A 45,352-nucleotide genomic window follows, 5' to 3' on the forward strand; every position below is an offset into this window, starting at 1 on the left:
GTGCGGGGCAGCTTGTTCGCGGTGGGAACCGCGAGGGGGATCAGCGCTTGCCGAAGCCCTTGTAACGGTCCTTGAACTTCTCGACGCGGCCCGCGGAGTCGAGGATGCGCTGCTTGCCCGTGTAGAACGGGTGCGAAGCGCTGGAGATCTCGACGTCGATGACGGGGTAGGTGTTGCCGTCTTCCCACTCGATCGTCTTGTCGCTCTTCGCGGTCGAGCGCGTGAGGAACTTGGTGCCGGACGCGAGGTCGTTGAACACGATCGGCGCGTATTCCGGGTGGATGTCCTTCTTCATATTCTTACCTTTGCTGAATCCGCTCAGGCGCCTGGTATGGGTTCGACCCATCCGCCAGTGCCCGAATTCGTCTGCTGAAAACGCTTCGCGCCGTAGGAACCGGACGCGAACCGACAGTCCAGTCTAACCGACGCACGCTCCCAATGCGATTCGACACCGGTCTCCTAGACTGTGGTCATGAACACTGCCCTCCCCACCCGATCCCGTCTCAGCGCGCAGTTCGACGTGCGCCCCGCCGCTCAGGCACCCGAGCTCATGGCCGCCCCGACGGCCGCGGCACTGCCGACGGTCACCGGTGACGTCGAGGTCTTCGCGATCGATCCCGAGATCGCCGACACCGCGGCCCTCCTCTCAGCGACCGGGCTGGGCCCGGAGACCTCGGCGAACTGCGTCCTCGTCGCCGGTGCCCGCTCGGGCGAGGAGCGGATCGCCGCCTGCCTCGTCCTCGCCGACACTCGAGCCGACGTCAACAAGCGCGTGAAGAAGCTCCTCGACGTCCGCAAGGCCTCGTTCCTGCCGATGGATCGGGCCGTCGGCGAATCCGGGATGGAGTACGGCGGCATCGGCCCGATCGGCCTGCCGGACACCTACCGGATCCTCATCGACTCCCGCGTCGCCGAGGCCGATGAGCTCATCATCGGCTCCGGCATCCGCGGGTCGAAGCTCTTACTCTCCGGTGCGGCACTCGCGTCCCTGCCGGGCGCCGAGGTGATCGAGGGCCTGGCGACCACCATCGCCTGAGAACGGCGCCCGGACTCACCCGGCAGCGCCAGGTCTGGCCCCGCGCCGTCCGCTTCTGCTCAGTCGAGTTCAGTTCAGTCGAGTTCTGCCCGTTCGAGGCCGGCCCGGTCGAGGACGAACTCGATGAGCGGACCGTAGAGGTAGGGGTCGACGTCGTCATCGAGGGGCACGACCGTCTCCATGGCGCCCTGGGCTTCGGCGACGAAGAGCGCCGGATCGTTGCAGTCGGCATAGCCGACGGTGCGCAGACCCCGCGCCGAGGCGGCCCCGGCCCAGCCGTGGTCGGCGACGATGAGGTCGGGCAGCGGCTCGCCCCGGCGGGCGAGGTCGTCGAGCAGTGTCTGCATCGGTTCGGCGAGATGCGTGTGCGGGGTGCCGCCGTGGAGCTGCCAGACCCAGACCCGGTCGATCTCGCGCAGGTCGCCGCCGAGTGCGGGCAGCGGGACCGAGGACGACTGCCGCACGATCACGGCCCCGCGCTCCTCAGCCGCCTCGGCGATGGCCATATGGACAGGCAGGAGGCCTGCGGGGTGGCCGGTGGCGAAGAGGATCCGTCCCCCGGCCCGGGCGACGTCGCCGATGGCGGCCGCGAGTCGTTCGAGGGCGTCGATGCAGCGCTCGGTCGAGATCGTGTCGACCCCGTGGGTGAAGTCCTTCTCCGGGCGTAGGCCCGCGCGCTCGACCATGAGCGCGAAGACGGAGTCGAAGTCCCAGTCCGCGGTGAGGCTCACCCCGAAGTCGAACTGGCGCTCTCCGGCGAGGAAGCGCCGCATGTGGTCGAGGTTGTTGTCCCGCGGTGTCGCCACCTCCCCCGTGATGCGTCCGGTCTCCAGGGCTTGGGCTAGGGTCGTGCGGTCCACTGATCTCCTCATACGGGGCGGCTGTGCTGCCACAGCGCCGGTCTCTCCGCCATCGCCAGTCGGTTCTCGGCAACGGCTCCCACAACTCTATACAGTCCCGCGACCACCCAGCCCCCGCACGCCCGTGAGGACGGGGGCACAGACGGGTGTTCCCGAGGTGTTCACACAGAAGACATATGCCTCGAGCGCTGAGGAGGGCCACCGAGGCCAGTCAACAAGGGACCTCCTCAACCGGGCGGAGTGCGCGTACCCTGGTGGCATGAGCTCAGCGATGCGCGTCATCAGTGATCCGGCGGCTTGGCTCGAGCGCGCCTTCGCCGCTCCCGACGAGGACGTCATCCTCGTCAGCCCTCACCTCGCCCGCAACTTCGGTGAGCGCATCGCCGAGGCGGCCGCAGGCTCCCCGCGGACGTGGGCGGTGGTGACGACGATCGATCCCGTGGCCGTCGCCGGCGGGTATCTCTCGGTCGACGGTCTGCAGCTGCTCGTCGACACCGGAGTCCAGATCCAGCATGTCGACCGCCTGCGCACGCACTGCTTCTTCGTCGGCCGTCGCGCCCTGCTCGGGTCGCCGAACCTCGGTGCCGCTGCCCCCGGTGCGGCCTACCTCGCTGAGGACGAGTCCCAGTCCGGTGAGCTCGCCGTCGAACTCACCGACGACGACCTCGCTGCGGCGTGGCGGGAGATCGCGGCGCTGCGCTCCGTCGTCGTCGATGCCCGCGACCTCATCTGGCTGCGGGAGCAGGCCGGTCGCTGAGCGCGGGGCACGCCCGCTAGACCACCGCTCCGCCGGCACGCTTCGTCACCGTCAGCAGCATCTCCTTGGCGCTCATGCGGATCTCGCGCGGTCCGTCCCCGAGGGTGAGGTCGACGTCGTCGGCGATGAGCCGCGAACCGGTGAGGTCGACGCCGAAATGGGAGAGGTTCCGCTCCCCCGCGTTGTCGAGGACGATCCGGATCCGCTCGGGAGGAGCCGCCGGCAGCCCGAGTGGTTCGGTGATGTCGAGGCCGTGGATGACATCGTGGCTGAGCGCGCCGACGACGCCGCCTCCCGGTGGCCGCCAGTCGGTGTCGATGTTGTTCCGCAGGACAGCGAGCAGCTGCGCATCCGAGAGCGACTCCGTGTCGGCTCTCGCCCTCCGATCGGCGAACCGATCGAACCGGAAGCCGTTGCTCACCACGCCGAAGAGGAACTGGGGCACACTGAGCCGGAAGGGCATCGAGAGGTGAGCGGCGACCTCTCTCACCCGCCACCCCGCGCAGAGCGAGGGCGTCGCCCACTGCTCCTCGGTGAGGCCGGCGAGGAGATCGGTCAGCCGGGTGCGTTCGGCAGTGGTCTCACTGCGGATGAGCTTCTCATTCATGTTCTCAGTCATACTCCTGATACGGATGAGGGGCGCTCGATTCATCGCTCCGGGGAAAGGTTTCTTCCGCTGAATCCATCTGTCCTGGTCACCGGCGTCCCGGCGGCACCGAGCCCGGCTCGAGGCGCAGCGGCAGCCCGAACTCCGCAAACCGGTCACCGGTTCCGAGGAACGTGACGATCTCGGCGATCGCCCCGTCACGGATCTCGGGGACGACGAGCGCGAACGGGTGGAGCACATCACCCTCACGGCGGTACTGCCCGAACCCGGCCGTGCCGTTGATCGGCACCCGCAGGAGACGATCGCCGACGCAGGCATCGGCGGCGGCGAAGACAGCCAGGAACTCCTCACGACTCTCAAGCCGCCACGCGAACGGCGGCATCGACATCCGCAGGTCCTCCCGGAGCACACGTTTGAGCCCGCCGACGTCGTGGGCCTCGAAGGCGGCGACGTAGTCGTCGAGCAGTCGCTGCTGGTCGGGATCGGCGAGGGACTGCTGGGCGAGGGGTTCGGGCGCCGCCGCGGACAGGCGCGCTCGGGCCCGCTGGAGGGCGCTGTTGACGGCGGGCACGCTCGTGTCGAGGATGTCGGCGGTCTCGGCGGCGTCGAAGCCGAGCACCTCCCGCAGGAGGAGGGTCGCGCGCTGGCGCGGCGCCAGACACTGGAGGGCGGCGACGAAGGCGAGCCGCACCGACTGCCGTTGGGCGACGATGTCGGCCGGATCGTCGGCGCAGATCACCGCGGCGTCGGGCATCGGCTCGACGAAGCGATCGGCGGGCAGCGGCTCTCCGAGGTCAGCGGAGTCGGCGCGGGTGCGGGCGGGACCGAGATCGACAGCGAGTTCCCGGCGCGCGGCGCTGCGGGCGAGGTCGATGCAGATGTTCGCAGCGATCCGGTGCATCCACGTCGAGAGCTGCCCCCGGGCGGGATCGAAGCGGTCGAGAGCACCGTGTGCGCGGATGATCGTCTCCTGCACGGCATCGTCGGTGTCGGCGGCACTGCCGAGCATCCGGTAGCAGAATGCGGTGAGCCTGCCCCGCATCGCCTCGAGGTCGTCGACGGTCGGTGTGACGGACGTCATGGCGTCATTGTCGCACGCCCGCTGGCTCACCGTCCCTGCAGGGCGAAGCACGTGACCGCCGAGGCGGCGGCGACGTTGAGGGAGTCGACTCCCCCGCTCATCGGGATCATCACCGTCGAATCGGCCGCGGCGATCGTCGCCCTGGCCAGACCGTCGCCTTCCGTGCCGAAGACGACGGCGGTGCGCTCCGGGGCGGTGGCCGCGAACTCCTGGATCGAGACCGAGTCCTCGTCGAGGGCGAGGGCGGCGACGTGGAAGCCGAGCTCCCGCAGGGTCGCCACCCCGCCCGGCCAGGGGTCGATGCGCGTCCACGGCACTTGGAAGACCGTGCCCATCGACACCCGGATCGACCGGCGGTAGAGGGGGTCGGCGCACCGCGGCGTGACGAGCACGGCATCGACGCCGAAGGCCGCGGCGGAGCGGAAGATCGCGCCGACGTTCGTGTGGTCGACGACGTCCTCGATGACGACGACCCGGCGGGCCTCGGCGAGCAGATCAGCCAGTGCGGGCAGGGCCGGGCGCTCCATCGCCGCGAGTGCCCCGCGGTGGAGGTGGAAGCCGGTGAGCGCCTCGACGGCGGCGTCGGTGCCGATGTGGATCGGGGCGTCATTGCCGGCGATGAGATCGGCGAGGTCGAAGAGCCATTTCGGGCTCGTCAGATACGACCGCGGTGCCATGCCCGCGGCATGGGCCCGGCGGATGATCTTCGAGGATTCGGCGATGAAGAGACCCTCGGCCGGTTCGCGGACGCTGCGCAGGGCGACGTCGGTGAGGTTCGTGTAATCCGACAGCGCCTCACCCGCAGCACCGGTGGCCCGAGCACCCCCGCCGACCTCGGCGGCGTCGAAGAAGTCCAGGCGGCCGGCGGCGATCCCGAGTTCCGCGGCCCGTGCGATGATCTGCTCCCGAGTCAGCGGAGCCTTCGCTGGAGTGTTCACTGCCTGTCCCCCAACTCAGCGCCGCTCACAGCGTGAGGATCCGCACGATCGCGACGATGCCGAGGACGACGATGACCGCCCGCAGCAGACTCGGGGAGAACTTCCGTCCCACCCGGGCCCCGATGTAGCCGCCGATGAGCGAGCCGACTGCCACGCAGACGACCGCCGTCCAGTTGATCCGGTCGTGACCGACGATGATGTACGTCGTCGCCGAGACGGTGTTGACGACGAGGACGAGGACGTTCTTCAGCCCGTTGAGCCGCTGCAGGTCGTCGGTGAGGATGAGCCCGAGCAGCGCGACGAGGATGATCCCCTGCGCCGCGGCGAAGTATCCGCCGTAGATGGCGGTGAGGAAGATGATGATGAGCGCGACCGTGTACTTCGCCGGTCCCAGCCCCGCACCCGAGCCGTCGAGCGCGGTGGGGGCGACGGCCACCTCGGTGGCCTCCCGTCGCAGCGCCCGCTCCTTGAGGTACCGGGAGAGATAGGGCTGGCCGACGACCATGACGAGGGCGAGGACGAGGAGGATCGGCACGATCGTCTCGAACGCGTCCTCGGGCAGGTGGAGGAGCAGATACGCGCCGAGGAGAGACCCGGCCAGGGAGGCCGGAACGAACCCGGCGAACCGCTTCCACTGCCCCTTGAGCTCCTCCCGGTACCCGAACGACGAGGCGATGTTGCCGGGGACGAGGCCCACGGCATTGCTCATCGTCGCGACCACCGGGGGCACCCCGAAGGCGACGAGGACGGGGAACGTGATGAGCGTCCCGGATCCGACGACGGCATTGATCCCCCCGGCGCCGATGCCGGCGAGGATGATGAGTGCGATCTGCCAGATCTCCACGCTGTCAGCCGCGGTTCAGGACTGGGAGCGCGCGTGGAAGCGATCGCCGTCGCGGGTGAGCTTGACGTCGAGGCCGAAGGTCTCCGAGAGGTTGGCCGCCGTGAGCGTCTCATCGAGCGGACCCGCCGCGACCGCCTTCCCGCCGCCGAGAAGGAGCGCGTGGGTGATGCCCACAGGAATCTCCTCGACGTGGTGGGTGACCATGATCGTCGCCGGAGCCCACTTCGAGGAGAGGATCTCCGTGAGCGCGCTCAGCAGCTCCTCGCGGCCGCCGAGGTCGAGGCCGGAGGCAGGTTCGTCGAGGAGGAGGAGTTCGGGGTCGGTCATGAGCGCACGGGCGATCTGGACGCGCTTGCGCTCGCCTTCCGAGAGGGTGCCGAAGGTGCGCTCGGCGAGGTGGGTGATGTTGAAGGCCGCGAGCAGGTCCTTGGCACGGTCGATGTCGGTCTCGTCGTACTGCTCTACCCAGCGACCGGTGACGCCGTAGGCCGCGGTGAGCACGGTGTCGAGGGCGGCTTCGGAGTTCGGGATGCGCCCGGCCAGCGCGGTCGAGGCGTAGCCGATGCGCGGACGCAGCTCGAAGACGTCGACCCGGCCGAGGCGCTCCTCGAGGATGCCGACCTTGCCCGATGTGGGATGCATGCGTCCTGCTGCGAGTTCGAGCAGCGTCGTCTTGCCGGCGCCGTTGGGGCCGAGGACGACCCAATGCTGGCCTTCGGAGACGGTGAGGGAGAAGTCTCGGAGGAGGAAGCTCTCCCCGCGGCGCACGGACACGGAATCCACAGTCAGCACATCACTCATATCACCCAACTCTATCTCAGCGGTGGGTCTATTCTGGTCCGACATGGACTCACTGCTCGACTCGCTGCTGCTCACGCTCGCCCTCAATCACCGCCTCTCGGGGACCCGCGCCCCCGACGAGGTCAGCACTGCCTTCCTCGACGCCGAGCGTGATGTTCCTCTCATCGTCTCCGATGCCGTCCTGGAGACGCCGAGTCCGACCGGTCTCCTCCTCTTCGCCGCGGCCGCGCAGGCGGCTGGGATCACCCATGCCCGCCTCGCCCTCCACCATCCCTCCCTGCCGCACACCACCCCGCCGGTCGCGAAGGAGGACCGTGCGCGGGTCGGTCGCCATCCGGCCCCGATCGTCCTCCACCGGGGAGCCGATCAGGTGGGGATCATGCTGCTCGGCGCCGAGGCGAACGTCGAGGTCATCGCGTGCCGGGAGTCGGTCTATCGTCCCGTCACCGTCGAGACGCCCGCCGAGGCGCTGCGCCGGCTGCGGCTGCTCGTCATGGAGGGCCTGTCGATCGTCGAGTCGATCGACGTGCCCGAGCAGTGGCGGAGCGCGCCGTGGCGGGACTGGCAGGAGGAGCTGACGGCGACGCACCCGCTGACGACGCTCCTGCCGCTCGACGTCGATTCGCGGGCGATCTTCGCCGCCCTCGACATCCACGCGCGGATGCGCACCGTCCTCGCCCCGGCCACGCTCGACCCGCCGGTCTTCGGCGAGCTGCTCGCACGGCTCCACCCTGCCGCCGCGGACTATGTCACTGCGGTGGCTACGATGAGGGGGTGACTGACTCTCCCGTGCTCGCCGCCCCCGTCCAGCTGCTCGTCATGGACGTCGATTCGACGTTCCTCAACGAGGAGGTCATCGACCTCATCGCCGACCATGCCGGAGTCGGCGCCCAGGTCGCCGATATCACCGAGCGGGCGATGGCCGGTCAGCTCGACTTCGCAGCATCCCTGGCGGAGCGCGTCTCCCTGCTCGCGGGTCTTCCCGTCTCCGTCCTCGACGCGGTGCGGGAGCGGGTGACGCTCACCCCCGGAGCCGCCGAGCTCGTCGCCGCCGTGCAGGCCGCCGGCGGAGTCGTCGCCCTCGTCTCCGGCGGCTTCTCCGCCGTCATCGCCCCGCTCGCTCAGTCCCTCGGCATCACCGAGGTCCACGCGAACGGTCTCGAGGTCAGTGGGGGTCGTCTCACGGGACGCACGCAGGGTCCCGTCATCGACCCGGGGGCCAAGGAGCGGATCTTCACCGAACTCGTCGGCCGATACGACTGCGACCCCGAGCGGACCGTGGCGATCGGTGACGGTGCCAATGACATCGGCATGATCGGCGCGGCCGGGCTCGGGGTCGCATTCTGTGCGAAGCCGGCGCTGAGAGCGGCGGCGGACGTCGCGATCGACACCCGCGATCTCGCCGAGGCGGTCAGATTCCTCGGAACGACATGATCTCGGGGACGGGATAGGCTCCCGGTTCGACATCCCACGACGGCAGGTCGAAGACCGCGAGCGACGAGGGACGGAACGACTCCGGGACTCCGGCGTCGGCGGAGAGGTGACCGACCACCTCGGCGACGGTGGGCTGATGGCCGACGATGTACGCACACGTCGCAGCCGCCGGGATCGATCGGATCGCGTCCATCCAGTCCTCGACTCCCCCACCGTAGAGGGACTCGTCGAGGACGAGTTCGAGGTCGCCGCCGGTCACCCGGTTGACGGCCTCGACGACGGCCTGCCCGGTCTGCGTGGTGCGCCGGGCCGCCGAGGCGATGGCCACCTCAGGTGACCAGCGCTCGGCGATCTCGGCCCCCGCCTCGACGGCTTGGGCCAGACCGGTCGCGCTCAGGGAGCGCTCGAAGTCGGTCGGACCGTTCGGTTCGGCCTTCGCGTGCCGGGCGAGGATGAGGACGGGCATGGTCTCAGGCGCCGGTCGAGTGGAATCCGCCGTCGACGTGGACCATCTCGCCGGTCGTCGCGGGGAACCAGTCGGAGACGAGGGCGACGATGGCCTTGCCGGCCGGCGTCGTGTCCTTCTGGTCCCAGCCGAGCGGGGCGCGCTCGCCCCACATGTCCTCGAGCGTCCCGAAGCCGGGGATCGAGGTCGCCGCCGTCGTCTTCAGCGGTCCCGCGGAGACGAGGTTGACGCGGATGCCCTTGTCGCCGACGTACTTCGCGAGGTAGCGGGCGGTCGACTCGAAGGCGGCCTTGGCCACGCCCATCCAGTCGTAGACCGGCCAGGAGATCGTCGCATCGAAGGTCAGGCCGACGATGCCCGCGCCCGGGTTGAGCACCGGGAGGGCGGCGACGGTGATCGCCTTGAGCGAGTAGGCCGAGACCTGGATGGCGGCCTGCACCGACTCCCACGGGGTGTCGAGGAAGACGCCGCCGAGGGCGTCCTTCGGGGCGAAGGCGATCGCGTGGACGATGCCGTCGATGTTGCCCTCGAGGCGCTCGGGCAGAGCGGCGAGGTCCTCTTCGCTGGTGGCGTCGAGTTCGATGACGCGCGGGGTCACGGGCAGGCGCTCGGCGATGACCTGGGTGATCTTCATCTGGCGGCCGAAGCTCGAGAGGATGACCTCGGCTCCCTGCTCCTGGGCGATGCGGGCGGCGGCGAAGGCGATCGACGCCTCGGTGAGCACACCGGTGACGAGGATGCGCTTTCCGTCAAGAATTCCCATGGTGGTCCTTTCTCAGTCTGTTCTCTGGTGTCAGTGCAGCGCTGGGCTGCTCAGTGTCCGGGGTCAGGGGCTGTTGTCAGTGTCCCATGCCGAGGCCGCCGTCGACGGGGATGACGGCTCCGGAGATGTAGGAGGCGTCGTCGGAGGCGACCCAGCGGACGACGCGGGCGACCTCATCGGCTTCGGCGAAGCGCTTGGCGGGAATCGTCGCGAGGTAGTCCTTCTGCTGCTTCTCGTCGAGCTCATCGGTCATGTCGGTGCGGATGAAGCCCGGGGCGACGACGTTGGCGGTGATGCCGCGGGAGCCGAGCTCGCGGGTGATCGAGCGGGCGAAGCCGACGAGTCCGGCCTTCGACGCCGAGTAGTTCGCCTGGCCGGGGACGCCGTAGAGGCCGGAGACCGAGGAGATGAGGACGATGCGGCCCTTCTTCGCGCGGATCATGTTGGTGATCGCGCGCTTCACGGTGCGGTAGGCGCCGGTGAGGTTCGTGTCGATGACCGCTGCGAAGTCGTCGTCGTCCATGCGCATGAGCAGGTTGTCGCGGGTGATGCCGGCGTTGGCGACGACCACCTCGACGGGTCCGAGCTTCTCTTCGACCTCGCTGAACGCGGCGTCGAGGGATGCGGAGTCGGTGACATCGGCGGCGACGGCCAGGGCGCCGTCGGGGGCATCTCCGTTGCGGGAGGTCACGGCCACCTTGTCGCCGTTGGCGAGGAACTCCTCGGCGATGGTGCGGCCGATTCCGCGGTTGCCTCCGGTGACGAGGACTACACGTGGTTCTGACACGGGACTCTCTTCTGTTGGAACGACAGTACGGAGACCAACCTACCGTGTTTGGTGCGGCCTCGACATGCTCCCACAAACGAAGCGTATGATTTTGTAGGTAGACCCGAGTGAAGAAGGTTATGGCCAAGCACCCGCAGCAGATCACCACAGCAGACACTGCGCTCGACGACGATATGAAGTCGAGGATCATCAAGTATTCGATCACCATGGGGATCCGCACTCTCTGCTTCGTGGCGGCCTATTTCGCGTTCGTCGCCTCGCAGCACGTCCTCATGTGGATCTGCGTCGCCGGCGCCGTGCTCCTGCCCTATCCGGCTGTCATCTTCGCCAACGCCGGACGGGAGCGCTCCCGCGACGACCGCTCGGCCCTCATCGACTCCGCTCCCCTCGACCAGCTGCCGCCCGGCCGGGGCGAGACGATCAGCGGCGACACCCTCGGCGGGGAACCCGGCGATGCGACCGCGAAGGACTCCGGGACCGGGCGCACGCCGCGGGGCGAGACGATCCCCGGGGAGACCGTCGATCCCGAGACCGACACTCCGGGAACCGGCGGTGCCGGGACCGACCCGGGCACCGCCTCGGCGGGTCCGTCTGCGCAGCGATCCCCGCGGACGTCGTCCCCGCGGATGACCGAGAGCGAGCATCACTTCACCGCCGACAGCAACGGCGAGATCGTCGAGGACGACGAGGAGAGCGCGGGTGGCCGACGGTGACCGAGGCACTGCGGTGCTCGGCCAAGGGATGCCGAGCCGATGCGACACGGGCGATCCTGTGGAACAATCCCCGCCTGCACACGCCTGTCAGGCGCAAGGTGTGGCTCGCCTGTGACGAGCACCTCGACCAGCTGCGGGAGTTCCTCACCCTGCGCAGCTTCTATCGCACCGATGTTTCCGTCGACGAGATCCCGGAGGACGCCGGCTGATGGCCCGTTACTCATTCCTCTTCAGTGCCCGGTGGCTCAAATACATCGCGATGACGATCATCGTCGTCATCGCGTGCGTGTTCCTCGCCCTGTGGCAGAAGGACCGCCGCGCCGAACGCCAGGCGGAGATCGACACGATCAACGCCAACTACTCGGCGGCTCCCGTCGACATCTCCGCGGTGCTCCCGTCGACCTCGGCGACGCTGCCGGAATCCGCGGAATGGACGCCGGTGTCGCTGACCGGTCGCTTCGAGACCGCGGACACCGTGCTCGCCCGCAACCGCACCGTCAATGACAAGGTCGGCTTCTACGTCGTCGTCCCGTTCACCCTGACCAGCGGAGAGACGATCGCGATCGTGCGCGGATGGGTGCCCGAATCGACCGCGGTGCCCGACGCCCCGGCCGGTGAGCAGACGATCACCGCACGGCTGAAGATCGCCCAGGACGGCTCCGACGATGACAACCCCGAGGGCATGATCAAGGCGATCGACCCGGCCCGGATCCCCGGCATGGACGCGGCGTACGCCAATGTCTACGCCGAGGAGGTGACGACGGGGGCGACGCAGGCCGAGGGTCTGACTCCCCTCCCGGCGCCCGACCTCAACCCCGGCAACCACCTGTCCTACATGCTCCAGTGGTTCGCGTTCGGGATCATGATCATCATCGCCGTGTCGATCTCGGCCCGGCGGGAACGGAAGGCGACCGCCGAGGCGCTGGCCACTGCGACGAGCGACACCGAGTACGTCGTCGTCGACAAGGCGGCCCTCGACGCCGGGGCCAAGGTCAGCCAACCGGGCAGCCGGTACGGTCGCAGCCGCTTCGTCAGTCCCACCGTGCGCGGTCGGGACGAAGCCGAGGAGGACGAGCTCCTCGAGGAGCGCTTCCGCCCGAGGTGAGCCCTGTGCGCAGCTCCAAGTCAGCGGCTCAGCGGCTCAGGGACGCAGCGGCTCAGGCCAGGGTGACGAGGTCGAGGTAGGTCTCGTTCCACAGGTCCTCGTCGCCGTCGGGCAGGAGCAGGACCCGGTCGGGATCGAGTGCGGACACCGCACCCTCATCGTGGGTGACGAGGATGATCGCTCCCTCGTAGCGGCGGATCGCCGAGAGGATCTCCTCCCGCGAGGCCGGGTCGAGGTTGTTCGTCGGCTCGTCGAGGAGGAGGACGTTGGCGCTCGAGACGACGAGGGTCGCCAGGGCCAGACGCGTCTTCTCACCGCCGGAGAGGACCCCGGCGGGTTTGTGGACGTCGTCACCGGAGAAGAGGAACGAGCCGAGCACGTTGCGCACCGCGGTGTCGTCGAGGTGCGGAGAATTGCGCTGCATGTTCTCGAGCACGCTGCGGTCGAGATCGAGCGTCTCATGCTCCTGCGCGTAGTAGCCGAGCTTGAGACCGTGACCGGCGATGACCTCACCGGAATCGGGTTCGTCGAGTCCGGCGAGCAGGCGCAGCAGAGTCGTCTTGCCGGCGCCGTTGTAGCCGAGGATGACGACGCGTGAGCCCTTGTCGATCGCCAGGTCGACACCGGTGAAGACCTCCGTCGACCCGAAGCTGCGGGAGAGGCCCTCGGCGGTCAGCGGCACCCGGCCGACGTCCGCGGGCGCCGGGAAGCGGAGATTCGCGACCTTGTCGGCGCTGCGTTCCTCATCGAGGCCGGCGAGCATGCGTTCGGCGCGTTTGACCATCTGCTGGGCGGCGACGGTCTTCGTCGCCTTCGCCATCATCTTGTTCGCCTGCGCCGTCAGCGCCGCGGCCTTCTTCTCCGCGTTCGCACGTTCGCGCCGGCGTCGGCGTTCGTCGTCCTCGCGCTGCTTGAGGTAGAGGCGGTAGCCCATCGAGTAGATGTCGATGGTCTGCCGGGTGGCGTCGAGGAAGAAGACCTTGTTGACGACTTCATCGATGAGGTCGAGGTCGTGGCTGATGACGATGAGTCCGCCGGAGTACGCCTTGAGGTAGTCGCGCAGCCAGAGCACGGATTCGGCGTCGAGGTGGTTCGTCGGCTCGTCGAGGATCATCGTGTCCGGAGCGGAGAAGAGGATCCGGGCGAGTTCGACGCGGCGACGCTGACCGCCGGAGAGGGTGCCGATCTCCTGGTTGACGAGGTCCTCGTCGAGGCCGAGGTTCGCGGCGATCGCGTACGCCTCGGATTCCGCAGCGTATCCGCCGGCGGCGACGAACTCGGCTTCGATGCGCGGGTAGCGGTCGATGGCCTTCGCCGCGACGTTCTCGTCGGGCGAGGCCATCTGACGTTCGGCCTTGCGCAGGCGCTTGACGAGCACGTCGAGGTCGCGGGCGCCGAGGATGCGCTCCTTCGCCGTCGCCTCGAGGTCGCCGCTGCGCGGGTCCTGCGGCAGATAGCCGACGGACCCGGAGATCGAGACGTTGCCCGAGGTGGCGGGGTGGCCGCCCATGATCACCTTCGTCAGCGTCGTCTTCCCGGCGCCGTTGCGTCCGACGAGCCCGACGCGGTCGCCCTTGTCGACGCGGAAGGACACGTCGGACATCAAGGTGCGGGCGCCGACGGCGACTTCGAGGCCGGAGGCCTGGATCATTCTCTCTCCAAACTGCGGCCGATGAGGTCGGCCAGGTATTCCTGTGGGTGGACTCCCTGGGCGCGGGCCCGGGAGACGAGTTCGTCGGCGATGGTGCGGGCCACGCGCGTGGAGACGACGGTGGTGTCCCCGGTGTCCCCGCCGGGCGCGGGAGCTTCGGCGAACGCCGATGCCTCTGGCTCGACCTGGGCGTTCGCCGGCGATTCCGTGCCGGCTTCGACGCTCACGGACGTCCCCGCGGGGACGTAGCCGGGTCCCTCGGGCACCGCTGTGCCCTTCTGGTAGGCGGTGGCGACGGCCCGGGCGCGCTCGTCGGCGGCTTCGTTCATCGCGTGGTTGTTGTGGCCCTTGACCCATTCGAATTCGACGTCGCGTCCGGTCAGCGCCTGATCGAGGGATTCGAGGAGGTCGCGGTTGAGGACCTCCTTGCCGTCGGCCTTCTTCCAGCCCTTGCGCTTCCAACCCGGCATCCACTTCGTCAGGGCGTTGATGACGTACTGGGAGTCGCAGAAGATCTTGAGGTCCTCGTCGACGTCGGCGGTCGATTCGAGGAGGTCGAGGACGGCCATGAGCTCACCGCGGTTGTTCGTCGCGTTCTTCCAGCCCCCGGCGTGCCAGCAGTCGTCGTCGATGTACCAGGCCCACCCAGCCGGTCCGGGGTTGCCGAGCGCAGACCCGTCTGCGGCAGCGATGATCGTCAATGGTTCTCCTCTGGACGTCGGGTCCGGTCGTCAATGGGCCCGCACCATTGTTTCACGGTCGCAGGCACCCGCCGAACGCGACCTCGCCGAGGCGGCGCATCGGCCACCTCGGCGAGGGAGGTGCGGACGGACGTCCGCGTGACGAGTTCGGGTGCAGTCCGCCCGAGTCGCTCAGATGTTGAACCCGAGGGCCCGCATCTGCTCGCGGCCGTCCTCGGTGATCTTCTCCGGACCCCATGGCGGCATCCACACCCAGTTGATGCGGTAGGCCGGGACGATGCCGTCGAGGCACTGCGCGGTCTGGTCCTCGATGACGTCGGTGAGCGGGCAGGCCGCCGACGTCAGGGTCATCTCGATGACGGCGGTGCCGTCGTCCTCCACGGCGAGGCCGTAGATGAGTCCGAGGTCGACGATGTTGACGCCGAGCTCGGGGTCGACGACGTCCATCATCGCTTCGCGCACTTCGTCGACGCTCGCGTTCTGCGGTGCATCAATGACTTCGGGCATCACTTCTCCTCGTCTTCGGTCGGTGCGTGTTCCGGTGCTCCCGCCTGGGCCTGGCTGAGCGCGTCCTTGAACGCCATCCAGGCGAGCAGGGCGCACTTGATCCGTGCCGGGAACTTCGACACTCCGGTGAACGCCGCGGCGTCGCCGAGTATTTCCTCGTCGGCCTCGAGAGTCCCCCGGGAGTGCATGAGCTCGTGGAAAGCCGCTTCGATCTCGAGCATCTCGGACACCGTCGCCGAGGCGGCGAGCTCGGTGAGCACGGACGCCGAGGCCATCGAGATCGAACATCCGTCCCCGGTCCACCGCACGCTCACGGTGCCGTCGGCGGCGAGTTCGGTCTCGAGCTCGATCTCATCCCCGCAGGTCGGATTGACCTGGTGGGAGTGCCCGTGCGGCCCGGGGGCCGAATCGCCGAGCAGCGCGGCGTTGCCGATCCGCGACCGCGAGTGGTCGAGGATGACCTGCTGGTAGAGCTGCTGCATCTGGGTGGTCATGATGCCTGCGCCTTCTCCGCGGCCGGCGTGTCCGCGAGACCGAAGAACGGACGCACCTCAGCCAGCGCGGTGAGGAAGCGCTCGACATCCTCGCCGTTGTTGTAGAGGTACGTGCTGGCCCGGGTCGAGGCGGTCACCCCGAACCGGCGGTGCAGCGGCTGCGCGCAGTGGTGGCCCACACGCACGGCCACGCCCTGCGAGTCGAGGTACTGGCCGACGTCGTGGGCGTGGACGCCGTCGACGTCGAAGGCCACGGTGCCGATCCGGTTCTCGGCATTGCCGAGGACCCGGATCCCCGGGATCTGCGCGATCCGCTCGAGCAGCTGCCGGCCGAGCTCGACCTCATGGTCGAAGACCCGGTCGAGCCCCACCTCGGTGAGGTAGCCGATGGCCGTCGCGAACGCCGCGACCTCGGCCACCGGCTGAGTGCCGGCCTCGAAGCGCTGCGGGGCGGGCATGAACTCCGCCGAATCCATCGTCACGGTCGTGATCATCGAACCGCCGGTGAGCACGGGCGGGAGCGCATCGAGGAGCTCGGCCTTCCCCCAGAGCACGCCGAGGCCGGTCGGCCCGAGCGCCTTATGGGCGGAGAAGGCGGCGAAGTCGACGTCGAGGTCGGTGAAGTCGACCGGCATGTGCGGCACCGACTGGCACGCGTCGAGGACGACGAACGCCCCGACCTCCCGGGCCCGGGCGACGAGCTCGGCGACCGGGTTGATCGTGCCCAGCACGTTCGAGACGTGGGTGAACGCGAGCACCTTCGTCGTCTCGTCGACGATCGTCTCGAGGTCGGTGAGGTCGAGCTCTCCGTCATCGGTGACCGGGATCCACCGCAGCTGCGCCCCGGTGGCCTGCGCGAGCTGCTGCCAGGGGACGAGGTTCGCGTGGTGCTCCATCTCGGTGACGACGATCGAATCGCCCTCCCCGATCGCGAACCGCTGCGCGGCCTCTCCCCCGAACCCGTGGCTGGCCCGGTCGATGCCGAGGGCGACGATGTTGAGCGCCTCGGTGGCGTTCTTCGTCCACACGACCTGGTTCGGCGCACCGCCGACGAGGTTCGCCACGGCCTCCCGGCCGGCCTCGAACGTGTCGGTGGCCATGACGGCGAGCGTGTGCGCACCCCGGTGAACGGCGGCATTGCGCTGCGTGAAGTACTCGGTGAACGTGTCGATGACGCATTCGGGCTTCTGCGACGTCGCTCCCGAGTCGAGATAGGTCAGCGGCGACTCCCCGACCCTCGCACGGAGGATCGGGAAGTCGCCCCGGAGCCGAGAGAACATCAGACCGCGGACGAGAGGAAGCGGTCGTAGCCCTCGTTCTCGAGGCGCTCGGCGAGTTCCGGTCCGCCCTCCTCGGCGACCTTGCCCTTGACGATGACGTGGACGAAGTCGGGCTTGATGTAGCGGAGGATCCGCGTGTAGTGGGTGATGAGGAGGACGCCGACGTCGGTCGTCTCACGGACCCGGTTGACGCCTTCGGAGACGATGCGCAGAGCGTCGACGTCGAGGCCGGAGTCGGTCTCGTCGAGGACGGCGAACTTCGGCTTGAGCATCTCCATCTGGAGGATCTCGTGGCGCTTCTTCTCACCGCCGGAGAAGCCCTCGTTGACGTTGCGGGTCGCGAACTCGGGGTCGACGCGCAGCTGCTCCATCGCCGACTTGAGGTCCTTCGTCCAGTTGCGCAGCTTCGGAGCCTCGCCGTCGATCGCGGTCTTGGCCGAGCGGAGGAAGTTCGTCACGGTCACGCCGGGCACCTCGACGGGGTACTGCATGGCGAGGAAGAGACCGGCCTTGGCGCGCTCGTCGACGGTCATGTCGAGGACGTCCTCACCGTCGAGGGTGACGGATCCGCCGGTGACTTCGTACTTCGGGTGACCGGCGAGCGAGTAGGCCAGTGTCGACTTGCCCGAGCCGTTGGGGCCCATGATCGCGTGCGTCTGGTTCGAGTCGATCTCGAGGTTGATGCCGTTGAGGATCGGCTTCGCGCCGGCCTCGGTGTTGACGCTGACGTGCAGGTCGGAGATTTTCAGTGTGGACATGATTATCCTTTTCAGTTCACAGTCGTGTTCGGGTCGAGCAGGATGCGGCCGGCGATCTCCTGGCACGGGTAGACCGCGACGGGTTCGAAGGCCGGGGGGCTCAGCGGCTGGCCGGTGTTGAGGTCGAACTGGGAGCCGTGCAGCCAGCATTCGATGGCGCAGCCCTCCACCTCGCCCTCGGCCAGGGACACCTCGCCGTGGGTGCACAGATCGTCGATCGCGTGGACGACTCCGAAGGAGTCGCGGGCCAGGCAGATCTCGCGGTTCTCCACGTCGATCCGCAGCGCGCTGTCGAGTGCCACATCCTCGGAGGCGGCCACGTCGATCATCGTCACAGAACGCTCCGGGACAGTTCGTCCTCGATGCGGGCCGAGAGGACCTCTTCGATCTCCGGCACCTGGATCTTCTGGATGACCTCGTTGAAGAAGCCGCGGACGACGAGCTGGCGGGCGACGTCCTCGGGGATGCCGCGCGACATCAGGTAGAAGAGGTGCTCCTCGTCGAAGCGACCGGTCGACGAGGCGTGTCCGGCTCCTTCGATGTCACCGGTCTCGATCTCGAGGTTCGGCACGGAGTCCGCGCGCGCCCCATCGGTGAGGATGAGGTTGCGGTTGAGCTCGTACGTGTCGATGCCGAGCGCCTCGGGGCGGATGAGGACGTCGCCGATCCACACGCTGCGCGCGTCCTTGCCCTGCAGGGCGCCCTTGTACATGACGTTCGACGTCGCCTTCGCGGTGTTGTGGTCGATGTACGTGCGGTGCTCGAGGTGCTGGCCGGCATCGGCGAAGTAGAGGCCGAGAAGTTCGGCCTCGCCGCCGTTGGCCGAGTAGCGGACGTTGGCGTTGAGCCGGACGATGTCACCGCCGAGGGTGACGACGATGTGCTTGAGCTTCGCGTCCTTGCCGACGATCGCATCGTGCTGGCCGAGGTGCTGCGAACCGTCGTCCCACAGCTGCAGGGAGACGAAGGTGAGGTCCGCGCCGTCGCCGACGACGAGGGAGACGAGCTCGGAGTAGCGGGTCAGGCCCTCGTGCTCGACGACGATCGTCGCCTTCGCGTTCGCCCCCACGGACACGACGACATGGCCGTGGACGAGGTCGGTGCCGGTGCCGTCGGCGTGGATGACGACCGCCTCGGTGAGCTCCGTGTCAGCGGGCACCGTGTAGTGGGTGACGGTGGCCGTGCGGTTCGCGGCCACAGCGGCCGCGCGGTCCTCGGGTTCGAGGATGCCGAGCTCCTGGGCGGCCTCGAGGCTGATCTCCTCGACGGTGACGCCGGCAGGCAGTTCGCCGGTGACGCTCAGGCGCGCTTCACCGGGCGCATCGGCGAAGAAGTCGCTGAGCTTGCGCACGGGCGAGAAGCGCCACTCCTCCTCCCGGCCGGTGGGCACGGGGAAGTCGGCGACGTCGAAGCTGCGGGTGCGCGCGTCGCGCTTGGCGTCGGGCACGTGGACGCCCGCGCCGTGCGAATGCTCGGAGACGCCGAGCGGGTTGGTGGTGTCAGTCACAAAATCTCCTTAAGCGTGCAGTCGGTCGCGGGCTCAGCCCACGGCGCCTTCCATCTGCAGTTCGATGAGGCGGTTGAGCTCGAGGGCGTACTCCATCGGCAGCTCACGGGCGATCGGCTCGACGAAGCCGCGCACGATCATCGCCATCGCCTCGGTCTCCTCGAGGCCGCGGGACATGAGGTAGAAGAGCTGGTCCTCGCTCACCTTCGACACGGTCGCCTCGTGGCCGAGCGTGACGTCGTCCTCACGGATGTCGATGTAGGGGTACGTGTCCGACCGGGAGATGTTGTCGACGAGCAGGGCGTCGCAGAGCACGTTGTTCGACGAGCCCTCGGCACCCGGGTAGACGTGGACGAGTCCGCGGTAGCCGGCGCGACCGCCGCCGCGGGCGACGGACTTCGAGACGATCGAGGACTGCGTATGCGGGGCGGCGTGGACCATCTTCGCACCGGTGTCCTGATGCTGGCCCTCGCCGGCGAAGGCGACCGAGAGCGTCTCGCCGCGAGCGTGTTCGCCCGTCAGCCAGATCGCCGGGTACTTCATCGTCACCTTCGAGCCGATGTTGCCGTCGACCCATTCCATCGTCGCGCCCTCTTCGGCGATCGCACGCTTCGTCACGAGGTTGTAGACGTTGTTCGACCAGTTCTGGATCGTCGTGTAGCGGACGCGGGCGTCCTTCTTCGCGATGATCTCGACGACGGCGGAGTGGAGCGAGTCCGTCTTGTAGATCGGGGCCGTGCAGCCCTCGACGTAGTGGACGTACGAGCCTTCGTCGGCGATGATGAGCGTGCGCTCGAACTGGCCCATGTTCTCCGTGTTGATGCGGAAGTAGGCCTGCAGCGGGATCTCGACGTGGACGCCCTTGGGGACGTAGATGAAGGATCCGCCCGACCACACGGCCGTATTCAGCGCCGAGAACTTGTTGTCACCCGACGGGATGACCGAGCCGAAGTACTCCTCGAAGATCTCCGGGTGCTCCTTGAGACCGGTGTCGGTGTCGAGGAAGATGACGCCCTGGCTCTCGAGCTCCTCGTTGATCTTGTGGTAGACGACCTCGGACTCGTACTGCGCGGCGACGCCGGCGACGAGGCGCTGCTTCTCCGCCTCCGGGATGCCGAGGCGGTCGTAGGTGTTCTTGATGTCCTCGGGCAGGTCCTCCCACGACTGGGCCTGGCCCTCGGTGGAGCGGACGAAGTACTTGATGTCGGCGAAGTCGATTCCCGAGAGGTCGGCGCCCCAGTTCGGCATCGGCTTCTTCTCGAAGAGCTTGAGCGCCTTGAGGCGACGCTGGAGCATCCAGTCCGGTTCGTCCTTGAGCTTCGAGATGTTGCGCACGACGTCTTCGTTGAGACCGCGAGCCGCTGCGGCTCCGGCATCGTTCTCGTCGTGCCAGCCGTATGCGTACTGCCCGAGGTCTTTGAGCTCGGGGTTCGCCTCGATGATCGGATTGCTTGTGTCAGTCATCGTGAACCTCCTTGAGGTCGATCGATTGAGTGGATGAGGGGCCTGGTGAGTTCCGAGGTCGGAATGTGGGTCGTGCAGACGTGGTCACCGTGGGCGAGCGACGAGAGTCTTCTCACATCGACGCCGAGGTATTCCGAGAACATCGCGAGCTCTGCTTCGCAGATCTCGGGGAACTCGGCGGCCACGGATTGGATCGGACAGTGTCCTTGGCACAGCTGCATCGCCTCGAGTGACGTGCCCGCCGCGACCGGTGTCGCCGAGGCGGCGTAGCCCTCACGGGTGAGCGCTGAGGCCAGGGCCCGCGAGCGTGACGCCACCGACGTCCCGCCCCGCTTCTCGAGTTCTCCGCCGAGGCGGTCGCGCAGCTTCGCGACGAAGTCGTCGGAGAAGTCGACGACCGCGTCCTCCCCCATCCGGTCCTGGAAGAACCGGAGGATGTTGACGGCGAACTCGTCGTAGGACCGGCTGAGCTCGTCGTGGCCGCGCGAGGTGACTACGTAGTGCCGCGCCGGTCTCCCCCGCCCTGCCTGCTTCCCGGCGAGACCGCGGACCTCGATGAGTCCTTGGCCTTCGAGCGCGTCGAGGTGACGACGGATCGCTGCCGGGGTGAGCTCAAGGCCTTTTGCCAGCGCCGAGGCGGTGATGGGACCGTCGTCGAGCACGGAGCGGAACACCTTCTGCCGGGTCCTGCTGTCGTCCGCGTCGTTCGCAGTCATAGTCCACCTCCCTTGACTAACACAACACTATTGTTGCGTAAATTGTTTCGTAAAACTAGGTGAGCCTAACTGAAGGCCCGGTTTCGACGGGACGTTTCGACCGGTCGTAGAATGGTCGGGTGGCACAATCGGCACTCCTCATCCGTGGGCTGCGCTATTCCTACGGCGCGCACCATGTCGTCGACGGCATCGACCTCGACGCCCGCGTCGGCACCGTCCTCGGCGTCCTCGGCCCCAACGGGGCGGGCAAGTCGACGACGATCGCGCTGGCTGTCGGCTCGAAGCGACCCGACGCCGGAACCGTGGAGATCTTCGGCCGCGACCCCTACCGCCGTCACGAGGAGACCGCGCAGCTCGCCGGGGTCATGCTCCAGGACGGTGGCCTGCCGATGAGCGCGAAGCCGCTCGCCGTCCTCCGCCACCTCGCCGCTCTCTATCCCGATCCGCGCCCGCTCGACGAGCTCGTCGAACCGCTGGGCATCCGCGAGTTCGCCAACCGGTCGATCCGCCGGCTCTCCGGCGGACAGCGGCAGCGCGTGGCCCTTGCCGCCGCCCTCATCGGCCGTCCCCGCATCGTCTTCCTCGACGAGCCGAGCGCCGGCCTCGACCCGCAGGCCCGTGAGGTCGTCCACGAGGTGATCGGCGATCTCGCCGCCTCCGGGGTCAGCGTCGTCCTCACCACCCATGACCTCGCCGAGGCGGAGAAGCTCGCCGAGGACATCGTCGTCATCGACCGCGGCAGGATCATCGCCCGCGGTGCCCCCGCGGAGCTGCGCGGCGCCTCGGCGGCCGGTCGTCGGCTCGTCATCACCGTGCCCGACGCTCCCGACCCCTCCACCGACGCCGGACGGGAGCTGACGTCTGCCCTGACCGCCGTCGCCCCCGCCTCGGTGCAGGGCACGCTCATCGTCGCCGCGGGCAACCTCGACAGCGCGCGCATCGCCGCCCTGTGCACGGTCATCGCCGAGGCGGGGCTGACGATCGGGGACATCAGCATGCAGTCGCAGTCGCTGGCCGATGTCTTCTTCGAACTCACGGGGAGGCCGCTGCGATGAGCGAGACGACAGTCAGCGGCACGGGTGCCTCCCAGCCGTCCCCGGCGCCGGGCATGCGCGCCCGCCGCGTATTCGCGCAGGCGAAGTTCGAGACCGCAGCCGTGCTCCGCAACGGCGAACAGCTCCTGCTCGCGCTCATCCTCCCGCTCGGGCTCCTCGTCTTCCTCACGACGACTCCCCTGCTCGACGCGCTCGGCGCGATCCCGCCGGGCGGTGACCGGCTGAGCATCGCCCTTCCCGGCACCCTCGGTCTCTGCCTGGCCTCGACGGCATTCACCGGACAGGCGATCGCCACCGCCTTCGACCGCCGCTACGGGGTGCTCGCCCAGCTCGCGACGACGCCGCTGGGGACAACGGGGCTCATCCTCGGCAAGCTCGGGGCGGTCATCGGCGTCGTCGTCATCCAATTCGCCCTCGCGTTCGGCATCGCCGGGATCCTCGGCTACCGCGGCGGACTCGACATCCTCGCGCTCATCATCACCACGATCCTCGGCACTGCGACGCTGCTCGCGCTCGGCCTCCTCATGGCGGGCACGCTGCGCGCCGAGGCGACCCTGGGCGCTGCCAATCTCGTCTGGGTCCTCATGGCCGGTGCCGGCGGACTCGTCCTTCCCGCCACCGGCGAATGGGGAACCATCGTCGGCTGCCTTCCCTCCGGTGCCCTCGGGGACGCGATGCGCGCGAGCCTCGCCGGCACCTGGGACTTCACAGCTCTGATCGTGCTCCTCGTCTGGAGCCTGGTGGGAGCGCTTGCCGCACGCAGGTGGTTCCGCTTCGAATGAACACAGGAATGCGCATGAGAAACCAAGAGACCAGAATCCGCTTCGCCGCGTGGGCGATGCTCATCGCCCAGGCCGGCATCATCTTCACCGGCGGCATCGTCCGCCTCACCGGATCCGGTCTGGGATGCTCGGACTGGCCGAAATGCACCCCGGATTCCCTCGTCGCCACCCCGGAGATGGGCATCCACGGGGTCATCGAGTTCGGCAACCGGCTGCTCGCCGTCGTCCTCGCCCTCATCGGCGTCGCGATCCTCGTCCTCCTCTGGCGGATCCGGAAGGAGCGCAAGGACCTCTTCTGGCTCAACATCGCGCTCACTGCGATCGTGCCGGTCCAGGCGGTCATGGGCGGGATCACCGTGTGGACGAAGCTCAATCCCTGGGTCGTCGCCGGGCACTTCGTGCCCTCGGCCATCGCCGTCGGTGTCGCCGCGTACTTCGTCCGCCGCACCTACGACACCGGGGTGCGCACCGGCGAGAAGGCACCGTCGCCGCTGCCGGCACTCGGGTGGGCGATCCTCGCGCTCACCGCGGTCATCGTCCTCTTCGGCGTGCTCACCACCGGCGCAGGCCCGCACTCCGGGTCGACGATCTCGACCCGCAACGGCCTCGACAACATCTGGATCACCCGCCTCCACGCGTTCCCGGTGTGGCTGCTCGTCATCGCGACGATCGTCGCTCTCGTCTACGCGCGCAAGCGCTGGGCCCCGATGGTGCGCCCGCTCGTCGTCCTCCTCATCGTCGAGCTCGCGCAGGGTCTCATCGGCTACATCCAGTACTTCACCGGCGTCCCGTGGGTGCTCGTGGCATTCCATATGATCGGTCTCTCGGCTACGATCGCAGCCAGTGTCGCTGTGCTCGACAGCGCGTACCCGAGGAGAACCCATGTCAACGCCGATCGTCCCGTGTCTGTGGTTCACTGACCGCGCCGAGGAGGCGATGGAATTCTACTGCACCGTCTTCCCGAACTCCCGCATCGTCTCGATCGAGCGATACCCCGATGAGAGTCTCGACGAGCATTTCGCGGGGATGAGCGGCAAGGTCATCACCGGCGTCTTCGAACTCGACGGCAACCGCTTCATCTGCCTCGACGGCGGACCCGCGTTCACCTTCAACGAGGCGATCTCCCTGACCGTCGAATGCGCCGACCAGGCGGAGATCGACCACTACTGGCAGGCGCTGTCCGCGGTGCCCGAATCCGAGCAGTGCGGCTGGCTCAAGGACAGGTACGGGATCAGCTGGCAGATCGTGCCGAAGAACCTCGACGAGCTGATGACCGGCGACGCTCAGGTGCGCGCGCTCATGGGAATGAAGAAGATCGTCATCGCCGAGCTCGTCGCCGCCGGCTGACGCGCCGCCTCGGTCGTCGGGATCACGCTCGCTCCCGCTGCGCGCATCCCTGGGCCTCAGCAACAACCTCGGCGAGACTGCACCACCCGGAGACCCACGGACAACCTCGGCGCGTATGCACCACCCTCAGCTCCGCAACTCCTCCACGCAGCGATGAGAACACCGCGGGCACGGGTGGTGTGTGGACCGTCAGGTGCGGGGTGGCAGATACCTGCCGCGGATCACCAGAGGCTGGGCAGCAGCGGGGTGACGAACGGGTCGACGGCGACGGCGAGGAAGAGCACCGACAGGTACGTGATCGAGCCGTGGAAGACCTTCATCGCCCGCAGCGAGGTGCCGCTGAGGCCCTTCTTCGCGCGAGACACGAGCTGGTAGCACGACCAGAGGAACCAGGCACCGGCGAGCACCGCGACGGCCGTGTAGACCGGTCCCATCGGGGCGACGGGGATGAGGACGAGCGAGGTGAGCACCATCGCCCAGGCGTAGAGGATGATCTGGCGGCCCACCGAGGTCGGCGGGACCTTCGACGGCAGCATCGGCACACCGGCAGCGTCGTAATCGGCCTTGTACTTGATCGCGAGCGGCCAGTAGTGCGGCGGCGTCCAGAAGAAGATGACGAGGAAGAGGATGACCGGCTCCCACGACAGCCCGCCGGTCACCGCCGACCAGCCGATGAGCACCGGCATGCAGCCGGCCGCGCCGCCCCACACGATGTTCTGCGTCGTGCGGCGCTTGAGGACGAGCGTGTAGAAGACCGCGTAGAGGAGGATCGCCGAGGCGGTCAGTCCTGCCGTCACCCAGTTCGTGAATCCGCCGAGCCAGAAGATCGACCCGATGCCGAGGACGAAGGCGAAGATCAGGGCTGCACGCGGCGAGATCTCCCCGGTGACGAGCGGACGGTGCTTCGTCCGATCCATCTTCGCGTCGATGTCGCGGTCGACGTAGCAGTTGAACACCGATGCCGAGGCGGCAGCGGCGGCCCCGCCGATGAGGGTGTTGAGGACGAGCCAGAGATTCGGCATGCCGTTGGCGGCGAGGAACATCACCGGGGCGGTGGTGACGAGGAGGAGTTCGATGACCCGCGGCTTCGTCAGGGCGATGTAGGCGCCGATGATCGATCGGGGTTTCTGCGAGTGTCGAGCTTCGTCGATGGTCCTCTGCAGAGGTCGTTCACTCTGCGTGCCCGGGTTCTGACGAAGTTCACTCACGAGAGACGATTCTACTCTGTGTCGAATGAATTTCCAGTTGGGGTCGGGCGAGTCGCCCTGTCATCGGGACCGAGTGCGCGGTCATCGGGATCATCTGCGCGCTCACGGCGTCGCCGGACAAGCACCGCGACGGCCCCGACCACCAGCCCCACTACGGCGAGTGCGGCCCACAGGACCGCCGCGAGGACGAACAGTCCGAGCCCCGCGAGGGGATCTTCGAGTGTGAGCATGTCGACATCGACGACGATGCCGAAGGCTCCGGCGAGGACTGTGAAGGCCACCGCCGCCCACCAGATGAGACCGGCAGGTCGGGCGATCGCGAGGACGATGAGGAGGACGAGGAAGGGGCCCGCGCCGAGGAGGAAGGCGAGCAGCCAGCTCCCGACCGCCTCGGTGCCAGTGCCGTTTCCGAAGGGCTCGACGAAGAGGGTCGTGAAGACGATCCGCTCGACGAGGACGAGGACGGTCAGGCTGATGCCGAGGTTCCGGAGTGCCCGGGCATGGCGCACGGGTGATCGTCGAGGCAGGGTCGGGTGCTGGGGACTGCGGGGAATGGGGAGGTCTCCTTGACGTGGGCGGGCGACGTGGACGTGCCGGCGGTGGGAGGGCAGCACAGTGGGGACACTGCCAGCGCAGCGACCGTATCACCACGTGTCCGGACCGGGAGGGTCCGGCCGGTGCGCGGTAGAGTTTGAGAGGACGCATCGCCGACGACAGAAGGAACGCTCTCAGACATGAATGCCCTGTCCTGGACAGACCTCGACTCCCAAGCAGTCGACACCGCCCGCCTCCTCGCCGCTGACGCCGTGCAGAAGGCCGGAAACGGACACCCCGGCACCGCGATGAGCCTCGCTCCCGTCGCCTACTACCTCTACCAGAAGGCCCTCACCCTCGACCCGTCCGATCCCACGTGGGTCGGCCGTGACCGCTTCGTCCTCTCCCTCGGCCACAGCTCGCTGACGCAGTACGTCCAGCTCTACCTCGCCGGCATCGGCCTCGAGCTCGACGACCTCAAGGCGCTGCGCACCTGGGATTCGCTCACCCCCGGCCACCCCGAGGTCGGACACACTCCCGGTGTCGAGATCACCACGGGCCCGCTCGGCTCCGGTGTCGCCTCGGCGGTGGGCATGGCGATGGCCTCCCGCCGCGAACGCGGACTCTTCGATCCCGACGCCGCCCCCGGCACCTCGCCGTTCGATCACGACATCATCGTCCTCGCCTCCGACGGCGACATGGAGGAGGGCGTCTCCGGTGAGGCCTCCTCGCTCGCCGGCACCCAGGAGCTGTCGAACCTGATCGTCATCTGGGACGACAACCGGATCTCCATCGAGGACGACACCGCGATCGCCTTCGGCGAGGACACTGCGGCGCGCTATGAGGCCTACGGCTGGCACGTCCAGCACGTCGACTGGACTGCCGACGGAGAGTACACCGAGGACCTCGACGCCCTCCACGCCGCCGTCAAGGCCGCTCGCGCCGACTCCCGTCCCTCCTTCATCCGCCTCTCGACGATCATCGCGTGGCCCGCGCCGAACGCCCGGAACACGGGGGCCGCCCACGGTGCCGCCCTCGGTGAGGACGAGGTGCGGGCGACGAAGGAGCTGCTCGGCTTCGACCCCGATGCGAACTTCGCGATCTCCCCCGAGGTGCTCGAGCACACCCGGACCAGCGCCGAGGAGCGCGGTCGCGCCGCTCACCTCGCGTGGAAGGAGAAGTACGCGGCCTGGCGCGACGCCAACGGCGAACGCGCCGCACTCTTCGACCGGCTCGCCACCCGCACCCTGCCCGAGGGCCTCGACGGAGACTTCCCCGTCTTCGACGCCGACGCCAAGGGCATCGCCACCCGCGCCGCCTCCGGCCAGGTGCTCAATGCGATCGCCGCCCGGATGCCCGAGCTCTGGGGCGGATCGTCCGACCTCGCGGGGTCGAACAACACCCTCATCAAGGCCGACCCGAGCTTCCTGCCCACCGACCGCTCGACGGACACGTTCACCGGCAACCCGTACGGACGCAACATCCACTTCGGCGTCCGCGAGTTCTCCGCCGGCCTCATCGGCAACGGCATCGCACTTCACGGCGGGACCCGTCCCTACAACGGCACGTTCCTCGTCTTCAGCGACTACCAGCGACCGGCCGTGCGCCTGGCCGCCATCCAGAAGCTGCCGAACATCTTCGTGTGGACCCACGATTCGATCGGCCTCGGCGAGGACGGCCCCACCCATCAGCCCGTCGAGCACCTCTCGGCGCTGCGGGCGATCCCCGGCCTCGACGTCGTCCGCCCCGCCGATGCCAACGAGACCGCGGTCGTGTGGCGGAAGATCCTCGACCGCACCGACGGCCCCAGCGGCCTCATCCTCAGCCGGCAGGCCGTGCCGACCCTCGACCGGACGAAGTACGCACCGGCCTCCGAGGCGGCCCGCGGAGGCTACGTCCTCCTCGACACCGGCGACGACCCGCAGGTCGCGATCATCGCCACCGGCTCGGAGGTCCAGCTTGCGATCGCCGCGGCCGAGGAGCTCGAGACCAAGGGGATCGCGGCGCGCGTCATCTCGATGCCGAGCCAGGAATGGTTCGACGCCCAGGACGAGGACTACCGCGACGCCGTCCTCCCCCGGTCGCTCAAGGCCCGGGTCAGCGTCGAAGCGGGATCGGCGATGAGCTGGCACCGCTACCTCGGCGATGCCGGGCGCGCCGTGTCCCTCGAGCACTTCGGCGCCTCAGCCGATGCCAAGACGCTCTTCGAGAAGTTCGGCATCACTGCCGAGGCGGTCGTCGCCGCGGCCGAGGAGTCCATTGCAGCAGCGAAGGGAGAAGCATGAGCGAGAACCTCACCCGCCTCACCGAGGCAGGAGTCTCGGTGTGGCTCGACGACCTGTCCCGCACCCGGCTCGAGTCCGGTGACCTCCAGACCCTCATCGACGAGTCGTCGGTGACCGGGGTGACGACGAACCCGACGATCTTCGCCACCGCGATCGCCGGCTCCGACAGCTACGACGGCGCACTCTCCGACCTCGCCGCCTCCGGTGCCGACGTCGAAGAGGCCATCGAAGCCCTGACCACCGAGGACGTCGCGGCAGCTGCCCGGCTGCTGCGGCCCGTCTACGACGCCACCGACGGCGCCGACGGACGCGTCTCGATCGAGGTCCCCCCGCCGCTGGCCCGCGACACCGCGGGAACGGCGTCGGCGGCGACGATCATGTGGGAGCGGGTCGGCGAGCCGAACGCGATGATCAAGATCCCCGCCACCGAGGAGGGACTGAGCGCGATCGCCGACACCATCGGCGCCGGGATCAGCGTCAACGTCACGCTCGTCTTCTCGCTCTCCCGCTACCGGCACGTCGTCGAGGCGTACCTCCAGGGACTGGAGAAGGCGCGGGCCGCCGGTCACGACCTCTCGACGATCCGGTCGGTCGCCTCGATCTTCGTCTCCCGCGTCGATGCGGAGATCGACAAGCGCCTCGCCGCCGTCGACGATCCGGCCGCCGCGGAGCTCGCCGGTCGCGCGGGCATCGCCAACTGCGTGCTCGCCCATGAGATCCACTCGCAGCTCTTCACCTCCGAGCGCTTCCGCGTCCTCGAACTCGCCGGGGCCCGCCCGCAGCGGCTCCTGTGGGCGTCGACCGGAGTGAAGAACCCCGACTACCCGGACACGATGTACGTCACCGGTCTCGTCTCCCCCGACACCGTCAACACGATGCCCGAGGCGACGCTGCGCGCCTTCGCCGACCACGGCGAGGTCGGGGCTCCGATCGCCGCTGAGGACTACCGGGCCGCCGACGAGGTCTTCGACCGGCTCGCCGGTCTCGGCATCGACTACGCCGATGTCATGACCGTCCTCGAGACCGAGGGCCTGGAGAAGTTCGACGTCAGCTGGACCGAGCTCCAGGGCACTGTCCGCCGGGCATTGGAGCGCGCATGAGAGTCGAGCTCAGCGTCCCCGTCAGTGCGGAGTTCGAGGCCGAACTCGACCGTCTGCTCAGCGCCCGGGTGCCCTCGCGGATCGCGGCGCAGGACGCGAGCGTCTTCTCCGACTCCGTCGCCGCCGATCGTCTCGGCTGGGTCGATCTCGCGGGCCGGGCCGGTGAGCTCGTCACCGAGATCGAGGCGCTGCGCGACGATCTCGCCGCGCAGGGTCTGCGCTCGATCAGCCTCACCGGCATGGGCGGCTCGTCGCTCGCCCCCGAGGTGATGGCGGCGTGGGCCGGGGTCGACCTCGAGATCGTCGATTCGACCGATCCCAATCAGGTCGCCGAGGCGATCGGCACCGACCTCGACCACACCGTCCTCGTCATCGCCTCGAAGTCGGGGACGACGATCGAGACCGATGCCATCCGGCGCGCGTTCGCCGCGGCCTTCGAGGCCGTCGGCATCGACCCGGCCAGCCGGTTCATCGCGATCACCGATCCCGGGACCGAACTCGCTGAGCTCGCGAGTGCCGAAGGGTACCTCGCGACGTTCCACGCCGACCCGAACGTCGGCGGTCGGTTCAGTGCCCTCTCCCCGTTCGGCCTCGTCCCCGCCGGTCTCGCCGGGGTCGACATCCGCCGGATCGTCGAGTCCGCGGCGGGCATCGCCGCCGACCTCGGCGCTGACAGCCCGGACAACCCGGCGCTGCGGTTCGGCACCTGGCTGGGCATCGCCCACGCCCGGGCCACGGAGAAGCTCGTCCTCGCTCCCACCTCGGCGGCCCTTGCCGGTCTGGGAGCCTGGGTCGAGCAGCTCATCGCGGAATCGCTCGGCAAGGACGGGCAGGGGATCCTCCCCGTCGTCCTCGACGAACCCGGTGATGTCGGCTTCGCCGACGCCCGCGCCGATGCCCTGCTCTGCACCCTCGGCCCGGCCACGACGATCGGCGCGCCCTCGGGCTTCAATGCCGAGGTCGACGGCGATCTGGGCGAGCAGTTCCTCTTCTGGGAGTTCGCCACCGCGATCGCCGGCTACAGCATCGGGGTCGACCCGTTCGATCAGCCGGATGTCGAGGCGGCGAAGGCGTTCGCCCGGGAGGCCCTCGACACGGGCACCCACGCCGAGGAGATCCCGGCGTTCGTCGACGGCGCCGTCGAGGTCTACGGCGACATCGATGAGGCCGACGACCTCGTCGGGGCCCTCCGTGAGCTCTTCGCACAGGTCGACGAGTACGGCTATGTCGCCATCCAGGCCTACCTCGATCGGCTCGGCGACGCCGAGGCGGTCGACCTCCGTCCGCTCGTCTCCCGGCACGCCGGGGTGCAGACGACGTTCGGCTTCGGCCCGCGGTACCTCCACTCGACGGGCCAGTACCACAAGGGCGGTCACCCCAACGGCGTGTTCCTCCAGATCACCGCCGACCCGCGCACGGAGCTCATCGTGCCCGGCCGCGGCTACGGGTTCGGTGAACTCGAGCACGCGCAGGCGCTCGGCGATGCCGCGGCCCTGCGGGCGAAGGGGCGTCCGGTGCTCCGGGTCCACCTCACCGACCGGGCCCGCGGGCTCGCACAGCTGCGCGACGCCGTCGCCGAGGTCGCCCCGCACCACCACTTCGGAGTCGACTGACGTGCGAGTCGGCTGACCTTCGAGTCGGATGCCCTGCGCGTCGCATGACCGCACGACGAAGGCCCTCACCGGTGTCGGTGAGGGCCTTCGTCGGTTCTGCGTTCGGTCGGGTCTCAGCTGTTGAAGCGCGTGATGAGTCCGAGGAGGATGATCGACGCGCCCCAGACGATCGCCATGAGCGCGGTGAACCGGTTGAGGTTGCGCTCGGCGACACCGGAGGATCCCAGCGAGGAGGACATGCCGCCGCCGAACATGTCGGACATGCCGCCGCCCTTGCCCTTGTGCATGAGGATGAGCAGGGTGAGGAAGATGCTCGTGAGGACGAGCACGCCGATGAGTACGTAGGTGAGAATTTCCACGTCGAGTTCAACCTGTGTTTCTGTCAGAGGATTTGCGGTTCAGTCTACTTGCCGACGGCGGCCTTGCACAAAGCGGCGAAATCGGGCCCGCTCAGGCTCGCTCCCCCGACGAGTGCGCCGTCGACGTCGTCGGAGACGAGGATGTCGGCGACGTTGTCGGTCTTCACCGACCCGCCGTAGAGGATCCGGGTGGAGTCGGCGAGGCTGTCGCCGTACCTCTCGCGCAGGCGACCGCGGATCGCCGCGGCCATCTCCGCGGCGTCAGCCGCCGTCGCCGTCTTCCCCGTTCCGATTGCCCACACGGGTTCGTAGGCGACGACGAGGCCGCTGAGCTCCTCGGCCGAGAGGCCGGCCAGGGAGTCGTCGAGCTGGCCCAGGGTGAAGTCGACGTGGGTGCCGTCCTCGCGTTCGGCCAGGGATTCGCCGACGCAGAGGATGGGGGCGAGGTCGTGGCCGAGCGCGGCCTTGACCTTCGCGGCGACGACATCCGAGGTCTCGTGGTTGTCGGCGCGGCGCTCACTGTGCCCGACGACGACGTACGAGCAGCCGAGGCGGGAGAGGAACGACGCGGCGATCTCCCCGGTGTGCGCGCCCGGTTCGTGGCGGGACACGTCCTGGGCGCCGTAGCGCAGCCACAGCTTGTCGCCCTGGACGAGCGTCTGGACGGAGCGGATGTCGGTGAACGGCGGGACGACGACGACCTCGAGCTGGGAGTCGTCGAGCTTGGCGTCCTCGAGCGCCCATGCGAGCTTCTGCACCGTCGAGATCGCCTCGAGGTGGTCGTGGTTCATCTTCCAGTTGCCGGCGAGCAGCAGTGTGCGGTCAGTCATGATGGGTCGTCCTCACGCGAGAGCGTCGATGCCGGGCAGGGTCTTGCCTTCGAGGTACTCGAGGCTCGCCCCGCCGCCGGTGGAGATGTGGCCGAATTCGTCGTCGGAGAAGCCGAGCGCCCGCACGGCGGCCGCGGAGTCTCCTCCGCCGACGACGGTGAGCCGGTCGGCGCGCGCGCCCTCGGCGGTGGCCGTGAGCGCGGCGGCCACGGTCTTCGTGCCCGCGGCGAAGGCCGGGAACTCGAAGACGCCCATGGGGCCGTTCCAGAACACGGTCGCGGAGTCGGCGATCACCTCGGCGTAGGCCCGTGCGGTGTCGGGCCCGATGTCGAGGCCGAGTCCCTCGGCCCCGGCTGGGGTGTCCTCGAGGCGGTCGACGGGGCGCACCCAGTTCTCGGCGTCGGGGGCAAAGGAGGCGGCCATGACGATGTCGGTGGGGAGCATGATCCGCGCCCCGCCCTGCTCGGCCCGGTCGAGGTAGCCCTTGACGTCGTCGATGCGATCCTTCTCGACGAGGCTCGCACCGATGTCGTGGCCGAGCGCGGCGAGGAACGTGAAGACCATGCCACCGCCGATGAGGAGGTTGTCGGCCCGGTCGATGAGGTTGTCGATGACACCGAGCTTGTCGGAGACCTTCGAACCGCCGAGGACGACGGTGAAGGGCCGCTGCGGCGAGTTGAGGAGACGGTCGCTGACCTCGACCTCAACCTGGACGAGCGAACCGGCGTAGTGCGGCAGGAGCTGCGCGAGTTCGTAGACCGAGGCCTGCTTGCGGTGGACGACGCCGAATCCGTCGGAGACGAAGTCGTCGGCGAACTCGGCGAGCTGTTCGGCGAATGCGCGCCGTTCGGCCTCGTCCTTGGAGGTCTCCCCCGGGTTGAACCGGAGGTTCTCGAGGAGGAGGACGTCCCCGTCGCCGAGCGCTGCGACCTTCGCCTGCGCATCCTCGCCGACGGTGTCGGAGGCGAAGGCGACGTCACGGCCGATCGCAGCGGCGAGTTCGCCGGCGATCGGGGCGAGCGAGAAGTGCGGATCGGGTGCGCCCTTCGGGCGGCCGAGGTGGGAGATGACGATCACCCGGGCCCCCGCCTCGGCGAGGGATCGGATCGTCGCCGCGGATGCGAGGATGCGTCCGTTGTCAGTGATCGTCGTCCCGTCCATGGGAACGTTGAGATCGCTGCGGACGAGCACCGTCCGGTGGGCGAAGATCTCCGGGTCCGTGAATGTCCTCATTGGGGCCTTTCGCGCAGAAGGTAGCTGACCATGTCCTTGAGTCGGTTCGAGTAGCCCCACTCGTTGTCGTACCACGCGACGACCTTGACCTGGTCGCCGAGGACCATCGTCAGCTCCGAGTCGGCGATCGCCGAGGCGGTGGTCCCGACGATGTCCGTGGAGACGAGGGCGGCCTCGGTGTAGTCGAGGTAGGGCGAGTCCTCCGCGGCGGCCTTGAGGATCTCGTTGACCTCGTCGCGGGTGACCGGCTTCTTCGGGGTGAAGGTGAAGTCGATGATCGATCCCGCGGGCACGGGCACGCGGATCGCGAAGCCGTCGAGCTTGCCCTCGAGGTGGGGCATGACCTTGCCGACGGTGCGGGCGGCGCCGGTCGTCGTCGGCACGATGTTGATCGCGGCGGCGCGGGCGCGGCGGAGGTCGCGGTGCGGACCGTCGACGAGCTTCTGGTCGCCGGTGTAGGCGTGGACGGTGTTGAGCAGTCCGGATTCGACGCCGATCGCGTCGTCGAGGGCCTTGACGACGGTCGCCATGCAGTTCGTCGTGCACGAGGCGTTCGAGACGACTTCATGCTTGTCCGGGTCGTACGTGTCCTCGTTGACGCCCATGACGAAGGTCGCATCGACGTCCTTGCCGGGGGCGGAGAGGACGACGGTCTTCACGGTCCCGCCGAGGTGGGCCTCGGCCTGGTCGCGGCGGGTGAAGATGCCGGTCGATTCGACGACGAGTTCGACGTCCTTCGACGTCCAGTCGATGTCGGCGGGGTTCTTCTCCGAGAAGACGGCGATCTCGCGGCCGTCGACGATGAGCGAATCCTCTCCGGCCTCGACGGTGTGGTCGAAGCGCGGCCACACGGAGTCGTAGGCGAGGAGGTGGGCGAGCGTCGCAGTGTCGGTGAGGTCGTTGATGGCGACGACTTCGAAGTCGGCACCGGGTTCGAGGGACAGGCGGAAGAGGGCGCGACCGATGCGGCCGAAGCCATTGATTGCGATTCGTCTCATGCTCGAATCCTATCGGTCTTCGAGCATGTCGGGAGTGAGACTTGCTTCAGTCCCAGGAATTCCCAATTCTTCCGCTCGCTTGTCCGCCGTCGACAGCAGCCGCCGGATGCGTCCGGCCACGGCGTCCTTCGTCATCGGCGGGTCGGCGAGCTGTCCGAGCTCCTCGAGGGAGGCCTGCTTGTGGGTGACGCGCAGCTGTCCGGCGTAGCGGAGGTGCTCGGGCACGTCCTCGCCGAGGATCTCCAGCGCCCGTTCGACGCGCGCGCCGGCGGCCACGGCGGCCCGGGCGGAGCGGCGCAGGTTGGCGTCGTCGAAGTTCGCGAGCCGGTTGGCCGTCGCCCTGACCTCGCGGCGCATCCGCCGCTCCTCCCACACGAGAACCGCGTTGTGGGAGCCCATGCGGGTGAGCAGGGCGGCGATGTCGTCGCCGTCGCGGATGACGACGCGGTCGACGCCGCGGACCTCGCGGGCCTTCGCGCTCAGGCCCAGCCGTCGGGCGGCTCCGACGAGCGCGAGTGCCGCCTCGGGACCCGGGCAGGTGACCTCGAGGGCGGAGGAGCGGCCGGGCTCGGTGAGCGAGCCGTGGGAGAGGAAGGCCCCGCGCCAGCAGGCCTCGGCGTCGGCGACGGAGCCGTTGACGATCGCCGAGGGCAGACCGCGCACGGGTCGGCCGCGGTTGTCGACGAGCCCGGTCTGGCGGGCCAGTGCGCCGCCGTCACGGGTGACGCGCAGCAGGTAGCGGTTGGAGCGGCGGATGCCGGCGGCGTTGATGACGACGATGTCGGCGAACTGGCCGTAGAGATCCTTGATCTCGCTGCGCAGGCGCTTCGCGGCCTGAGCGGTGTCGAGTTCGGCCTCGAGCACGATCGAGCCGTTGACGAGGTGGAGGGCGGAGGAGAAGCGGAAGATCGAGGACACTTCGGCCTTCCGAGCCGAGGTCCGGGTGATCTTCACCCTCGCCAGCTCGTCCTTGACCTGAGCGGTCAATGCCATTGTTCGTCCTCCTGCACGGATCGGTCCTACCACTGCTCGTCGACGTCGATCCCGGCGTCAACCAACATGTCACGGTAACATGCTGCGAGCTTGAGGCTGTCATGCTGCCCTGCCCGCCGGGAGCTGAGCGGATGCACCCGGAGTTTGGCGTCGAACATCTCCCGCGCATGGTGTTCGAGCTCCGGTTCGGAGACCACGGACGCCTCGTCGACGAGCACGTAGTCGAGGGTGAGGGCCGGGGCGTGGCGGTGCAGCGACATGAGGTGTTCGCCGAGGCTGAGGTCCCGGGTCTCCCCGTCCGAGGACGAGAGGTTGAGCGTGAGGGATTTCACCGCGTTCGACCGCACGATCGCATCGGAGAGGGAGGGCACGAGCAGGTGCGGCATCACCGAGGTGTACCACGAGCCGGGCCCGAGGTTGAGGACCTCCGCCTCGGCGACGGCTTCGACGGTCTCATAGCGGGCCGGCGGGTCCGCTGGGTCGAGGCGGACGGCTTCGACATGACCGCGGGTCGAGGCGAGCACCGACTGTCCGCGCACGACCTGGAACGAGCCGGGGAACTGGACGTCGGCTTCGATCGTCAGCGGCACCGAGGACATCGGCAGCACGCGGCCGTGGGCGCGCAGCAGCTTCGCCATCCAGTCGAGGCCGGCGACGTGGTCGCCGTGGATCTGCCAGAGGGCGGCGATGAGGAGGTTGCCGACGGCGTGGCCGTTGAGCTCCCCGCTCGATTCGAAGCGATGCTGGATGACGTCGCGCCACGTCTTGCCCCAGTTCCCGTCGTCGCAGAGCGCGGCCAACGCCATGCGCAGGTCCCCGGGCGGCAGACTGCCGAGCTCGTCGCGGAGCCGACCGGAGGAGCCGCCGTCGTCGGCGACGGTGACGACGGCCGTGAGCGATTCGGTGAGCAGCCGGAACGCGCGCAGGGCGGCGTAGAGACCGTGACCGCCGCCGAAGGACACGATCTTCGGGCCCTTGTTGATGACGGCCGGGGTGATCTGCGGGAGATCCTCGGTCTCCATGTCATTCCCTCCCCAGGTCGCGGTGGCGGACGGTGACGGGAATGCCGGTGCGGGCGGCCAGCCCCTTCGCGATGCGTTCGCTGATCGCCACCGACCGGTGCTTGCCGCCGGTGCAGCCGATGCCGATGAGCGCGTAGCCGCGGCCCTCCCGGAGGTAGCCCTGCGCGATCGTGTCGAGGGTGGCGGTGTAGCGTTCGATGAACTCCTCGGCGCCGTTCTGTCCGAGCACGTAGTCGGCGACGTCGGAGTCGAGTCCGTTGTGTCCGCGCAGGTGGGGAATCCAGTACGGGTTGGGCAGGAAGCGGACGTCGGCGACGTTGTCGGCGTCCTTGGGCAGGCCGTACTTGAAGCCGAAGCTCATCACCGTCAGCCGCAGCGGCGGGGCGTCGTCGGCGCTGAAGCGCTTGCGCACCTCGGCGCCGAGCTGGTGAACGTTGAGGTCGGAGGTGTCGATGATGATGTCGGCACGGTGCTTGAGCGATTCAAGGGCCTCGCGTTCGGCCTCGATCCCCTCGAGGAGGGTTCCCTCCCCCTGCAGCGGGTGCGGCCGGCGGGTGGATTCGAACCGGCGGACGAGGACCTCGTCGGCGGCGTCGAGGTAGAGGATGCGCAGCGACAGTCCCTGGTCGAGGAAGTCGGAGATCGTGTCCTCGAGCTCCGTGTACTTCGCCCGGCCCTTCGAGTCGGTGACGATCGCGATCTTCGGCACGGCGCCGTCGGCGCGGGCGACGAGTTCGACGAGGGTGCGCATCATCTGCGGCGGGAGGTTGTCGACGACGTACCAGTCGAGGTCTTCGAGGACATTGGCCACGGTGGTCCGCCCGGCCCCGGACATGCCGGTGACGAGGACGACCTCGATGGGGTGGTCGTCGGCCTGTGTGGTCATGCGTCCTCCTCGTGTCCCCGGCTGGCGGCGACCGCGCACGGTCGCTCATATCGAACACTACTGTAGAGCACGCCTGTGGGGCGCCGATCTCAGTGCCCGTTCAGCTCGGGATGGTGGGGTTCAGTCCGTCTGCAGGGCCGCGGCGATCTTCTCCGCCAGGGCCGGCCCGATCCCCTTGACCTCGCAGAGCTGCTCGACGCTGGCCGCACGTGTCCGCTTCACCGAGCCGAAGTGCTTGAGGAGTGCCGTCCGCTTCGCCTCGCCGAGGCCGGGAATCTCATCGAGGACGGAGCTCGTCATCGCCTTCGCCCGCTTCGACCGGTGGTAGGTGATCGCGAAGCGGTGCGCCTCGTCCCGCAGGCGCTGCATGAGGAAGAGTCCCTCGGAGTTGCGCGGGAGGATGACGGGGAACGGGTCGTCGGGGACCCAGACCTCCTCGAGCCGCTTGGCGAGGCCGACGACGGAGATGTCGACGATTCCGAGGTCGTGCAGCGCCCGGGTCGCCGCGGCGACCTGGGGTCCGGCGCCGTCGACGACGAGGAGGCTGGGACGGTACCCGAAGCGGTCGTCGGGTTCGTCGGAGGCCATCTGCTCGAGGTAGCGGCTGAAGCGCCGGGAGACGACGTCGTACATCGAGGCGGTGTCGTCGGTCGCCGCCTCGCCGTGGATCGCGAAGTGCCGGTAGTCGCGCTTCTTCGCCAGGCCGTCCTCGAAGACGACGAGGCTGGCGACGACGTTCGAGCCCTGGGTGTGGGAGATGTCGATGCACTCGATGCGCAGCGGCGCCTCGGGCAGGTCGAGGTGCTCCTGGATCTCCTTGAGCGCGGTGCTGCGGGTCGTCAGGTCGGAGGAGCGCTTGAGCTTGTGCTGGACGAGCGCTTCCTTAGCGTTCTTCGTCACCGTCTCGAGCACGGCCTTCTTCTCGCCGCGTTCGGGCACCCGCACGGTGACCTTGGCGCCGCGCTGTTCGCTCAGCCAGGCTTCGAGCGAGTCGAGGTCGGCGGGCACGGTGTCGACGAGGATCTCCTTGGGGATCGCATCGGCGTCGAGTCCCGTGTACGCCTGCCGGAGGTAGTCGGTGGTCAGCTCGGCCGGGGTGTGGTCGTCGGAGCGTTCGATGATCCACCCGCGCTGGCCGCGGATGCGGCCGCCGCGGACGTGGAAGACCTGGACGGAGGCTTCGAGCTCCTCGGTGACGAGGGCGAAGACATCGCAGTCGGCGGACACGGAGAGGACGACGGCGGACTTGTCGAGGACCTTCTGCAGCGCGGTGAGCTCGTCGCGCAGCCGTGCCGCCTGTTCGTAGTCGAGGTCGGCGGCGGCGGCGGCCATCTCCTTCTTCCGCTCGCTGATGAAGCGCCCCGTGTTGCCGGACATGAAGTCGACGACGCTGCGGGCGAGGTCCCGGTGCTCGTCGATGCTGATCTTGCCGACGCACGGGGCGGCGCATTTGTCGATGTACCCGAGCAGGCACGGCCGACCGCTGCGTTCGGCACGGCGGAACACCCCCGGGGTGCACGTGCGCATGGGGAACGCCTTGAGGAGGAGATCGAGGGTGTCCCTGATCGCCCACACCTGGGCGAACGGGCCGAAGTACTTCACGCCCCGGCGGCGTTTGCCGCGGGTGATGAACGCCCTGGGCACCTCGTCGTTCATCGTGATCGCCAGATAGGGGTAGGACTTGTCGTCGCGGAACATGACGTTGAACCGCGGATTGAATTCGTTGATCCACGTCCACTCGAGCTGGAGGGCCTCGACCTCGGTGTCGACGACGGTCCATTCCACCGAGGCGGCGGTGTGGACCATCGTCGAGGTCCGCGGGTGCAGCTGCGCGGGGTTGGCGAAGTACGAGTTGAGCCGGTTCCGCAGATTCTTCGCCTTGCCGACGTAGATCACCCGCCGGTCGGGGTCACGGAACTTGTAGACCCCGGCCGAGGTGGGAATGCTGCCGGTGGCCGGACGGTAGCTCGCGGGATCAGGCATCGAGCATCTCGGCGAGGAAGCGCCCGGTGTGGCTGGCGGGGTTCTTCGCGACCTCCTCCGGGGTGCCTTCGGCGACGACCTGACCGCCGCCGCGACCGCCCTCGGGGCCGAGGTCGATGACGTAGTCGGAGTTCGCGATGACATCGAGGTTGTGCTCGATGACGATCACGGAGTTCCCCTTTTCCACGAGCCCCTGGAGGACGTGGAGGAGCTTCGAGATGTCCTCGAAGTGGAGACCGGTCGTCGGCTCGTCGAGCACGTAGACGGTGCGACCGCGGGAGCGCTTCTGGAGTTCGGCGGCGAGCTTGACGCGCTGCGCCTCACCGCCGGAGAGCGTCGTCGCCGGCTGTCCGAGCCGGACGTAGCCGAGGCCGACGTCGACGAGGGTCGACAGGTGCCGGGAGATCGCGGGGATCGCGGCGAAGAACTCCGCGGCCTCCTCGATGGGCATGTCGAGGACCTCGGCGATCGTCTTGCCCTTGAACGTCACCTCGAGCGTCTCCCGGTTGTACCGGGCTCCCCCGCACACCTCGCAGGGGACGTAGACGTCGGGGAGGAAGTTCATCTCGATCTTGATCGTGCCGTCACCGCTGCAGTTCTCGCAGCGGCCGCCCTTGACGTTGAAGGAGAAGCGGCCCGGCTGGTAGCCGCGGACCTTCGCGGACTCGGTCTCGGCGAAGAGCCGGCGGATGTGGTCGAAGACGCCGGTGTACGTCGCCGGGTTCGACCGCGGGGTGCGGCCGATCGGCGACTGGTCGACGTGGACGACCTTGTCGAGGTTCTCCAGCCCCGTCACCCGCTTGTGCCGACCGGGCACGCGGGACGCGCCGTTGAGGACGTTCGCCATCTGCGTGTAGAGGATCTCGTTGACGAGCGTCGACTTGCCGGACCCGGACACCCCGGTGACCGCGGTGAGGACGCCGAGCGGGAAGGAGACGGTGAGGTCGCGGAGGTTGTTCTCGCTCGCCTTCTCGACGGTGACCATCCGTTCGGGGTCGATCGGCCGGCGTACGGTGGGGATCGCGATGGACTTGCGTCCGTCGAGGTAGGCACCGGTGATCGAGCGCTCGGCGTCCTTGAGCCCGGGGACCGGACCGGAGTAGATGACCTCTCCCCCGTGCTCGCCGGCACCGGGGCCGATGTCGACGATCCAGTCCGCGGCGCCGATGGTGTCCTCGTCGTGTTCGACGACGATGAGGGTGTTGCCGAGGTCCTTGAGCTTGATGAGCGTGTCGATGAGACGGCGGTTGTCGCGCTGGTGGAGGCCGATCGAGGGCTCGTCGAGGACGTAGAGGACGCCGACGAGGCCCGAGCCGATCTGCGTGGCCAGGCGGATGCGCTGGGCCTCACCGCCGGACAGGGTCCCGGCGGCGCGGTTGAGGCTGAGGTATTCGAGGCCGACGTCGAGGAGGAAGCCGAGGCGGGCGTTGATCTCCTTCATCACCTGCGCGGCGACAGCCGCGTCACGGCCGCTGAGCTCGAGTCCGGAGAGGAAGCCGGCCGCCTCGTCGAGGGCGAGCTCAGCCACCTCGGCGATCGAGCGGTCACCGACCTTGACGGCGAGGGCCTCGGGTTTGAGCCGGGTGCCGTTGCACGAGGCGCACGGGATCTCGCGCATGTACGACTCGTAGCGCTCACGCGACCAGTCGGACTCGGTTTCGTCGTGCTTGCGCTGGATGTACTGGAAGACGCCCTCGAAGCCCGTCGAGTACGTCCGCTCCCGCCCGAAGCGGTTGCGGTACTTGACGTGGACCTCGTAGTCCTTGCCGGTGAGGATCGCGGTGCGCTGTGCGCTCGTGAGGTCCTTCCACGGGGTCTTGAGCGTGAAGCCGAGCTCGTTGCCGAGACCGGTGAGCAGGCGGTTGAAGTACTTCGACACCTGTTTGCCGCCCGACCACGGAGCGACCGCGCCGGCGCCGAGGCTGAGGTCCTCGTCGGGGACGACGAGGCTCTCATCGACCTGGAGCCGGGTGCCGATGCCGTCGCACGTCGGGCACGCGCCGAAGGGCGAGTTGAAGGAGAAGGTCCGGGGTTCGATCTCGTCGATCGTCAGCGGATGCTCGTTCGGACACGACATGTGCTCGGAGAACGTGCGGGTCACGCCCTCGTCGACGAGGTCGATGTCGATGCGGCCGTCGGCGAGTCCGAGAGCGGTCTCGACGGAGTCCGTGAGACGCGGGCGCATGCCGGGCTTCGCGACGAGGCGATCGACGACGACGGAGATCGTGTGCTTGTACTTCTTGTCCAGGGTCGGCGGGTCGCTCAGGCTGATCTGCTCACCGTCGACGATGGCACGGGAGAAGCCCTTCGCCTGCAGGTCGGTGAAGAGGTCGACGAATTCGCCCTTGCGCAGGCGCACGACGGGCGCGAGGACGAGGAACTTCGTCCGCTCCGGCAGCTCGAGGAGCTGATCGACGATCTGCTGCGGGGTCTGCTTCGTGATGATCTCGCCGCAGATCGGACAGTGGGGCACGCCGATGCGCGCCCAGAGGAGGCGGAGGAAGTCGTAGACCTCGGTGATCGTGCCGACCGTCGACCGCGGGTTGCGCGAGGTCGACTTCTGATCGATCGACACCGCCGGGGAGAGCCCTTCGATGAAGTCGACATCGGGTTTGTCCATCTGGCCGAGGAACATCCGGGCGTACGACGACAGGGATTCGACGTACCGGCGCTGTCCTTCGGCGAAGATCGTGTCGAACGCCAGCGACGACTTGCCCGACCCCGAGAGTCCGGTGAAGACGACCATGGAGTCGCGCGGCAGCGCGATCTCGACGTTCTTGAGGTTGTGCGCGCGGGCGCCCTTGACCCACAGCGTGTCGAGGTGGGACACGCCGGAGGGGTTCTGCGCGCTGTTCGCACTGTTCGTTTTCATCACCTGTCCACTGTATTACTCGGTCCTGACATGACGGTCGCGGCGGGAGGAGGCAGCGCCTGCGAGGAGTGTCTCACTCGGCCCTGACATGGTTCTCGGCGATCTCTCCGACGGCGAGGATGCGCACGACGATGTCCCCGGTCTCATCGCTCGCGGCGACGTCGACCTCGGCATCGATCGCCCAGTCGCGGTTGCCGTCGGGATCGGCGAGGATCTGACGCACACTCCAGGTGGTCGAACCGGGAACGATGTCGATATATTCCCGTCCCCGCGCGGTCTGGTCGACGAGCAGGTCGCCGTATTCGTCGTAGAAGTCCTCGATCGCGGTCTCCCAGGCCTTCTCGTCGAACCCGGACTCCGCGTCGAGGCGGCCGAGCTCGGCGTAGTCCGCGCGTTCGGCGAGCAGCACGCGATGGAACATCGCATTGCGGATCTCGGCGGTGAAGAGCTTCGTGTTCGCCGAGAACGCGCGGTCGAGGTCGGGCAGCTCCTCGTCGCCGAAGTCCGTGGGACTCAGTCCCTGGAGGGTGCGCCATTCGTCGAGGAGGGAGGAGTCGGTGCGGGCCACCGTCTCCCCGAGCCATTCGATGATGTCCTGGAGCTCCTCCCCGCGCCGGTCGGCCGGGACGTTGTGGGTCAGCGCCCGGTAGACGTCGGTAAGGTAGCGCAGGAGGCTGCCTTCGGCACGGGCGAGACCGTAGTAGCCGACGAACTGGGTGAAGCCCATCGCCTGCTCGACCATGTCGCGCACGATCGACTTCGGCTCGAAGTCGCCGGCCCGCAGCCACGGGTGGGCGAGGAGGAAGTGGTCGAACGCGGGCTCGAGGATCTCGGCCAACGGCTTCGGCCCGGTCACCTCGTCGAGGATGGCCATCCGCTCCGGATACTCGAGGCCCTCGGATTTGAGTTCGGCCAGCGTCTCCCGCTTGATCCGGTCGAGCTGGCCCTTGAGGATCGCGAAGGGCACCGGGGTGGTCGCCTCGACGAGGGAGACGACGTCGAGCGCCCACGTCGGGGAATCGGGGTCGAGGAGGTCGAGTCCGGCGAGGACGAACGGGGCGAGCGGCTGGTTGAGGGCGAACTGGGGACCGAGGTCCTCCGTCGGCACGAGTTCGGTCCCGCGCCGCTCGATGAGTCCGGCGTCGAAAAGGGAACGGCCGATCTTCAGCGCCGTGAGCTTGAGGTCGAGGTGCCGTTCGCGGCTCTCGTGCGTCTCATCGATGAACCGGCTGATCGTCGAGACATCGGATCCCGGGCGGGCGATGAGGTTGAGGATCATCGAATGGTCGATGCGCATCCGGGACCGCAGGGATTCCGGCGCGGACTCGATGAGCTTGGCGAAGGTCTCCTCGGACCACCCGACGAAACCGGCGGGTGCGGACTTCTTCTTCACCTTCTTCCGCTTCTTCTCATCGCCGGCGGCCTTCGCCTCGGCGCGGAGGTTCTCGATGACGTGCTCGGGGGCCTGGGCGACGACGAACCCGCGGGTGTCGAAGCCGGCGCGACCGGCCCGCCCGGCGAGCTGCTGGAACTCGCGGACGCTGAGCTTGCGCATCCGCCGCCCGTCGAACTTCGTCAGCCCGGTCAGGAGCACGGTGCGGATGGGCACGTTGATGCCCACCCCGAGGGTGTCGGTGCCGGAGATGACGAGGAGGACGCCCTTGAGGGCGAGCTGCTCGACGAGGCGGCGGTACTTCGGAAGCATCCCGGCATGGTGGACGCCGACGCCGTGGAGGAGGAGCCGGCGCAGCGTCTGGCCGAATCCCTTCGAGAACGTGAATCCCCTGATCTCCTCGGCGATCCTCGCCTTCTGCTCCTTGCTCGCGAGATCGACCGAGAGCAGGCCCGTGGCGAGGTCGATCGCACCGGCCTGGGAGTACGAGACGACGTAGACGGGTGCCCGGTCGTGGCGGACGAGGGCGCGGAGGGTGTCGGAGAGCGGTTCGGTCGAGTACTCGTATTCGAGCGGCACGGGACGCGACGCCGAGGTGATGAGGGCGGAGTCGCGGCCCGTCGTCTCCGTCATCGTCGCCCGGATCTCCGCCGTCTCCCCGAGCGTGGCCGACATGAGCACCATCTGCGCCTGCGGGAGTTCGAGGAGCGGAACCTGCCAGGCCCACCCGCGGGTGGGATCGGCGAAGTAGTGGAACTCGTCCATGACGACCATGCCGACGTCGAGGAGTCCTCCCTCGCGCAGCGCCTGGTTGGCGAGGATCTCCGCGGTCGCGCAGATGACGGGCGCATCGCCGTTGACCGTCGAGTCGCCGGTGATCATGCCGACGTTCTCGGGCCCGAACGCGTCGATGAGGGAGAAGAACTTCTCACTGACGAGCGCCTTGAGCGGTGCGGTGTAGTACGCCCGGATGCCGCGGGTGAACGAGCAGTAGAGCGCGAACAGCGCGACGAGGGACTTCCCCGACCCCGTCGGGGTGGCGACGATCGTGTTGTCCCCGGAGAGGATCGCGAGCATCGCCTCCTCCTGCGCCGGGTAGGGTTCGATCCCCAGTTCGCGGCAGTACTCGGCGAACGCCTCGAAGATCGCATCCTCGTCGGCGAACTCCGCCGGAATCTCCTGCAGCCTCGTCACCACTGTGCACTGACCTTTCGCTCTAGACTGATGTCCATCCTATTGACCTCGAATCCCTCAAGGAGTGGCAGATGCCGGTTTTCGCCGTCACCTACGTCTATGGCCCCGACACCGAGACGCGTCTCGCGCACAGGCCCGCACACCGTCAGTGGCAGGCCGCGCAGAACGCGTCCGGTGCCATGCTCGCCTCCGGCCCGTTCACCGACGATGAGCAGCCCGGCGGCCTGCTGCTCGTCAGCGCCGCCGATCAGGATGCCGCCCGCGACATGCTCACCGGCGATCCGTACCACGACCTCGGTGTCATCGCCGAGACCCGGATCCGAGAGTGGAATCCGATGTTCGGGGCGTTCGCCGAGGACTGAGCCGCTCCCGGACTCGCCCGTCCGAACGACACA

47 protein-coding genes are annotated in these 45,352 nt (G+C 68.5%); 15 read left to right on the forward strand and 32 right to left on the reverse strand.

Going from position 1 to position 45,352, the window contains the following annotated elements; all coding sequences use genetic code 11:
* Window positions 1-40: 40 nt before the first annotated feature.
* Window positions 41-295, reverse strand: coding sequence for a type B 50S ribosomal protein L31 (locus ABD154_RS05280; protein WP_009375892.1), 255 nt, complete (start codon window positions 293-295; stop codon window positions 41-43).
* Between the two features lie 177 nt (window positions 296-472).
* Between ABD154_RS05280 and ABD154_RS05285 the strand changes: the two genes are divergently transcribed.
* Window positions 473-1,036, forward strand: a complete 564-nt coding sequence (locus ABD154_RS05285) for a YbaK/EbsC family protein (RefSeq protein WP_211979207.1) — start codon at window positions 473-475, stop codon at window positions 1,034-1,036.
* Between the two features lie 74 nt (window positions 1,037-1,110).
* Here the strand turns inward: ABD154_RS05285 and ABD154_RS05290 are convergent, their stop codons facing one another.
* Complete coding sequence (locus ABD154_RS05290) at window positions 1,111-1,896, reverse strand: phosphatase (protein ID WP_249121063.1); 786 nt, start codon at window positions 1,894-1,896, stop codon at window positions 1,111-1,113.
* 259 nt (window positions 1,897-2,155) lie between these two features.
* On the opposite strand from ABD154_RS05290, the gene ABD154_RS05295 reads away from it, so the two are divergent.
* On the forward strand, window positions 2,156-2,653 hold the full coding sequence (locus tag ABD154_RS05295; RefSeq protein WP_211979205.1) for a hypothetical protein: 498 nt from the start codon (window positions 2,156-2,158) through the stop codon (window positions 2,651-2,653).
* A gap of 16 nt (window positions 2,654-2,669) precedes the next feature.
* On the opposite strand, the gene ABD154_RS05300 is transcribed toward ABD154_RS05295, so the two are convergent.
* From ABD154_RS05300 to ABD154_RS05320, 5 genes are all read right to left on the reverse strand, one after another.
* Window positions 2,670-3,272 (reverse strand): maleylpyruvate isomerase family mycothiol-dependent enzyme, encoded by a 603-nt coding sequence (locus ABD154_RS05300; RefSeq protein ID WP_249121062.1) that lies wholly within the window; start codon window positions 3,270-3,272, stop codon window positions 2,670-2,672.
* Between the two features lie 76 nt (window positions 3,273-3,348).
* Complete coding sequence (locus ABD154_RS05305) at window positions 3,349-4,392, reverse strand: RNA polymerase subunit sigma-70 (RefSeq protein WP_344250493.1); 1,044 nt, start codon at window positions 4,390-4,392, stop codon at window positions 3,349-3,351.
* Window positions 4,368-5,279, reverse strand: a complete 912-nt coding sequence (locus ABD154_RS05310; protein WP_211979204.1) for a TrmH family RNA methyltransferase — start codon at window positions 5,277-5,279, stop codon at window positions 4,368-4,370. The genes ABD154_RS05305 and ABD154_RS05310 overlap by 25 nt, the downstream gene beginning before the upstream one ends.
* 25 nt (window positions 5,280-5,304) lie before the next feature.
* Window positions 5,305-6,123 carry a sulfite exporter TauE/SafE family protein gene (locus ABD154_RS05315; protein WP_211979203.1) on the reverse strand — a complete coding sequence of 273 codons (819 nt, stop codon included), beginning with the start codon at window positions 6,121-6,123 and terminating at the stop codon, window positions 5,305-5,307.
* A gap of 15 nt (window positions 6,124-6,138) precedes the next feature.
* A complete protein-coding gene (locus tag ABD154_RS05320) occupies window positions 6,139-6,924 on the reverse strand; it encodes an ABC transporter ATP-binding protein (RefSeq protein WP_198498818.1) in 786 nt (261 codons plus the stop codon).
* 43 nt (window positions 6,925-6,967) lie between these two features.
* On the opposite strand from ABD154_RS05320, the gene ABD154_RS05325 reads away from it, so the two are divergent.
* Window positions 6,968-7,702, forward strand: a complete 735-nt coding sequence (locus ABD154_RS05325; RefSeq protein WP_344250498.1) for a hypothetical protein — start codon at window positions 6,968-6,970, stop codon at window positions 7,700-7,702.
* A complete protein-coding gene (gene serB / locus ABD154_RS05330) occupies window positions 7,699-8,358 on the forward strand; it encodes a phosphoserine phosphatase SerB (RefSeq protein ID WP_249121059.1) in 660 nt (219 codons plus the stop codon). The genes ABD154_RS05325 and serB overlap by 4 nt, the downstream gene beginning before the upstream one ends.
* Here the strand turns inward: serB and ABD154_RS05335 are convergent.
* The 3 genes from ABD154_RS05335 to ABD154_RS05345 all read right to left on the reverse strand — a co-directional run bounded on the left by ABD154_RS05335 (window position 8,336) and on the right by ABD154_RS05345 (window position 10,374).
* On the reverse strand, window positions 8,336-8,824 hold the full coding sequence (locus ABD154_RS05335; protein ID WP_211979201.1) for a SixA phosphatase family protein: 489 nt from the start codon (window positions 8,822-8,824) through the stop codon (window positions 8,336-8,338). The two genes, serB and ABD154_RS05335, sit on opposite strands and share 23 nt — an antisense overlap.
* A gap of 4 nt (window positions 8,825-8,828) precedes the next feature.
* The gene (gene fabI / locus ABD154_RS05340; RefSeq protein ID WP_137824033.1) at window positions 8,829-9,587 is read right to left on the reverse strand and encodes an enoyl-ACP reductase FabI; all 759 of its coding nucleotides are present in this window, start codon (window positions 9,585-9,587) and stop codon (window positions 8,829-8,831) included.
* Window positions 9,588-9,663: 76 nt separating this feature from the next.
* Window positions 9,664-10,374 carry a beta-ketoacyl-ACP reductase gene (locus ABD154_RS05345; RefSeq protein ID WP_198498821.1) on the reverse strand — a complete coding sequence of 237 codons (711 nt, stop codon included), beginning with the start codon at window positions 10,372-10,374 and terminating at the stop codon, window positions 9,664-9,666.
* A 119-nt stretch (window positions 10,375-10,493) separates the two neighbouring features.
* On the opposite strand from ABD154_RS05345, the gene ABD154_RS05350 reads away from it, so the two are divergent.
* The 3 genes from ABD154_RS05350 to ABD154_RS05360 are packed head-to-tail and all read left to right on the forward strand — an operon-like array spanning window position 10,494 to window position 12,192.
* Window positions 10,494-11,087 (forward strand): DUF3099 domain-containing protein, encoded by a 594-nt coding sequence (locus tag ABD154_RS05350; RefSeq protein WP_211979200.1) that lies wholly within the window; start codon window positions 10,494-10,496, stop codon window positions 11,085-11,087.
* A complete protein-coding gene (locus ABD154_RS05355) occupies window positions 11,084-11,296 on the forward strand; it encodes a hypothetical protein (RefSeq protein ID WP_137824030.1) in 213 nt (70 codons plus the stop codon). Before ABD154_RS05350 ends, ABD154_RS05355 begins: the two co-directional genes overlap by 4 nt.
* Window positions 11,296-12,192 carry an SURF1 family cytochrome oxidase biogenesis protein gene (locus ABD154_RS05360; protein WP_211979199.1) on the forward strand — a complete coding sequence of 299 codons (897 nt, stop codon included), beginning with the start codon at window positions 11,296-11,298 and terminating at the stop codon, window positions 12,190-12,192. The genes ABD154_RS05355 and ABD154_RS05360 overlap by 1 nt, the downstream gene beginning before the upstream one ends.
* A gap of 52 nt (window positions 12,193-12,244) precedes the next feature.
* Here the strand turns inward: ABD154_RS05360 and abc-f are convergent, their stop codons facing one another.
* The 10 genes from abc-f to ABD154_RS05410 all read right to left on the reverse strand — a co-directional run bounded on the left by abc-f (window position 12,245) and on the right by ABD154_RS05410 (window position 21,270).
* Complete coding sequence (abc-f, locus tag ABD154_RS05365) at window positions 12,245-13,843, reverse strand: ribosomal protection-like ABC-F family protein (protein ID WP_211979198.1); 1,599 nt, start codon at window positions 13,841-13,843, stop codon at window positions 12,245-12,247.
* Complete coding sequence (locus ABD154_RS17945; RefSeq protein WP_211979197.1) at window positions 13,840-14,544, reverse strand: ribonuclease H family protein; 705 nt, start codon at window positions 14,542-14,544, stop codon at window positions 13,840-13,842. The genes abc-f and ABD154_RS17945 overlap by 4 nt, the downstream gene beginning before the upstream one ends.
* Before the next feature lie 171 nt (window positions 14,545-14,715).
* Entirely contained in the window at window positions 14,716-15,051 is a 336-nt protein-coding gene (locus ABD154_RS05375; protein WP_137824023.1) for a metal-sulfur cluster assembly factor, read from the reverse strand.
* Window positions 15,051-15,545: a Fe-S cluster assembly sulfur transfer protein SufU gene (gene sufU, locus ABD154_RS05380; protein WP_211979196.1), complete on the reverse strand. Its 495-nt coding sequence runs from the start codon at window positions 15,543-15,545 to the stop codon at window positions 15,051-15,053. Before sufU ends, ABD154_RS05375 begins: the two co-directional genes overlap by 1 nt.
* On the reverse strand, window positions 15,542-16,825 hold the full coding sequence (locus ABD154_RS05385) for a SufS family cysteine desulfurase (RefSeq protein ID WP_211979195.1): 1,284 nt from the start codon (window positions 16,823-16,825) through the stop codon (window positions 15,542-15,544). Before ABD154_RS05385 ends, sufU begins: the two co-directional genes overlap by 4 nt.
* The gene (gene sufC, locus ABD154_RS05390; protein WP_198498830.1) at window positions 16,825-17,583 is read right to left on the reverse strand and encodes a Fe-S cluster assembly ATPase SufC; all 759 of its coding nucleotides are present in this window, start codon (window positions 17,581-17,583) and stop codon (window positions 16,825-16,827) included. Before sufC ends, ABD154_RS05385 begins: the two co-directional genes overlap by 1 nt.
* An 11-nt stretch (window positions 17,584-17,594) precedes the next feature.
* Window positions 17,595-17,918, reverse strand: a complete 324-nt coding sequence (locus tag ABD154_RS05395) for a non-heme iron oxygenase ferredoxin subunit (protein ID WP_198498831.1) — start codon at window positions 17,916-17,918, stop codon at window positions 17,595-17,597.
* Window positions 17,915-19,090, reverse strand: coding sequence for a Fe-S cluster assembly protein SufD (gene sufD, locus ABD154_RS05400; RefSeq protein WP_211979194.1), 1,176 nt, complete (start codon window positions 19,088-19,090; stop codon window positions 17,915-17,917). Before sufD ends, ABD154_RS05395 begins: the two co-directional genes overlap by 4 nt.
* 33 nt (window positions 19,091-19,123) lie before the next feature.
* Window positions 19,124-20,554 carry a Fe-S cluster assembly protein SufB gene (sufB, locus tag ABD154_RS05405; RefSeq protein ID WP_137824018.1) on the reverse strand — a complete coding sequence of 477 codons (1,431 nt, stop codon included), beginning with the start codon at window positions 20,552-20,554 and terminating at the stop codon, window positions 19,124-19,126.
* On the reverse strand, window positions 20,551-21,270 hold the full coding sequence (locus ABD154_RS05410; protein WP_137824017.1) for a helix-turn-helix transcriptional regulator: 720 nt from the start codon (window positions 21,268-21,270) through the stop codon (window positions 20,551-20,553). Before ABD154_RS05410 ends, sufB begins: the two co-directional genes overlap by 4 nt.
* Window positions 21,271-21,389: 119 nt before the next feature.
* Between ABD154_RS05410 and ABD154_RS05415 the strand changes: the two genes are divergently transcribed.
* Genes ABD154_RS05415 through ABD154_RS05430 form a run of 4 tightly spaced genes read left to right on the forward strand, consistent with a single transcriptional unit; the run spans window position 21,390 to window position 24,454 of the window.
* A complete protein-coding gene (locus ABD154_RS05415; RefSeq protein WP_211979193.1) occupies window positions 21,390-22,325 on the forward strand; it encodes an ABC transporter ATP-binding protein in 936 nt (311 codons plus the stop codon).
* The gene (locus ABD154_RS05420) at window positions 22,322-23,107 is read left to right on the forward strand and encodes an ABC-2 transporter permease (protein ID WP_249121058.1); all 786 of its coding nucleotides are present in this window, start codon (window positions 22,322-22,324) and stop codon (window positions 23,105-23,107) included. Before ABD154_RS05415 ends, ABD154_RS05420 begins: the two co-directional genes overlap by 4 nt.
* 14 nt (window positions 23,108-23,121) lie before the next feature.
* The gene (locus ABD154_RS05425) at window positions 23,122-24,027 is read left to right on the forward strand and encodes a COX15/CtaA family protein (protein WP_211979192.1); all 906 of its coding nucleotides are present in this window, start codon (window positions 23,122-23,124) and stop codon (window positions 24,025-24,027) included.
* A gap of 16 nt (window positions 24,028-24,043) precedes the next feature.
* Window positions 24,044-24,454: a VOC family protein gene (locus ABD154_RS05430; protein ID WP_344250507.1), complete on the forward strand. Its 411-nt coding sequence runs from the start codon at window positions 24,044-24,046 to the stop codon at window positions 24,452-24,454.
* Window positions 24,455-24,675: 221 nt separating this feature from the next.
* On the opposite strand, the gene ABD154_RS05435 is transcribed toward ABD154_RS05430, so the two are convergent.
* Both ABD154_RS05435 and ABD154_RS05440 read right to left on the reverse strand, forming a co-directional pair.
* Window positions 24,676-25,662, reverse strand: coding sequence for a heme o synthase (locus ABD154_RS05435; RefSeq protein WP_137824014.1), 987 nt, complete (start codon window positions 25,660-25,662; stop codon window positions 24,676-24,678).
* A gap of 11 nt (window positions 25,663-25,673) precedes the next feature.
* Window positions 25,674-26,171, reverse strand: a complete 498-nt coding sequence (locus tag ABD154_RS05440; protein WP_211979190.1) for a hypothetical protein — start codon at window positions 26,169-26,171, stop codon at window positions 25,674-25,676.
* 225 nt (window positions 26,172-26,396) lie between these two features.
* Here ABD154_RS05440 and tkt point away from each other — a divergent pair, with 225 nt between their 5' ends.
* From tkt to ABD154_RS05455, 3 genes are read left to right on the forward strand one after another with little or no spacing between them, the layout of a single operon-like run.
* Window positions 26,397-28,481 carry a transketolase gene (gene tkt, locus ABD154_RS05445; protein WP_211979189.1) on the forward strand — a complete coding sequence of 695 codons (2,085 nt, stop codon included), beginning with the start codon at window positions 26,397-26,399 and terminating at the stop codon, window positions 28,479-28,481.
* Entirely contained in the window at window positions 28,478-29,581 is a 1,104-nt protein-coding gene (tal, locus tag ABD154_RS05450) for a transaldolase (protein ID WP_211979188.1), read from the forward strand. The genes tkt and tal overlap by 4 nt, the downstream gene beginning before the upstream one ends.
* Window positions 29,578-31,194 carry a glucose-6-phosphate isomerase gene (locus tag ABD154_RS05455; protein ID WP_211979187.1) on the forward strand — a complete coding sequence of 539 codons (1,617 nt, stop codon included), beginning with the start codon at window positions 29,578-29,580 and terminating at the stop codon, window positions 31,192-31,194. Before tal ends, ABD154_RS05455 begins: the two co-directional genes overlap by 4 nt.
* A 113-nt stretch (window positions 31,195-31,307) precedes the next feature.
* On the opposite strand, the gene secG is transcribed toward ABD154_RS05455, so the two are convergent.
* From secG to ABD154_RS05505, 10 genes are all read right to left on the reverse strand, one after another.
* On the reverse strand, window positions 31,308-31,553 hold the full coding sequence (gene secG / locus ABD154_RS05460) for a preprotein translocase subunit SecG (RefSeq protein WP_137824009.1): 246 nt from the start codon (window positions 31,551-31,553) through the stop codon (window positions 31,308-31,310).
* A 44-nt stretch (window positions 31,554-31,597) separates the two neighbouring features.
* Window positions 31,598-32,383, reverse strand: coding sequence for a triose-phosphate isomerase (tpiA, locus tag ABD154_RS05465; protein WP_211979186.1), 786 nt, complete (start codon window positions 32,381-32,383; stop codon window positions 31,598-31,600).
* Between the two features lie 12 nt (window positions 32,384-32,395).
* A complete protein-coding gene (locus ABD154_RS05470) occupies window positions 32,396-33,616 on the reverse strand; it encodes a phosphoglycerate kinase (RefSeq protein WP_211979185.1) in 1,221 nt (406 codons plus the stop codon).
* On the reverse strand, window positions 33,613-34,614 hold the full coding sequence (gap, locus tag ABD154_RS05475) for a type I glyceraldehyde-3-phosphate dehydrogenase (protein WP_198498843.1): 1,002 nt from the start codon (window positions 34,612-34,614) through the stop codon (window positions 33,613-33,615). Before gap ends, ABD154_RS05470 begins: the two co-directional genes overlap by 4 nt.
* A gap of 9 nt (window positions 34,615-34,623) precedes the next feature.
* Window positions 34,624-35,607 (reverse strand): DNA-binding protein WhiA, encoded by a 984-nt coding sequence (gene whiA, locus ABD154_RS05480; protein ID WP_344250512.1) that lies wholly within the window; start codon window positions 35,605-35,607, stop codon window positions 34,624-34,626.
* Between the two features lie 26 nt (window positions 35,608-35,633).
* Window positions 35,634-36,629 (reverse strand): gluconeogenesis factor YvcK family protein, encoded by a 996-nt coding sequence (locus ABD154_RS05485; protein WP_211979184.1) that lies wholly within the window; start codon window positions 36,627-36,629, stop codon window positions 35,634-35,636.
* A 1-nt stretch (window position 36,630) separates the two neighbouring features.
* The gene (gene rapZ, locus ABD154_RS05490) at window positions 36,631-37,515 is read right to left on the reverse strand and encodes an RNase adapter RapZ (protein ID WP_137824003.1); all 885 of its coding nucleotides are present in this window, start codon (window positions 37,513-37,515) and stop codon (window positions 36,631-36,633) included.
* 120 nt (window positions 37,516-37,635) lie between these two features.
* Window positions 37,636-39,498 (reverse strand): excinuclease ABC subunit UvrC, encoded by a 1,863-nt coding sequence (gene uvrC, locus ABD154_RS05495; protein WP_211979183.1) that lies wholly within the window; start codon window positions 39,496-39,498, stop codon window positions 37,636-37,638.
* On the reverse strand, window positions 39,491-42,370 hold the full coding sequence (gene uvrA / locus ABD154_RS05500) for an excinuclease ABC subunit UvrA (protein ID WP_211979182.1): 2,880 nt from the start codon (window positions 42,368-42,370) through the stop codon (window positions 39,491-39,493). Before uvrA ends, uvrC begins: the two co-directional genes overlap by 8 nt.
* A 73-nt stretch (window positions 42,371-42,443) precedes the next feature.
* The gene (locus tag ABD154_RS05505) at window positions 42,444-44,957 is read right to left on the reverse strand and encodes a DEAD/DEAH box helicase (RefSeq protein WP_211979181.1); all 2,514 of its coding nucleotides are present in this window, start codon (window positions 44,955-44,957) and stop codon (window positions 42,444-42,446) included.
* Window positions 44,958-45,028: 71 nt separating this feature from the next.
* Between ABD154_RS05505 and ABD154_RS05510 the strand changes: the two genes are divergently transcribed.
* A complete protein-coding gene (locus ABD154_RS05510) occupies window positions 45,029-45,319 on the forward strand; it encodes a YciI family protein (RefSeq protein WP_211979180.1) in 291 nt (96 codons plus the stop codon).
* Window positions 45,320-45,352 lie beyond the last annotated feature (33 nt).

It is taken from the genome of Brevibacterium sanguinis, assembly GCF_039528855.1.
Classification (GTDB): Bacteria; Actinomycetota; Actinomycetes; order Actinomycetales; family Brevibacteriaceae; genus Brevibacterium; species Brevibacterium sanguinis.

Bases quoted from the DNA above. Each gene is read 5' to 3' on its own strand.
- tkt (WP_211979189.1), top strand. From the start codon at position 26,397: ATGAATGCCCTGTCCTGGACAGACCTCGACTCCCAAGCAGTCGACACC.
- ABD154_RS05410 (WP_137824017.1), bottom strand. From the start codon at position 21,270: ATGACTGCGAACGACGCGGACGACAGCAGGACCCGGCAGAAGGTGTTC.
- ABD154_RS05360 (WP_211979199.1), top strand. From the start codon at position 11,296: ATGGCCCGTTACTCATTCCTCTTCAGTGCCCGGTGGCTCAAATACATC.
- sufC (WP_198498830.1), bottom strand. From the start codon at position 17,583: ATGTCCACACTGAAAATCTCCGACCTGCACGTCAGCGTCAACACCGAG.
- ABD154_RS05385 (WP_211979195.1), bottom strand. From the start codon at position 16,825: ATGTTCTCTCGGCTCCGGGGCGACTTCCCGATCCTCCGTGCGAGGGTC.
- ABD154_RS05300 (WP_249121062.1), bottom strand. From the start codon at position 3,272: ATGACTGAGAACATGAATGAGAAGCTCATCCGCAGTGAGACCACTGCC.
- uvrC (WP_211979183.1), bottom strand. From the start codon at position 39,498: ATGCCTGATCCCGCGAGCTACCGTCCGGCCACCGGCAGCATTCCCACC.
- uvrA (WP_211979182.1), bottom strand. From the start codon at position 42,370: ATGAAAACGAACAGTGCGAACAGCGCGCAGAACCCCTCCGGCGTGTCC.
- rapZ (WP_137824003.1), bottom strand. From the start codon at position 37,515: ATGACCACACAGGCCGACGACCACCCCATCGAGGTCGTCCTCGTCACC.
- ABD154_RS05425 (WP_211979192.1), top strand. From the start codon at position 23,122: ATGAGAAACCAAGAGACCAGAATCCGCTTCGCCGCGTGGGCGATGCTC.
- whiA (WP_344250512.1), bottom strand. From the start codon at position 35,607: ATGGCATTGACCGCTCAGGTCAAGGACGAGCTGGCGAGGGTGAAGATC.
- ABD154_RS05470 (WP_211979185.1), bottom strand. From the start codon at position 33,616: ATGAGGACATTCACGGACCCGGAGATCTTCGCCCACCGGACGGTGCTC.
- ABD154_RS05510 (WP_211979180.1), top strand. From the start codon at position 45,029: ATGCCGGTTTTCGCCGTCACCTACGTCTATGGCCCCGACACCGAGACG.
- tpiA (WP_211979186.1), bottom strand. From the start codon at position 32,383: ATGACTGACCGCACACTGCTGCTCGCCGGCAACTGGAAGATGAACCAC.
- ABD154_RS05320 (WP_198498818.1), bottom strand. From the start codon at position 6,924: ATGAGTGATGTGCTGACTGTGGATTCCGTGTCCGTGCGCCGCGGGGAG.
- tal (WP_211979188.1), top strand. From the start codon at position 28,478: ATGAGCGAGAACCTCACCCGCCTCACCGAGGCAGGAGTCTCGGTGTGG.
- ABD154_RS05335 (WP_211979201.1), bottom strand. From the start codon at position 8,824: ATGCCCGTCCTCATCCTCGCCCGGCACGCGAAGGCCGAACCGAACGGT.
- gap (WP_198498843.1), bottom strand. From the start codon at position 34,614: ATGAGACGAATCGCAATCAATGGCTTCGGCCGCATCGGTCGCGCCCTC.
- ABD154_RS05485 (WP_211979184.1), bottom strand. From the start codon at position 36,629: ATGGAGACCGAGGATCTCCCGCAGATCACCCCGGCCGTCATCAACAAG.
- ABD154_RS05375 (WP_137824023.1), bottom strand. From the start codon at position 15,051: ATGCCCGAAGTCATTGATGCACCGCAGAACGCGAGCGTCGACGAAGTG.
- fabI (WP_137824033.1), bottom strand. From the start codon at position 9,587: ATGGGAATTCTTGACGGAAAGCGCATCCTCGTCACCGGTGTGCTCACC.
- ABD154_RS05430 (WP_344250507.1), top strand. From the start codon at position 24,044: ATGGAATTCTACTGCACCGTCTTCCCGAACTCCCGCATCGTCTCGATC.
- ABD154_RS05350 (WP_211979200.1), top strand. From the start codon at position 10,494: ATGGCCAAGCACCCGCAGCAGATCACCACAGCAGACACTGCGCTCGAC.
- ABD154_RS05295 (WP_211979205.1), top strand. From the start codon at position 2,156: ATGAGCTCAGCGATGCGCGTCATCAGTGATCCGGCGGCTTGGCTCGAG.
- ABD154_RS05325 (WP_344250498.1), top strand. From the start codon at position 6,968: ATGGACTCACTGCTCGACTCGCTGCTGCTCACGCTCGCCCTCAATCAC.
- abc-f (WP_211979198.1), bottom strand. From the start codon at position 13,843: ATGATCCAGGCCTCCGGCCTCGAAGTCGCCGTCGGCGCCCGCACCTTG.
- ABD154_RS05420 (WP_249121058.1), top strand. From the start codon at position 22,322: ATGAGCGAGACGACAGTCAGCGGCACGGGTGCCTCCCAGCCGTCCCCG.
- ABD154_RS05455 (WP_211979187.1), top strand. From the start codon at position 29,578: ATGAGAGTCGAGCTCAGCGTCCCCGTCAGTGCGGAGTTCGAGGCCGAA.
- ABD154_RS05280 (WP_009375892.1), bottom strand. From the start codon at position 295: ATGAAGAAGGACATCCACCCGGAATACGCGCCGATCGTGTTCAACGAC.
- sufB (WP_137824018.1), bottom strand. From the start codon at position 20,554: ATGACTGACACAAGCAATCCGATCATCGAGGCGAACCCCGAGCTCAAA.
- ABD154_RS05285 (WP_211979207.1), top strand. From the start codon at position 473: ATGAACACTGCCCTCCCCACCCGATCCCGTCTCAGCGCGCAGTTCGAC.
- sufU (WP_211979196.1), bottom strand. From the start codon at position 15,545: ATGACCACCCAGATGCAGCAGCTCTACCAGCAGGTCATCCTCGACCAC.